Here is a 57671-nt window from a genome sequence, read left to right as displayed (position 1 = left end):
TTATCATATTTCTGATTGCTTATGGAATTATTATTTCTGAAAAATTTAATCGAACTGTGATTGCATTAATTGCAGCAGTTCTAATGGTAGTTTTTCATATCTTTAATCAAGAACAAGCTTTAGAATTTATTGATTTTAATACCGTTGGTTTATTAATTGGAATGATGATTATTGTTAACATTTTAAAGCGTACAGGAATTTTCCAATACGTTGCAATTAAAACAGCTAAGTTATCAAAGGGAAGTCCTTGGCGAATTATGGTTTATTTCGCTATTATTACTGCTGTTTCATCTGCTTTACTCGATAATGTTACAACCATTTTATTAATTGCTCCAGTGACCTTTGTTATAACAGAAACATTAGGTTTAAATGCAATACCGTTTTTATTAACCGAAGTCTTTAGTGCAAATATTGGTGGGCTTGCGACATCAATCGGGGATCCAACCATCATTATGATTAGTGGGGCAACAGGATTATCTTTTACGGATGTTTTATTTAATTTAGGACCGATTGTGCTTGTTATTTTCACTGTTGTGTTATTGATTTTAAAACTTATATTCCATAAACAATTACACATTAGTGAAGATAATAAGAAGAAAATTGAACAGTTTGATGTGTCTAAGGCAATTACTGATTCAACCCTACTCAAAAAAAGTGGAATTATCTTATTGTTAACAATTGCTGGATTTGCTACACACCATGCAATCGGAATTGAATCAGCGACTATTGCCTTATTAGGTGCTGGTATTCTTTTATTAATTAGTAAAGTTGACGTAGAAGAAGTGTTAGAGGAAGTAGAGTGGCCAACCATCTTCTTCTTTATGGGATTATTCGTTATGGTTGGAGCACTTGAAACAGTAGGTGTCCTTGAAGTATTAGCAAGTGGATTAATTAGCCTAACAGGTGGAAGTGTGATGATTACGTCACTATTAATCTTATGGGGAGCGGCCATTGCTTCGGCTTTCTTAGATAATATCCCATTCGTCGCAACTATGATTCCGTTAATTTTAAATATCGGACAAATGACAGGAATGGATACAACGGCTTTATGGTGGTCATTAGCTTTAGGTGCATGTTTAGGTGGAAATGGTAGTATCGTTGGTGCTTCATCTAATGTTATTGTTAGTGGGATGTTGCACAAAAAAGGATATAAACTATCATTCGGTGACTTTTTGAAAATTGGGTTCCCAATCATGATAATTGCTGTTGCCATTTCCACAGTCTATATTCTGATCTTTTATGTCTAATTAGAATAAATATCCTATAAATACTATTACTTCTTTTAAAGGAGAATGAATTATGCCAAAATACTCGCGAACTTATAGACCTACTCGATCTTATACAACTTCAGGCGTTTTAACTCAAGCTAGTTATTTAGAAATGGAAGCTGAACAACATGAAATGAAACTAAGACAAATGGGGGGAGAAGTTCTCCAATTAAGTGCAAAATGTTGTTATGTGAGATTTCATATTGGAGAATTTAAATTATCTTATGTCTATAATATCAATCGATCAAATCGTTATTTCTTAGAACGTCTTAAACCGTATCCACTTCCCTTAAAAGAATACGAAAATGAAGATGATGTAATTGAAATGATTCGCCTTGATTTAGAACATTTCCAAAATGCAGCTAAGAGTAAAAATATCACTTCGTTTATTAAAATTAATCAAGAGTTAAATCGAACAGCTAAAGCGTTTGAAGATTTATTTTTATACTATAACGTAGAAACATTCCATACAGATACAATTTTACAAAAGCTAGATGAAATTAAGGATGAAATCCGTAAAACAGTAGATGATTCAGAACGTTTATTTGATGATGGTGAGCCATGCTCATTAATTCAATTTTTAGAAACTCCAGTAAAATAACAGAAAGGGTCGTAAAGTTTAACTTTACGACCTTTTCTTATTCATAATAACTTTAACCTCTTTAGCCAAATAACAAAGGGCCATAACATTAATTGTGGCAGTTAATGCAACTCCTAAGTCGACAAGTGACCAAATCAATGAGGCTGAGCCGATGGATGAAATCAAAATCACAATTAACACAATTACTCTGACAGGATAAAGAATCTTTTCATTCTTACATAAATATTTTACATTACATTCACCATAAAAATATCCAGTTAAAATGGTACTAAAAGCGAAGAAGAAAATAGAAATCGCTAAAATAACTCCACCAATTGGGCCAAATAGTTCTGTTAAAGCATACTGAGTTAACTCGATTCCATTACTGTGAGTCGTGCCAACTTCCACGGCATTAGTCACCATAATTAAAAAAGCAGTAATCGTACAAATAAATAGTGTTGTAACATAAACTCCAAAAGATTGAATATAGCCTTGATCAGTAGGATTATCGCTATTAGTTACCGCGGCTGCATGAGCACCCGATCCCATTCCAGCTTCATTAGAAAAAACACCACGTTTAATTCCAATGATGATGGTATACATCACGGTTCCTCCAATTAAGGGAGATGGCTGAAAAGCATCTTGGAAAATAGTCATAAAAAAAGTTGGAATATAATCAAAGTGAGTAATCATAACAAAAAGACCAATTCCTATATAGAATAGAGCCATAATTGGAACAATCTTTGATGTCATTTTAGCAATTGTTGAAGCCCCACCAAAAATAATCATTGAAGTGATCAATGCTAATCCAACTCCAGTTAATAGTGGAGGAATAGATAATACATCCCTAAATGACGTTGCAATAGTATTGGCTTGAATTGCACTGAAGCCAAATGTATAGGTTAAGACGATAATAAAAGCATAAATAACTGCAAATCCTTTTTGATGCATTCCATATTCAATGTAGTAAGCAGGCCCTCCAATATAAATATCCCCATCTCTTTTTTTATACAGTTGTGCAAGTGTACTTTCAACGAATGAAGCGGCTGCTGTAATTAAGGCGCTTATCCACATCCAAAATACACTTCCAGGTCCTCCGATGTAAATTCCAAGAGCAACTCCAGCTAATGAACCAACGCCTACTCGCGCAGCTAATGCCATTGTAAATGACTGAAAGGAGGACACACTACTATTAGATGATTTTTTAGTTAAGCACTGAATCATTTTTTTAAATCTAAATTGAACGCCTTGAAAATAGAACGTAAATATTAAACTAACAAATAACAATATTGGAATTGCTAAGTATGACCAGATAATATGTTCCAAATCTTTGACTAGTTCTGACATATTTAATCCTCCATCAATGTTTCATAATTAATATCTAATGTATTTTAAGAAGTGGAGGATTATGATTAAAAACAAAAAAAGAGATATCGTTAGACGATATCTCTTTAGATTAGGCATTATCCTTGTAATTCTAAGTATTTTGCGATTGTACGAACCATAACTCCAGTTCCACCTTTTGGACCTAAATCATAAGCTGTTTTTGAATCAGCAGTTCCAGCAATATCTAAGTGAATCCATGGTGTATCTTCAACGAATTCTTTTAAGAAGGCTGCAGCCATAATCGCTCCAGGTTTTCCGATTGGAGCATTGTTTAAATCAGCTACATCACTATTACGAAGAGCTTTTTGATCACGAGGGAATAAAGGCATTTGCCACATATATTCATTTGTTAAATCAGCAGCTTTCTGAAATTCATCTAAGAAGGCTTGGTTATTAGTAAAGGCTCCTGTTGTATCAGCACCTAATGCTGCAATAATTGCTCCTGTTAAAGTAGCTAAATCAATGATTTTGCTTGCACCTAAGTGTTTAGCAAATGTGATACCATCTGCTAAGATTAAACGTCCCTCAGCATCTGTGTTTGTTACTTCGACAGTTTTCCCACTCATTGTTGTTAGGATATCACCAGGTTTGATTGCATCTCCGCTAATCATGTTATCTGTTGATGGAATAACAAGTAATAAGTTGACTGGTAAGTTTAAGCGTACCGCAACTTGGAAAGCACCGAATGCAGAAGCGGCTCCCCCCATATCACCTTTCATTGCTTCCATCCCAGAACGTGGTTTTAGACAATATCCACCTGTATCGAACGTTAAACCTTTACCAACTAAGGCAGTGATATTTTCAAAGCGTGGTGTTCCTTGATATTTCACGACAATCATTTTTGGAGGTTGGACGGATCCGCGGTTAACACCAAGGATTCCACCCATTCCTAGTTGTTCCATTTCATCTTTTTCAACGATGCGAATTTCTAATTCATGTTCATTAGCGAATTGAGCGATATGACTCGCTAAATCTGTTGCCGTTAATTTATTACCTGGCTCATTTAATAATTGACGAGCACTGTTTGTTGCCTCTCCGTAAATCACTCCACGATTTAAATCATCTGTAATTTGTGAATCGCAATGGATGAAGAAATTAACAGGTGTTGTAGCTTTCTCTTCAGTCTTATAAGTTTCCATTTTATATGTTGATAAAGTGATAGCTTCAGCACAAACTGTCGCTAATTCATTAATTGAGACAGCTTTACAATCGAATGTTTCTAATAAGATGGTTACATCCTCTTTTGCTGCTTTTGCGACTTTTCCTAAAACTTTACGACATTTTTCAACCGTAAAATCTGTTGATTTGCCTAATCCTACAATATAAACTTTTTTACTTTCAATTTGCCCTAATGGATAAATTGGCGTGATATCTTTAAAGTTAGTTGGAATTAATCCCTCTTCTAATGAAACTGATAAACGTTTATTTAATGCTTTATCTAATTGAGTAATAATGTCATGAGAGATATCTGAGAAAACGCCAACTACTAAATTTGTTTTTTCATTTTTAATCTTTAAACTCGATTTGAATTCAATCATCGTTCTCACCCTTTCTTTGTTTTAATATTATACCATAAATTACCTGTATTTATGGTATAATCTATCAATTTATATTATGGCTCTTTTATAGCATTTATTATTTCATACTTTTTAAACGTAGGATATGAAAAAGCACTCGATTTACTTGAGTGCTTTTAAATGAATTATTCAGAAACAGGAACAACCGCTCCTGCATATGTTTCAACAATGAAATCTTGGATTTCTTTAGAACGTAAAACTTCAACTAATGTTTTAATATCATCACGGTTTTCATCTCCGCTATTAACAGCGATGATATTTACATAAGGAGATTCAGATCCTTCCATAGCAATAGAATCAGTCATTGGATTTAATCCACCGTCTAATGCATAGTTTGTGTTAATTAAAACCGCATCTCCTTCATTTTGTTCATAAACAGTAACTAACATACCTGGATCAATATCGGTTTTGAATGTTAAGTTTTTAGGATTTTCAATAATATCTTCTACTGTAGCAACACTAGCATCTACATTAGAATCTAAAGTAATTAATCCTTCTGTTTGTAATAAGGATAACATACGTCCATGATCAGCAACTGAATTACTCATGATAATTGTAGCGCCTTCAGGTAATTCATCTAAAGATTTATAATTTTTAGAGTAAATACCGATTGGCTCGATGTGAATTCCACCTGCATTAACTAGATGTGTTCCATGCTCTTCATTAAATCCCTCTAAGTAAGGGATGTGCTGGAAGTAGTTCGCATTTAATTCTCCTTCATCTAAAGTTGTATTGGGTAAGACATAGTCTTGGAATGTGACAACATCTAATTCAATTCCTTTTTCCTTAAGTAATGGTTTGGCTTGTTCTAAAATCTCTGCATGAGGAACAGCTGTTGCTCCAACTTTTAATGTTGTTTTCTCTTCACCACTATTTCCACATCCAACTAAAGAAATAGCTGCCACTAAACTTAATAAACCTAATGATAATTTTTTCATTTTTAACTTCCTCCTTAAATTTTCATATTCTTTGCTCGTTTTCCCCAACGAGTGATATATAAATCTTAATCAACTGATTAAGGATTTAACTGAATAAATAGTTTTTATTAACGTTTGTCAATTTGTTTAGTGATCATATCTCCGATAAACTGAATCACAAAGACAATTACTAAAATAATGACGGTTGCTACAAAAACAACGTCAAATCGATGACGTTGGAATCCATCTAAGTAAGCTAGATTTCCAAGACCACCTGCACCGATAACACCAGCCATTGCTGTATATCCAACAAGTGAGATCGTTGTAACCGTAATTCCTGAAACTAAAGCAGGTAAGCTTTCAGGAATGAGGACTTTTCGAATAATCGTCCAAAGTGAAGCTCCCATTGCAATGGAAGCTTCTATGACACCTTTATCAATTTCGCGAAGCGCGATTTCAACAAGACGCCCATAGAAAGGAGCGGCTCCTATAATTAAAGCTGGTAGGGCTGCATTCGGCCCAAGGACCGTCCCAACTAAGAATTTTGTAAAGTTTAACAAAAGAATGATTAAAATGACAAATGGAATTGAACGAAAAATGTTAACAAATGCTGATAAAACACGATTAATCCATTTATTTTCTAAGAGTTGATTCGGTGCTGTTAAAAATAAGACTAACCCGATAATTAATCCTAAAATAAAGACGAAGATACCTGCGATAGCAGTCATATATAATGTTTCAAGCGTTGCCGAGAACATTTTATCCCATTTGACATTTGGTAGTAATAATAAAAACATTATGAAATCACCTCAACTTCTACCCCAACTTCTTTTAAATAATTAAGAGCTGGAATGATTTCTAGACCCGTAAGTTGAACATAAAGAGAACCGTAGCCACCCTCTTGAGTTTGTACGACCTTTCCTTGAATAATATTAATGTCCACTTGGTAGTTACGAATAACGTTTGTGATGAAAGGTTGTTCTGCTTTTTCTTTTAGATATTTCAGAAGAACAATTTTTCCTTTAGGGAACTTTTTAATTAGATGTTCGACCGTCTCAATTGAGTCATCTTCACTCGCTACTTGTTTAACGAAACGTTCAGTAACTGGATGCTGAGGATTAGAGAAAACCGTTAAGACATCTCCTTGTTCAACGATACGCCCACTTTCCATAATCGCCACATGATGACAAATTTTTTGAATCACATGCATTTCATGTGTGATTAGAACAATAGTTAAGTTATATTTTTTATTAATTTGAACAAGTAAATCTAAAATTTCATCTGTTGTTTGCGGATCAAGGGCTGAAGTGGCTTCATCACAAAGTAGAACTTTAGGATTGTTAGCCAATGCACGTGCAATCCCAACGCGTTGTTTTTGTCCACCACTCAATTGAGAGGGATAATTGTCTTCTTTTCCACTTAAACCAACTAATTGAATAAGTTCTAAAACTTGTGGCTTGATTTCTTCTTTTTTTACCCCTGCAATCTCAAGTGAGAAGGCGATATTTTCAAATACCGTACGTGACCAGAGTAAATTAAAGTGTTGAAAGACCATTCCAATTTGTTGTCGAGCTAATCGAAGCTCTTTAGAGGAGATTTGAGTTAAATCTTTCCCATCAATGGTAACTGTCCCTTCAGTTGGACGTTCCAGTAAGTTTAACATTCGAATTAGTGTACTTTTTCCAGCCCCACTGTAACCGATAATTCCGAATATTTCCCCTTTTCGGATAGATAAGTTAACCGAATCTACAGCAGTGACACATCCAGAATTCGTATTAAATATTTTTTTTATTTGATTAAGAACAATCATGAAATTCTCCCCTTTCGTTCTCTTAATCAGATGCTACAATTTTCTTATTTATGAAATAAAAAAACCTTTCTACTTCGATAAGCAGAAAGGTGTATTACATAATTTATATGTAGATCACACTTTCCCTTATCTTTCAGACAATGTCTGCAGGAATTGGCACCGTATCATGACTGATTGGTTGCCGGGCATCATCGGGCCTGTCCCTCCGCCTCTCGTGATAAGAGTTTGTTAAGTTGTATAAAATTGTAAATCTTAATAACTATTATAAATCCTATTTATGGAAAGTCAATTATTTTTTTCCACAAACAGGCCACAGTTATTAAGTCTTATATAGGGATAATATGAGATAGAAAAATTTTAATCATATATTTGTAATCATTTCGATAAGATGTAAAGATAAAAGGAAACTAAAGTTGGGGTGAGAATCGTTGAAAGAATATTTAGTAGTTATCATGATAATGTCAGTTGCATTAGCTATGGATGCATTTGCGGTTGCTATTACATTAGGAATGGATGGATTAGCCCATACAGTGAGAGATCGTCTTAAAGTATCCATTAGTTTTGGCTTTTTTCAAGGTCTGTTATTTGTCATTGGAATTGTTTCATTAAAGTTTGTTAGTGGAGAAATCACGACGTATAATCATTTAATCGCTGGTGTGATTTTAATTATATTAGGTGTTAGAATGTTAAAAGAAGCTTTTGAAAGCTCGAAAGAAGAATATATTGAATCTCATGAGATGGGCTTCAATAAAAAAAAAGATTTATCCTTAAAGTTACTTGCGATGTTTGGGATAGCGACAAGTATCGATGCTTTAGCAGCGGGGATTACTTACGGGTTAATTTATGAACAATTAATTCTGGCTACTATTGTCATAGCAACTATTGCATTTTTATTTTCCTATATAGGATCAACCTTTGGAAAAACATTAGGGCATATGATAGGAAATAAAGCAAACATCCTTGGGGGAGTTATGATTATTTTACTAGGAGTTAATGCCTTATTTTTTTGATTACAATCAGTAGCAGATACGCTTTATTTTATTAGGAAAGAGATATCTTTTTTTAATATCAAAATTAGGATTTTATCTTTATTTCCTATATTATATTGGTAAATTATCCATAAGATTGTAAGCGTAACTCCTTATATTAGAAAAAAATAAAAATATTTTAAAAAATTAATGTATATAAGTTGATTTTTTCCAGTGTTGGAAATATAATAATAACTGTAAAAGATATATACGTTATAACGTTTAAGGGGAGTTATTAAATGTTATGTTCGTATAGTGAAAACCCTTTACAAAGGGAGGAATCTTGTTGTAAAATTATGGTAACAATAAGATTTGAAATTTCAGAGAGCGGTTCTTAAGAGAACTATAAGGAGGAACTATCATGGAAGCTTGGCAAGGCTTTAAAGGTACAGAATGGCAAGAAAAAATTGATGTGCGTGACTTTATCAATCAAAACATCACTGTTTATGAAGGAGACGACTCTTTCTTAGCAGGACCAACTGAAGCAACAACAAAATTATGGGAACAAGTAATGGAGTTAACTAAAGCTGAGCGTGAAGCTGGCGGAGTTTTAGACTTAGATACAAAAATCGTATCTACAATTACTTCTCATGAACCAGGATATTTAAATAAAGATTTAGAACAAATCGTTGGTTTCCAAACTGACAAACCATTCAAACGTTCATTACAACCATTCGGTGGAATTCGTATGGCTGAAAAAGCTGCTGAATCTTATGGATTCCATGTAGATCCAGAAGTATCTCATATCTTCACTGAATACCGTAAAACACATAACCAAGGTGTATTCGATGCTTACACTCCAGAAATTCGTGCAGCTCGTAAATCAGGTGTTATCACAGGATTACCAGATGCTTACGGACGTGGACGTATTATCGGAGACTACCGTCGTGTTGCTTTATACGGGGTAGATCGTTTAATGGCTGAAAAATTAAAAGACCATAACAACACTTCACGTGTCATGGATGAAGAAAACATTCGTTTACGCGAAGAAATCTCTGAACAATACCGTGCTTTAAATGAATTAAAACAAATGGCAGCAAAACATGGTTTCGATATCTCTAAACCAGCAACAACTGCTAAAGAAGCAGTTCAATGGTTATACTTCGGATACTTAGCTGCAATTAAAGAGCAAAATGGTGCTGCGATGTCTTTAGGACGTACTTCTACATTCTTAGATATCTACATTGAGCGTGACTTACAAAACGGTGTAATCACTGAAGAAGAAGCACAAGAGATTATGGACCACTTCGTAATGAAATTACGTTTAGTTAAATTCTCTCGTACTCCAGATTACAATGAATTATTCTCAGGAGATCCAACTTGGGTAACTGAATCAATTGCTGGTATGTCAACTGATGGATTCCCATTAGTAACTAAAAACTCATTCCGTGTATTACACACATTAGATAACTTAGGACCAGCTCCAGAACCAAACTTAACAGTATTATGGTCAACTAAATTACCTCAAGGATTCAAAGAATACTGTGCAAAAATGTCAATCAAAACTTCAGCTATCCAATATGAAAATGATGACATCATGCGCCCAATCTACGGTGATGACTATGCAATCGCATGTTGTGTATCACCAATGAAAGTTGGTAAACAATTACAATTCTTCGGTGCGCGTGCTAACTTAGCAAAAGCATTATTATATGCAATCAACGGTGGTAAAGATGAAAAGTCTAAAGTACAAGTTGGACCACACTGGGCACCAATTACTGATGAAGTATTAGATTACAACAAAGTAATGGAACGTTACGATGAAGTAATGGAATGGTTAGCAGATTTATATGTTAATACATTAAATATCATCCACTATATGCATGACAAATATAGCTATGAGCGTATTGAAATGGCATTACACGATACAGATGCAGAACGCGTTTCAGCAACAGGTATCGCTGGATTATCAGTAGTAGCTGACTCATTATCAGCTATCAAATATGCAAAAGTTAAACCAATCCGTGATGAATTCGGTATTGCAGTTGACTTCGAAGTTGAAGGAGACTTCCCTAAATACGGAAATAATGATGATCGCGTAGACCAAATCGCAGTAGACGTTATGTCATCATTCATGACAAAAATCCGTAAACATAAACCATATCGTGCAAAATTACAAACTCAATCTATCTTAACTATCACATCAAACGTTGTATACGGTAAGAAAACAGGAACAACTCCATGTGGGCGTAAAGAAGGTGAACCATTTGCACCAGGTGCAAACCCAATGCACGGACGTGACTCTCACGGAGCAATCGCTTCAATGTCATCAGTAGCGAAGTTACCATTTGAATCTGCACAAGATGGTATCTCAAATACATTCTCATTAGTACCTAAATCATTAGGACGTACAGATGAAGAACGTAACAAAAACTTAGTAGCAATCATGGATGCTTATGTTGCTAAAAAAGGTCACCACTTAAATATCAACGTATTTAACCGTGATACTTTATTAGATGCAATGGAACACCCAGAGAAATACCCACAATTAACAATTCGTGTATCAGGATACGCTGTAAACTTCATTAAGTTAACACGTGCTCAACAATTAGACGTCATCAATCGTACAATGCACGAAAAAATGTAATTTGTGAATAAGAGAAGATAAGGTGATTAGTATGAATGGATATGTACACTCAGTAGAATCTTTCGGAACAGTTGATGGCCCAGGACTTAGATTTATTGTCTTTGTCCAAGGGTGCGGACTCCGATGCGCATATTGCCACAATCCTGATTCATGGAAAATGAAAGAAGGAAAAGTAACGGAAGTTTCTGAAATTGTGTCAGAATTAGTGAAGTATAAAGAGTTTTTCGATGCCTCAGGTGGAGGGATCACGGTAAGTGGTGGAGAACCTTTATTACAGATGGAATTCGTGACTGAATTATTTAAAGAGTGTAAAAAACATGGCATTCATACTAACATTGATACTTCAGGTGATTTAAAGTTCAATACTGAGGAACGTAAACAACAATTAAAAGAGTTATTAGCTGTTACTGACATGCTAATGCTTGATATTAAAATGTTTGATGCACAAAAGCATAAACAATTAACAGGAAAAGACAACGCACACATATTAGAATTTGGTCATCTAGTCTCTGATGCAGGCATTCCAATGTGGATCCGCCGAGTTCTTGTACCAGGATTAACAGATGACGAAGATGATTTACAAAAAACTGCCGAATACATCAAAACTCTGAAAACCGTTAAAAAAATTGAAGTTTTACCATATCACAGTATGGGTGAATACAAGTGGAAACAACTCGGATATGATTATCCGTTAGATGGACAACTCCCACCAAGTGACGAACTTGTTAAACATGCAGAAGAGATTCTTGGTAAAGCTATCTAATCTTTTAAAACTAGCTTCCCTTTTTGGAGGCTAGTTTTTTTTGTAGGCAACAACAGTATGAATAGAGAAGAAGCAGTAAAATTTTTATGACATTAAAAAACTTTACCATTTCTATTGATAACCTATATTCGAGTTTAATATAGATCCGATTATAAAAAAGAGTGAGTTGTGGATAACTTCATTTGGAGTTATCCACACTTTTATTTTCCCATAATAAAAAGAGCCTTTCGGCTCTTTAAGAGATTAGTAGTTTTCTGAACGGATTTCGAAGTGTGCTTGATCGTATGAGCAAACTGGACATACTTTCGGCGCCTTTTTCCCGAAATGAATGTGTCCACATTCTTGACATACCCAAGCAACTTCTTCTTCACGTTCGAATACTTGACCTTCTTCAATATTTTTTAATAATTGTAAATAACGCTCTTCATGGTGTTTTTCAATTTTTCCCACCATATCGAATAAAGCAGCTACACGGTTGAATCCTTCTTCGCGAGCAGTTTGAGCGAATGTTGCATACATATCTGTCCACTCATCATTTTCACCAGCAGCAGCATCTTTTAAGTTTGTCATTGTATCTGCAATTTCACCTTCATGTAATAATTTGAACCATAATTTTGCATGTTCCATTTCATTACGAGCTGTTTCTAAGAAGATGTTTGCGATTTGTTCATATCCTTCTTCCTTAGCTTTAGCTGCATAATAAGTATATTTGTTACGAGCCATTGACTCGCCAGCGAATGCATGCATTAAGTTTTGTTCTGTTTTAGTACCTTTTAAGTTACTCATGAGATTCCCTCCATATATTTCATATAGGAGTAAATTATAGCATTGGTTTATGACCGTTTTAAGTTCGAATGATAGAAACCATATAAAAAGCTATCTCCATAGTGGAGATAGCTTAAGACGATTCATTAATAGTTCTCTGAGTTTAACTCAAAATAAGCTTTTGGGTGAGCGCATACCGGACATGCTTTAGGAGCTTTTTTTCCATAATGGATATGTCCACAATTTAAGCAAATCCAAGCAACTTCTTCTTCGCGTTCAAATACTTGACCTTCTTCAATATTTTGCACTAATTTTAAATAACGTTCTTCATGGTGTTTTTCGATTTTTCCAACCATTTCAAATAACACAGCGATACGATTGAACCCTTCTTCGCGAGCAACTTGCGCAAAACGAGCATACATATCTGTCCACTCATCGTGTTCACCAGCGGCAGCATTTTTTAAATTTGTCATTGTATCAGCGACTTGTCCATCATGAAGTAATTTGTACCACAATTTTGCGTGTTCTTTTTCATTGTTAGCTGTTTCTAAGAAGATATTAGCGATTTGCTCGTATCCTTCTTTTTTAGCTTGAGAGGCATAGAACGTATATTTATTACGCGCCATTGATTCTCCTGCAAAAGCAGTTAATAAATTCTCTTCTGTTTTTGATCCTTTTAAGTTATTCATGAAATTCCCCCCTAAACAATAATTACACAGTTATTTTAGCATCTTTCAATTATTTTTCAAGGGGAGAAAAAGAAGAGGTTTTGGCATAAAAAAGAGATTCATTTTTTGATAATTAAGTAGGAACAAAATAACTAAAAAAGATAATCCGAAGATTATCTTTTTTAGTTATTAAGAATAAATTTTTTGATTACTTGAGCAATTCCATCTTCATCATTTGTAGCAGTAACATAGTTAGCAGCGGCTTTAACTTCATCGACTGCATTTCCCATTGCGACTCCAAGACCTGCAAATTCAATCATTGGTAAATCGTTGTATCCATCACCACAAGCGATTAATTGAGATTTATCTAATCCAACATGCTCTAATAATTTTTGTAATGAATAAGCTTTATTGATATTTTGAGGCATGAACTCTAAGAAGAATGGAAGAGAACGAGTAATACTTAAACGATTTCCTAAACGTTCTTTCATTTTAATTTCAACTTGAGCTAAATACTCAGGTTCTGCTGTGCATAAACATTTGACTGAGTTGAAAGTGACTGAGTCTTTAAAGTTTTCAACGCGATTGATTGGTATTCCGTTGATATGGGCTTCTTTTTGAATATATTGATCATCATCAGCTGTTATAATAGCCTCGTCTTCGTAAGCCATGATATTAACGTTCATTTCACGAGATAAATCATATAATTCATGACAAATCTCAGGTGTTAAGGAATCATCATAAATCATTTCATTTGTTTGAACTGAAATGATGCGTCCACCATTATAAGATAAGATATAACCTGGATATTCATCTAATCGTAATTCTTTAGCAGCTTTCACCATTCCATAAGTTGGCCGACCAGATGCTAATACAATCATGACACCTTGTTCTTGGGCTTTAAATAACGCCTCTTTTGTTTTTGGTAAGATTTCATTTTTAGATGACATTAATGTTCCATCTAAATCTAAAACAATCATTTTATAACTCATATAACTCTCCCTTTCGGTTAATTAAATAGTAGTTCAATTAAATACGACATCTTAGGTTTCAAATTCGGAAGTTTATTCATAATTGCCAATGTGTTATTAATATAAGATTGGCAAACGTCCTCTGATTGTTGAATATAATGTCCGGAATTAATTCGTTTGCAAAGTGAATCAAAGGTAGATGATTCTTTGTTCAAGTGTAATGACATCAACTCTTCTTTGATTAGATCATCCTCAAGAGCAAAAATCGTTGGAAGTGTAATAATGCCTTGTCTTAAATCATTACCAACGGGTTTCCCAAGACTTGAAGAGAGGCTTGTAAAATCTGAAATATCATCTTTTAATTGATAAGCAATTCCAATTGAATGACCGAGTTTTGATAGTTCATCAAGTTCATTATTTGATAAATGAGCAATTAGTCCCCCAATGACAAGACTCACAGAAATTAAAGTTCCTGTCTTTTGATGACTTTTTTCAATATAATCCTCGAGTTGAAGATTAAAGTTAAAAAGGTCCTCTTTTTGTTTGAGCTCTCCTAAGCATAGTTGCTTCATGGTATGTGCTAATTGTAAATGAAGACTTGGATTGTCAAAGTGAGAAAAAAGTTCAAGACTTTTATTTAAGGTATAATTTCCTAGTTTAAGTGCTACTTTAGCTCCATAGCGTTCATGAAGGGTAAGTACATTATGTCTCATTGGAGAATGATCAATAATATCATCATGAATCAGTGAAGAAAGATGAAGTAACTCAATCGCAACGGCTGCTAAATAGCAGTCTTCTTTCTTAGGATAACTTCCTAAATCAGTTGCCATTAATAAAAAGAGAGGGCGAATTCTTTTTCCACCCTGACTAACTAATTCGCAAAGCGCCTTTTTTAATGCGTCATCCTGTTTTAATAAGGGATCATTCTCGATATTTTGAAGGAGAATTTTATTAAAATAGACTTCATCATATCCAAACTTAGATAAGTAACCCATCATTCAACCCCTCCTGTTTCATAATTTTAATCCATGTGTTTAATAAATAAACGGATGAATTTTGATGATGAATAGATTGAATTTCAATTGATTCGAGAACGCGAGCCATATTATGTTTAATCAGTGAAAAGGTATGTTTAATCGAGTATTCATAATAAAGACTATAAAATAAATCACCGTATAAAATAATATTTCTACATTGTTCTTCATTTGATGAATCTAATAATTGATTATGGGTATCTAAATGGAGTAGTAAAAGCCCATATGAGACAAAATAAGGGAAGTAATCTTCAGGATGCATGGATTGATCAATCATTCCATCATAAAGTTTTTGTAATTGATATTCGTTAATTTGACAATCGATGATATTTGCACATTGAAGTTGTTGTTTGATTTCACTTATGACTTGTTTAATCATCACCTAATCCCCCGTTTCTAATGAGAATATCATTAGTATTCCAAGGATTAGAATAAATATACAAATGTTAGAATTCTTATAAGTTTGTTAAGATTTCTTCTTTTAATGCCGCTAATGTCTCTGGTGTATAATTAGACATGTTATTTGTATATTTGACATCAAATGAATCTTCAAACGTATAGCGAGGAATTAAGTGAACGTGATAATGGAAGACCGTTTGTCCCGCTACAGGTTTATTGTTGTTGACAATGTTCATTCCATCCGCATTAAAGGTTGTTTTTAATGCATTTGCAATCTTTGGAACAACTGAGAAAACATGTGCCATATCTTCTTCAGTCATTGAAAAAACATCTTTCACATGGTTTTTAGGGATAACTAATGTATGACCTTTTGTTGTTTGAGAGATATCTAAGAAGGCTAAGACATGCTCATTTTCAAATAAAATATGTCCTGGAATTTCTTTATTAATAATTTTACAGAAGATACATTGTTTCATTAGAGTTCCTCCTATCAGTTATTGAAATCGTTCTTAACTCTTGAATGACATAATTTTATCAAATATTAACAGAGTTTTAAAGTGCTAACATTCTGTCGAGAAAAGGTGTTTTTTGATTTGCTCCTCATGATATAATAGATTTTAATGTTAGGTGGGAGGTTTTAGACGTTGAATCAAAAAAAAAATCGTGAAAACTTAGAAAAAATGATGTTAGTTATTTTGATTGGGGCATTAGCCATTGTATTAGGAATTATTGAATCGATGATCCCTATTAAATTACCGATTCCAGGAATGAAACTAGGATTAGCTAATATTATGATTGTGATTGGGTTGTATTATTTAGATGTTAAAGATATGTTTTTTGTTATTATGTTAAAAACATTTTTAACAACGTTATTGCTTGGAACATTTTCTATGTTTGCTTATGGTTTTGTAGGTGCTTTATTGAGTTATATTTGCATGGTATCAGCCTTTAAAGTATTAAAAGAGAAGATTAGTTTAATTGGGATTAGTATGATTGGTGGGGTCATGCATAATATTGGTCAAATTATAGTAGCTATGATTTTAATTAAAACTAAGGCCATTGCATATTACATGATGTTTTTACTTCCAATAGGACTTTTAACGGGAGTTGTTATTGGATTAGTTGCAAAATTAGTTATGTCTCGTTTAAATGAATTTCAATTATTTCGAAATCACTATAAATTAAATAACTAATGAGGAGAATTGTATGAAAAAGTTATGGCTTGGAAGATATATTAGTGTTCCATCATTTTATCATTCACTTGATTCACGTGCTAAATTATTAATGATGGTTCTTAATATCATCATGATGATTTGTATTTCAAGATGGATACAACTTTTACTTGCCGCTTGTTTAATATTCATGTTCTTATATTTAAGTAAAATTCCATTTTCTTTTTATTTGAAGCAAGCAATGTTTCTTAAATATATGTATTTATTTTTTATCGTGTTCTTCACCTTAACAGAAGGCACAAAGACATTATTTCAAATTGGATTTCTTCAGGTCACATTAGACGGATTGATGTTAGGAATATTCTACACCGCAAAAATGATGTTATTCGTATTCATGGGTGCGCTACTAACTTTTACAACCGCTCCAAGTGAACTTGTCGCAGGAGCAAAAGCCTTGATTAAAGGCCAGTCTATGGAACAGTTTGCTTTTATGACAAGTTTAGCGATTCGTTTAATTCCGATGATTTTAGATGAGGTGAAGCTCATTTATAGTGCTCAACAATCTCGAGGATTAGATTTTAGTGAGATCTCATTACAAGAAAAATTATCAAAACTAATGGCTATTATTATTCCGGCGATCTCAAATACAATTAAACGATTAACCATGATGATGGATGCGATGGAATGTCGAGGATATATTGTCGGTCAACGTCGTACTTCGATTTATCATTTAACATGGAAAATGAAAGATACTGTTATTTTAGCAAGTGGAATTATTACGTTAGTCGGTATTATTTTGCTGTAAGTCGCAGAACCTGTTAACAGGTTCTTTTCTTTTAAAATAAATGAAAGGGTGATTATAAGATGTTTATTCATAATGATTGGGATTTAATTTTAAAACAAGAATTTGAACAGCCGTATATGAAGGAGCTTTTTAATCAATTACATCAACAATACGAGACGGAAGTCGTTTATCCTCCAAAAAATGAAGTGTTTCATGCCTTCCAGTTAACCCCGTATTCAGAAGTCAAGGTCGTGATTTTAGGACAAGATCCTTATCATGGTCCAAATCAAGCGAATGGTCTAAGCTTTTCAGTTGAAGCAAGAACAAAGCTGCCACCTTCTTTGCGTAATATTTTTAATGAGTTAGTGGAGGATATCAAATGTGAGTATCCAAGTAGCGGAGATTTAAGTAAGTGGGCGAAACAAGGCGTTTTATTACTGAATACGACGTTAACAGTCAAAGAAGGTCAACCGATGTCACATGTTGGAATGGGATGGGAGACCTTTACGGATGCGGTTCTACGCTATTTAAATGAAAAACCAACACCGATTGTCTTTATTTTATGGGGGAAACACGCCCAAAGTAAGAAAAAGCTGATTGATTTAAATAAGCATTTTGTGATTGAATCAGCCCATCCTTCGCCATTATCTGCTCGTCGTGGATTTTTTGGAAGTGCTCCTTTTTCAAAGACTAATGAATTCTTAGCTTCAAAAGGATTGAATCCGATTGACTGGTCATTAAATTAAAAAAAGCATCTCTTTTTTGTAGAGATGCTTTTTTGCTTAAAATTGTTCTGAATTACCATAAGGTGGTTGAGGCATATAGTTATTTGATTGTTGAATTTGTTGGTGAGTAAAGCTTTCAGGAAGTTGGTTATAGTATGGATACTTTTGCTTATAAAGTTCGTCTTGTTGTTTTTGATAGTTATAAAGTGCCCCTAAAGAAGGGAATTTTTCAAATAAGTCAGGATCCACCATATTAAGTGTATTATCGAGTGGATAGTAGTAGTTGATTTCTTCTGGGAATTCAACATAATCTAAATAAACAGTTAATAAAATGAAACGATGACCTGTGTTTGGATCACTTAAAACGATATGGTCGCGTCCTGCCGATTCAATAATTCCGACAAAAGTACGTCGAGCAGTTGCTGCATCATTACCACTGAATGTCATATAAACGGTAGCTAACTTCCCACGATTAAGTCTTAGAATATTACTTACGTAACTGTTACCTTGTGCCATTGAGATCACATTTCCTACTGGAACTTCAAATCCTCCAAATGTTACACCACTTACTGATGGTCCAGTCATTCCTTGTCCAGGTTCAGTTGGCGTTTGTGGTGTAATTGGGGCCCCTGCTGGAAATGGTGGTTCCACTGTATTTGGGTTTACATTAGAGTAACTTCCTCCCATTGGATTTGCTTGTTGATATCTCCAGTATGGATCGCTTGGATTTGGAACAGGTCCTCCATAAGGATACGAGTAATAATAATTCATAATGTCTCTCCTTTCAAATTACAATTAGTCATAACAGTGTTCGGATTCAAGTGGGATATAGAAGCAGTGATCTCCATATCGACCTGAATTCCATTGTCCCCAAAACTGAGGCGGACAACTTGGTTGGAAAGGATCGTAGAACCATAATGCCGTTGTCGCAGGTTCAAATCGCTCTCCATTAATGACCCTTCGCGCTAGCCTAATTTCATTATCTCTTGCGCGTTGATAGAAGTAATCAAATTGTACGGCTTCAAATCCCCCAGGCGACTGAAAGACCATTTGTTGAATGGTATTAATGTTTTTAAAATCGTGACAATTAGCTAAGACACGATTCACGCAAACATTACCCACAAGTAACATCCCCATATTTCCATCGCTTTCGGCTTCAGCACGCATGAGTCGGGCAAGTAATTCAACATCTTTTTGGGTTGCTTGAACAACTCCCATGATAATCACCTCTCGTTTCATCATATGGTTGAGATTGACGAAACATGAATAAATTATTTTAAAAAATAAAAGGTATTAACCTTTTATTTTTATGGAAAAAAGAGTACAATAAAAGTAACAAAAACATTAAAGGTGGTAATTTCAATGGATATCATGACAAGTTTAAAAAACCAAATCATTGGAAAAAATATTCGCATCGTTTTCCCAGAGGGTAACGAACCACGCGTTGTTCAAGCTGCTAGTTTGTTAGCACGCGAAAACATGTTAAAACCAATTTTAATTGGATCAATTGAGGAAGTACAAGCTGCTGCTGGAACCTATTCACTAGAAGGATGCGAAATTATTGATCCAAAACATTATAACAAATTAGATGAAATGGTTACTGAATTAGTTGCTGTTCGTAAAGGAAAAGTAACTGAAGAGCAAGCACGTGAATTAGTCTTAAACGTGAATTACTTCGGAACGATGTTAGTACACATGGGATTAGCGGCAGGTTTAGTTTCAGGTGCTATTCACTCAACTGGAGACACGGTACGTCCAGCCTTACAAATTATTAAAACAAAACCAGGAATCTCTAAAACATTTGGATACTTTGCTATGTTACGTGGAGATGAGCGTTATATCTTTGCTGACTGCGCGATCAATCCAAACCCATCAAGCAGTGATTTAGCAGAATTCGCCATTGAATCAGCACGTGTTGCACGTATGTTTGATATTGAACCAAAAGTTGCCTTATTAAGCTTCTCAACAAAAGGTTCAGCTAAAACTGAAGAAACTAAAAAAGTAACAGAAGCAATGGAAATCTTAAACGGAATGGAATTAGATTTCGATTATGATGGAGAGTTACAATTTGATGCTGCCTTTGTTCCAGCAGTAGCAAAAACAAAAGTTAAAGATTCTAAAGTAGCAGGACAAGCCAATGTATTCGTATTCCCTGATTTAAACTCAGGAAACATCGGATATAAAATTGCTCAACGTTTAGGTGGATTTGAAGCAGTAGGACCAATCTTAGCTGGATTAAATAAACCAGTTAATGATTTATCACGTGGATGTTCTCCAGAAGATGTTTACGGAACAGCAATCATCACGGCTAACCAAACATTATTATAGAAATAAAGTTATTTTTTAAATAAATGAGAGAGAGATGAGCTTTGTGTTTTCATTGACAGAAAGCTCATTTTTTTATAAACTTTTATAGAGATACACTTCAAAAATTTTAGAAAAGGGAAGGTGTAATCGATGTTTAATTTAGATGATTTATTTGCAGAACCAAATGAGTTCCGCGTTTGTGATAAATGTAAAGCAACAAATTTAAATACATTATTACCACGCTTAAAAGCGATTGACCCAAAAGCGAAAATTTATCAAGGATGCCAGTCATATTGTGGACCAGGTCGTGATCGTTCTTTTGTTTTCGTTAATAATAAGCCAATTTTAGCGGAAAATGAAGATGAGTTAATCCAAAAAGTAAAAGAATTCTTAGGAAAATAAAGAATAAGAAAAGGACAAGGAGTCAAAATAATCGACTTTCTTGTCCTTTTTTGTGTTAAGTGCATAAAAGTAGTAAAAGATAAAAATATGATCAATTAATTATGATTCACCAAGATAATAGTATTCATTTCCAAAGTGATGGATTTTAAATGTTTTATTAGCTAGTAAATTAGCCATATAGGAAACTATATCGAGTTCATTTTTAAATAAGATTAGCGCCTGTGGTTCGTTTTTTATCACAAATCGAATGCGAGCTTTTAGAAAAGGGGTTAATTGTTGAAAAATTTGCTCAATGCTTAAAGGTTCAGGTTGATGAAGGGTGAGAAGGTCATAGATTTCACAAATCATCATGGAAAAAAGTTGATGATGCTTTAAGAAAGACACTTGATCATTAATGAAGTAATCTCTTGTTTTCAAACACATAGAACCACGCCCTTTAAAAACGTTATCATATTGGTATTATAACATATTTATATGATATTATTTCAAAAAGGTATAGATTATTTTTAATATTTAGGAAACGTTTTGTCGTGTTAGTTCAAGTCTGTCAAGAATGTGGTATACTTATAATGTAAGAAATCAAGATTTTTACATTATTTTTAAAAATAATGATGGTATATAGATGGTGATGCGAATGACAAAGTTAGAAGAAAAAGTATTTAGAGATCCGGTATATGGATATGTTCATGTTTATGATCAATTAATTTGGGATTTAATTCAAACAAAAGAGGTGCAACGATTACGCCGTATTAAACAGTTGGGTGGAACGTATATGGTTTTCCATACGGCAGAACATAGCCGTTTTTCACATTCATTAGGTGTGTATGAAATGGCACGAAAAATTATTCGAGCATTAATGCATCGTGGAACGATATTAAGTGAAGATGAACGTTTACTAGTTTTATCAGCTGCGTTACTTCATGATTTAGGTCATGGTCCTTTTTCACATTCATTTGAATCTGTTTTTAGTGTACGCCATGAGCTATTTACAGAACGCATTATTATGGAAAACACGGAAGTGAATCGAGTATTAGAAGCCTATCAAAAAGGATTTGCTACGAAAGTTCGAGATGTGATTAATAAAACATATCCGAATCCATTAATTATTAGTATTATCTCAAGTCAATTAGATGCTGATCGCTTAGATTATTTACTTCGTGATGCTTATTTTACGGGGGCTCCGTATGGAGAAATTGATGTTGAGCGAATTCTAAGAACGATGCGTGTTGTTAATAATAAAATTGTGTACAAAGTGTCAGGAATGCATGCGATTGAAGATTATTTAATGAGTCGTTATCAGATGTACTGGCAGGTCTATTTACACTCAACCGGTCGAAGTTTTGACTTAGTTATTCAAAATATGCTTCGTCGTGTTCGTGAATTGATTTTTTCTGGCTATGAATTTAAACGTCCACTGGGAGCACTAAAAGATTTATTTTTAGAGGAAGATCCTTCAGTTGAAACATATTTAAAATTTGATGATTCAACAATTAGTTATTATGCCTCTTTATTTACCGATGAGGAAGATGAGATTTTACGTGATTTCGCCGATCGTTTTATTAATCGTCGATTATTAAAAGAGGTGCACTATACACCAAATGATGAAACCAATGAAAAGCTAAAGCAAGTGAAAGAATATATGATTGAATTAGGTATTAATCCAGACTATTATTTATTAACTGATCATAGCGTCAAAACACCATACGATTACTATGGACATAAAACGAATTGTTTACCAGACTGTATTGAATTATTGATGCGTGATGGATCAATTCAAGAAATCTCTGAAGTATCAACCATCATTAAAGGAATTATTGCGGTCAAACCAAAACAAGAACATAAAGTTTATTTCCCATTAGATTTAATTCGATTAAGTCCAGATGGGGAAGCGAAACAAAGAATTCTAGAATTATTACATGAGAATGTTCAATAAAATTTTATAAAAGAAATTGAGGAAAAAAATATGTTTAAAGAAGTTATTGTCGTAGAAGGTCGCGACGATACCCGACGTCTAAAAGAAGTCTATCCTGAAATTGAGACGTTAGAAACGAATGGCTCAGCCATTAATGAGAAAATATTAGAGCAAATTACAACACTTCAAATGAGTCGTGGGATTATTGTTTTTACTGATCCTGATTTTCCGGGAAATAAAATTCGCCAGACCGTTATGCAGGCTGTTCCAAATTGTAAACATGCCTATTTACAAAAAGTTGATGCCATTGCTAAAAATGGAAGTGGGGTTGGTGTTGAACATGCGAGTGATGAAGCGATTAAAGCGGCATTAGGTAATTTAGTGACGCCAAAAGAAGCGGTCATTGAGGAAATTGAAACACAGTTCTTATTTGATTTTGGACTCATCGGTCATCCAAATAGTGCAAAGATTCGTGAGAAGCTGAGTGAAGCCTTAGGAATTGGCTATGTGAATGGTAAACAACTTCAAAAACGTCTAATGATGTTTGGGATTACGAAACAACAAGTTGTAGATGTCTTAACTGACTCAAACTAGAATTGTTTAAAATAAAGGAGCTATTTAATATATGAGAGATATTGCAACAAAGTCGAACACAAAAGAAATCATTGAAAGACATGGATTTACTTTTAAAAAGAGTTTCGGACAAAACTTTTTAACGGATACTAACATTTTAAATAAAATCGTGAATGCGGCTGATTTAACAGATGAAGTTGGAGTCATCGAAATCGGTCCTGGTATTGGAGCGTTAACAGAATTCATTGCTCGTAAAGCGAAAAAAGTTGTCGCTTATGAGATTGATCCTCGCTTAATTCCAATCTTAGCTGAAACATTAGCCCCTTATGATAATGTAAAGGTGATTCATCAAGATATTTTAAAAGCTGATGTGGCTTCTATGATTGAAGAGGAATTCAAAGATGTAAAAGAAATTGCAGTTGTTGCAAATTTACCATATTATATTACAACGCCAATTTTAATGGGATTAATTGAGAAGAAATTACCAATCGATCGTTATGTGACGATGATGCAAAAAGAAGTAGCGGAGCGCTTATCTGCGAAACCAGGGTCAAAAGACTATAATGCATTGTCAATTGCGGTTCAATACTATACAGAAGCAAAAATCGCTTTAACAGTTCCAAAAACAGTCTTTATTCCAGCACCAAATGTCGATAGTGCAGTTGTTCATTTAACAAGACGTGAGCAACCAGCGGTTGAAGTGATTAACGAAGACTTCTTTATGGAAGTGGTTCACGGAGCTTTTAAACAACGCCGTAAAACATTACAAAACAACCTAAATCAACACTTCGCAGATTTAACGAAGGAAGAGGTCACAGCTATTTTAGAAGAAGCTGGGATATTACCAAATCGTCGTGGAGAATCATTATCAATCGAAGAATTTGCGAAATTATCAAATACATTTTATCAACATTTAAATAAGTAATAAAAAGAAGGTCTTCTATCATAAGAAGGCCTTCTTTTTTTATGTACCGATTTTTTAGGGATTGCATATAATAACGTGAGGTGATGAGGATGAGTCAGGAAGTCAAAGTAGGAGATATTGTTGGACGACGTTCGTATAACTCTGATACAATGTTCCGAATTGAAGAAATAGTAGGTGATACAGTTTATTTGAAAGGGATCTTTTTTAGACTGACCGCTGATGCTCCTATTAGTGATTTAGAAATCATTTCACGTGAAGAATATCAACGGGCTGAACAAGTCGAATTTGATCAATATCGGACAATCTTACCACCTGTTATGAATCAAATGCGTAGTTATGATAATGGTGATTTTTATATTAGTGGACGAATCTTACATATTGATGGAGATGAAGAGTATCTCCAGAAGAGTATAAAGTTATATAAATATGCAAAAGTTTATGCGCAAGCTTTTGCCGTTCCAGAAAAAGAGATGAAGACTAAAGTGCCAGAATTGGTCAAGAGATTAAGACCGAATATCGTGGTGATTACTGGTCATGATGCCCTAGAAGATAAAGAACACGAAGACGATTTAAATTCTTATCGAAGTTCTAAATATTTTGTTGAAACGGTTAATGCTTTACGTGAGATAGAGCCTTCTTTGGACTATTTAATTGTCATTGCGGGCGCTTGCCAATCACATTTTGAAGCATTGATTGGTTCAGGTGCAAATTTTGCGTCATCTCCTAAACGAATTAATATTCATGCACTGGATCCCGCGATTATTGCCGCCACAATCGCGTTAACTCCGTATGAAGAACAAGTTGATTTACGAGAAGCGATTGAGAAAACTATTGCAAAAATTGCTGGTATTGGAGGGCTTCAAACGAAGGGAACCCTTCGTTATGGTATCAGAAAATTGTAAAAATATTTAATTTTATCATTGTTAATGCATAATTTCAAGTGTTTAGCACATAATAATATTGAAAATTTTTTCTTTTTGTGGTATGCTTTATAATAGAAAGGGCGTGATGTTTTGGCTAATAATATTGTTAATATTCGTCAAGAGTTAAGTGAACAAGTAGGTAAGGAAGTAAAGCTTACTGCCTATGAAAGTCGTAACCGTGTGGTTGAGCATACAGGTGTTTTATCTAATACGTATCCTTCTATTTTTGTAATTGATTTAGATAGCGAACGCGATTCAGTTGATCGTGTTTCTTATAGCTATATTGATGTTTTAACTGGATCAGTTGAATTAAAGTTTAATTAATATTAAAAAAAGTAGTCAACATTGTTTACTACTTTTTTTGTATAATTAAATAAAGTCATATGATAAAATAAAGTCATACTGATTGGAGGAATGGCTATGATAACAATTAAAGCTCCAGCAAAAATAAATTTAGCACTCGATACGCTCTATAAACGTAAAGATAATTATCATGAAGTTGAAATGATTATGACAACTGTCGACTTAGCAGACTATATTACGGTCACTCCCCTTGAAAAGAATGAAATTGTAATTAAATCAAATGAGTTCACAATGCCACTTAATGAAAAAAACTTGGCGTATCAAGCCGCCCAACTTTTTAAGCAACATTTTAATATTGATAAAGGTGTTGAAATCTATATTAAAAAGCGAATTCCAGTTGCAGCAGGATTAGCAGGTGGAAGTAGTAACGCTGCCGCAACACTAAAAGCATTAAAAGAACTTTGGAAAGTAGATTGTACAATAGACGAATTGGCTGAACTAGGGGCACAGCTAGGATCAGATGTACCGTTTTGTGTTTATGGAGGAACAGCGATAGCAACAGGTCGTGGGGAAATCATTCAACCAATTCCATCTCCCCCAAAATGTTGGGTCATTTTAATCAAGCCACGAATTGGCGTATCAACCAAAGAAATTTATGAAGCGTTAGACGCTAACCAAGTTGAGCATTTAGATATTGAGGGAATGTTAAAGTGCATTGACAATAAAGACTATCAAGGAATTTGTGATCGCTTAGGAAATTCACTTGAAGAAGTCACATTAGAACGTTATCCAGTGGTTGCTGAGATTAAAAATAAACTTGTCCAGTTTGGAGCAGATGCTGTATTAATGAGCGGTAGCGGACCGACAGTTTTTGCGCTAGTACGTAAAGAGTATAAATTACGACGAATTATAAACAGTATTAATGGATGTTTTAGAGAGCATGAAGTTCATGCAGTTCGATTAATTGGGTGACCATTAAAAGTATCTTAATCCTAGAGTTGATTAAGGTGCTTTTTTATTTATCTAAAAGTAGTAAATTAGAGTAAACAACATAAATGTCTTGAATTCTAACAAAAAAATGTATATAATTGTAAAAAATGACAGAGAACACAAAAATGACATAAAAGTGCTTACAAAAAATGGTATATTAAATGTGAGATCAGGACAACTTAGGAGGATGAGAAAGAATGAATATTACAGATGTAAGAATTCGTAAAGTAGAGACAGACAACAGAATGAAAGCTATCGCATCTATTACTTTAGATGATTGTTTTGTCATTCATGACTTACGTGTCATTCAAGGGGATGAACACTTATTTGTAGCAATGCCAAGTCGTAAGACATCAACAGGGGAGTTTAAAGACATTGCACATCCAATCAATCATGATACACGTAAAGAGTTAGAGCAATTTGTCATTAAAGCTTACGAAGAAGCAGAATAGTCATTTTTAAAATTAGGGGAGTTTAATTAATCTAGATTAAACACGATTAAATAATCGATTTATGATAAATATAATAAACTTCACGAAAAGGCATCAAGTAAGAAGCTGCCATCCTTTAGGGTGTCAGCTTCTTTTATTTGTATCTTGAAGAGAAAAATTGAAATGTCAGTCTTGCTCAAGGATATCTCATAAAAATTAAATTTGATGAAAGGTTGAAGTATGCTATACTAAAAGAAATAAGACAAAATAACGGAGGATTGTTATGAACAAGTATGCGGTTGTATTAGCGGCAGGAAAAGGAACTCGTATGAAGTCGAGTTTACATAAGGTACTACATCAAGTATTAGGGAAATCGATGGTTGATCATGCAGTTACAAATTTAGAAAAAATTGGGGTAGATAAAATTGTAACTGTTATTGGTTATGAAGCTGAATCAGTTCGTGCTGAATTACAAGATCGTGTTGAATATGCGATGCAAACTGAACAATTAGGAACTGGTCATGCGGTCATGATGACGAAAGAATTATTAGAAGGATTAGATGGAGTAACGATTGTTACCTATGGAGATGTTCCACTTTTAACAGAACAAACAATCTCTAATTTATTTGACTATCATCAATCACAAAAAGCAGCTATTACTATTTTAACGGCGTGCACTGATAATCCGACAGGATATGGACGTATCATTCGTGATGAAGAAGGAAATGTGTTACGTATTGTTGAACAAAAAGACGCAAATACGGAAGAATTGCTTGTAAAAGAAATTAATACAGGTGTTTGCTGCTATGATAATAAAGTATTATTTGAAGCTTTAACAAAAATCACAAATAATAACTCACAAGGGGAATACTATTTAACAGACTTAGTTGGAATCATTCGTGATATGGGATTAAAAGTAGTCGCGTATGTGAATGAAGATTTTGAAGAAACATTAGGGGTTAATGATCGTGTCCAATTAGCTTATGCTGAAAAAGTATTACGTAAACGCATCAATGAATTCCATATGCGCAATGGAGTGACAATCATTGATCCTGAAGCGACATATATCGGAACAGACGTACAAATTGGACAAGATGTTATTATCTATCCAGGAACGATGATTACAGGTCCATCCATTATTGCGAACAATGTAGTTATTGGAGCGAATTCTCAAATTATTAATTCAACAATTGGAGAGCATACGACAATTAACGCGTCAGTTATCTCTGATTCAATAATTGGAGCTTCGACAACAGTAGGACCATTCGCACATATTCGCATGCATGCTGAAATCGGAAATAAAGCTCGTATTGGAAATTTCGTAGAAATTAAAAAATCTGTGTTTAAAGATGGAGCAAAATCAGCACACTTAAGTTATATTGGAGATGCTGAACTTGGTGAAAATGTCAATATGGGTTGTGGATCAATTACTGTTAATTACGATGGAAAGAACAAACATAAAACAGTCATTGGTGCAAATACCATGGTTGGATGTAATGTCAACTTAGTAGCGCCAGTTACAGTGGAACCGAATGCTTATTTAGCAGCGGGATCAACAATTACTAAAAATGTACCAGAAGATGCTTTAGCTATTGCTCGTTCAAAACAGGAAAATAAAGAAGGATATGCAAAAGTTATTCGTCAAAAATAGTAAAAAAATTTAAAAATTGGTAATATGTCTTAAACATTTACTGAAATAATTGAAAAAAAATAAGAAATTGTGTAAAATACTGTCTGAAGTGTGTTTATTCTAGGAGGTTAAATCATCATGGCAGAAATTAATCGTAAGAAGTTTAAAATTTTTAGTTTAAATGCTAATCGACCATTAGCGCAAGAAATTGCAGATCGTATCGGAGTACCATTATCTGATTTAACAGTTAACCGATTTGCCGATGGAGAAGTACAAGTTAACATTAACGAAACTGTTCGTGGACACCATGTATTCGTTGTTCAGCCAACACATAATCCAGTTAATGAAAATTTAATGGAACTTTTAGTAATGATCGATGCACTTAAACGTGCATCAGCGAAAACAATTAACGTGATCATGCCTTATTATGGTTATTCACGTCAAGATCGTAAAGCAAAAGCTCGTCAGCCAATTACAGCTAAGTTAGTAGCTAACTTAATTGAGGCAGCGGGAGCAACACGCGTGATGACGATGGATTTACACGCAACACAAATTCAAGGATTCTTCGATATTCCAATCGATGATTTTCGTGCAATGCCAATTATTGCAAAATATTTCATTGATAAAAACTTAGAAGATATCGTTGTTGTTTCACCAGATCATGGAGGAGCAACTCGTGCTCGTGTATTAGCTGAGTACTTAAATGCACCTATTGCTATTATCGATAAACGTCGTCCAAAACCAAACGTTGCAGAGGTTATGGGATTAATCGGTGAAGTTGAAGGTAAACATGCCATCATCATTGACGATATGATTGATACAGCAGGAACAATTCAAATTGCAGCAAATGCATTAAAAGAGCGTGGAGCATTATCTGTTTATGCAGCATGTACGCATCCAATTCTTTCAGGACCTGCGGTTGAGCGTATCGAAAACTCAGCAATCAAAGAATTAGTCACAACAAATACAATTAATCTGCCAGAAGAAAAACGAAGCCCTAAAATTACACAATTATCAGTTGGTGAATTATTAGCGGAAGGTATTTTACATATCTTAAATGACGAACCAGTTTCGGATTTATTCGTTTACAATCGTGATTTATACAATTTCTAATTATTTTAAAATCAAAAAAGCGAAGCTTAACATTTAGCTTCGCTTTTTTTTATTTACTTGCAATAAATCTGTTTAATTTAGCAGAAAATAAAGTGAAATGTCTCTTTTTTTAAAACGTATTCCATTAAAAAGAAAACCACTCAAATACTAGAAGAAATATTGGTAAAACGTATGCGATTACTGTAAAATAGGATATGTTATTTAAACTCTGAATGAGGTGAAATTTTATGAAATTGTTTGTAGGTCTGGGAAACCCAGGTTCAAAATATGAAAGAACACGCCATAATGCTGGATTTATGGTTATTGATGAATTAAGCAAAGCATGGAATATTGATTTATCAGAAGAAAAAAAATTTAAAGGTGAGATTGGGCGTGGAGTTGTTAAAGGTGAAAAGGTTATATTATTGAAACCAACAACTTTCATGAACTTATCTGGAGAGTCAGTTCGTGCAGTTATGGATTTTTATGATGTTGATATCGAAGATTTAATTGTCATCTATGATGATTTAGATTTACCACACGGAAAGATTCGAATGCGTTTAAAAGGAAGTGCAGGTGGCCATAATGGAATTAAGTCATTAATCGCACACACTAAAACACAAGAATTTAAACGTATTCGTGTGGGAATCGATCGCCATCCCAAAATTCCAGTAGTGGATTATGTGTTAGGAAAATTTACAGAAGATGAGTTAGCACTTGTCAATCAGGCGATTGATTTATCAGTAAAAGCTTGTGAAATGGCATTAACAGAATCATTTAATAAAGTGATGACTGAGTATAGTAAATAGGACTTGTCACAGAAGGTGGGTGTTTGAATGAATGTGATGAATCAGTATATTTCAAAGTCTGAACAACTTCAAACTTTGATGAATACATTAGATAAGGATAATCAAAATGTTTTATTAAGCGGGGTTACAACTTCTTTTTATGCACCATTATTACAAATGATTTTCGAAAATAAAAAACGACCGATGATCATTATGATGCAAAATTTATATCACGCTCAGCGTTTGTATGATCAACTCATTGATTTGATGGACATGAATTCAGTCCGTCTTTTTCCTATGGATGAATTTATAACAGCTGAGATGCTTGCTTCAAGTTCTGAGTTACGTATCGAACGAATGAATACACTAGCTTCAATAATTGAAAATCAAAATAAAATCGTTGTAACACATGTTGCTGGTGCGACACGATTCTTAACACCAAAAGAGATTTTTAAACAAGCCGATATTCAATTAGAGGTTGGTGGAACTTACGAACTTGATGAACTAAAACGTAAATTAGTTGAGTTAGGTTATCAATCGGTTCGTGCTGTTGAGCATATGGGTGAATTTAGTGTTCGAGGCGGAATCTTAGATGTTTTTCCGATGACAGAAGAGAATCCAATTCGTATTGAATTCTTTGATGATGAAATTGATACAATTCGTTATTTTTCAACAGAAACTCAACGTTCGATTAATAAAGTTGAAAAGGCAGCTCTCGTTCCAACATTTGAACTTGTTTATTCAGACGAGCAAGTTGAGCGTTTTGAAAAAAATATTAAAGAACGCTTAACAAAAACGGCACCACTTGTTGAAGGGGAAACACGTGATAATTTATATGCTAGAATCTATGGTGATATAGAAAAGATTAAAAATCATCAAGATTTAGAGGTCATGCATAAATATATTTCATTATTGTATGAAAAACCAGATACATTGCTATCTTATTTCGATGATCCATTGGTAATCTATATTGATTACAATCGTATTTTAGAGAATCAAGAGCATATGAATGAAGATGCATTAGCCTGGCAAGAAGGAGCCATCGAAAATGGAAAAACAGTCGTTGATTTAAATTTATATCATCCAATTACTCAAACAAAAGTCTCTAGACAGCTATTTTTACTTGAACATACGAGTTCATTACAAGAAATCAAGTTGACAGAACACGTTAAGCTAATGACTAAGAGTGTTACTGAGTTTCATGGACAACTTGAATTTTTTGCGAAAGAGTGTAAACGACTCAAAGAAAATGGGGTTACAGTCTTTGTCACAGTTTCAAGTGTGGAGGCACGTAATAACTTAGCCAATTATTTAGAAGAATCAGGAGTGACTGTTGCATTCCCAACGACGATCGATGAAATTAGAGAAGGTTCGATCCATCTTGTCTATGAGCGATTACCATTAGGTTTTGAACTATTAGAACCGAATATTGTTGTTTATACGGATTATGAGGTTCATACAAAACGAAAAAAACAAACAGCTTATAAAAGTAATTTTAAAGAAGGTAAGAAGATTAAAGACTATAATGAGCTTAAGCTCGGAGACTATGTGGTTCATGTTCAACACGGAATTGGACAGTATATTGGGATTGAGACATTAGAAACAAATGGTGCCCGTAAAGATTTCTTAATGATTGCTTATCGCGGAGGCGATAAACTATATGTTCCAATCGACAAAATTGAGATGGTTCAAAAATATGTAGGATCAGAGGGGGCAAAACCGAAAATCCACAAACTAGGAACATCGGAATGGGAGAAAACGAAGGCAAAAGTTAAGAAAACGGTTAAAGATATTGCAGATAAATTAATCAAAATTTATGCTAAACGCGAGCATTTACCTGGTTACGCATTCTCAAAAGACACGATTGAGCAACATGCGTTTGAAAATGCCTTCCCATATGTTGAAACAGATGATCAGCTAAGGGCTGTGGCTGAGATTAAAGAAGATATGGAAGCGCCACATCCAATGGATCGTTTATTAATCGGAGATGTTGGATACGGAAAGACGGAAGTAGCGATGCGCGCTGCATTTAAAGCAGTCCAGGATGGGAAGCAAGTTGCCTATTTAGCACCAACAACAATTCTTTCTAAGCAACATTATGAGTCATTTGTGGCACGTTTTAAGGATTTTGATGTAAAAATTGGATTACTTAATCGTTATGTGTCAATAAAAGAACAACAGGAATTGCTAACAAATATAAAAAGTGGTAAAATAAATATCGTTGTCGGAACGCATCGAATTTTATCAAAAGATGTAATCTTTAAAGATTTAGGACTTTTAATTATCGATGAAGAACAACGCTTCGGGGTTGAACATAAAGAGAAAATCAAAGAGTTTAAAACTGAAGTTGACGTCTTAACGCTTACTGCAACACCAATTCCAAGGACATTACAAATGTCGATGATTGGTATTCGAAGTTTATCATTGATTGAGACTCCACCAATGAATCGCTATCCGGTACAAACTTATGTACTGGAAGAACATGATGGAGTAATTCGTGATGCAATCGAACGTGAATTGGCTAGGGATGGACAAGTATTCTATTTATATAATAGAGTATCAGATATAGAGAAAAGAGCGGCAAGAATACAAAAGTTAGTGCCGGATGCAGTGGTTGAATATGCTCATGGACAAATGAGTAAAGAACAACTTGAACAAACGATGGCGGATTTCGAAGAAAAGAAATTTAATGTCTTAGTTTGTACCACTATTATTGAAACAGGGATTGATATACCAAATGCGAACACTCTGATTATCTCAGATTCGTATCGATTAGGCTTATCACAACTATATCAGCTAAGAGGTCGCGTCGGAAGAAGTGATCGTATTGCTTATGCTTACTGCATGTATCCTAGAAATAAAGTATTAACTGAAAATGCTGAAAAAAGGCTACAAACAATTAAAGAATTTACTGAACTTGGTTCAGGATTCAAGATTGCCATGCGTGACTTAGCAATACGTGGAGCTGGAGATATGTTAGGAGCACAACAATATGGATTTATAGATACAGTTGGACTGGATTTATATACTCAATTGTTAAGTGAAGCAGTAGTTCACGCAAGAGAAGGTAGCAATTTTGAAGTCGCTTCATTTGAATTACCAAAATTAGAATTTGACTTTCCAACGAAAGTTGATGCGTACATACCTGATTTTTATATCAGTGATGAATCGACCAAAATTGAAATTTATCAAAAAATTAAAAAAGTTACTAATGATGAAGAATATAAAGACGTTATCGATGAATTAATTGACCGTTTTGGTGATTTCCCTGATGATGTTAAATATTTAATTGATCTGACCTTTTTAAAGAATATAACCGAACCATATATTGAAAAAACAAAATCGACTAAAAATACGATAGAATTCATATTAAAGGAAGAAATTACACAAGATATTGATGGACAGAAATTATTTGAAGCTGTTCACAAGATCGGTTCTATGATTCGTCTGGCGTATAAGGATAATCGAATAAATATTATTTTTGATTTACCAGTTGTTAAAAGGTTACAATGGTTCGAATATGCATTAGATTTATTTAAAAATTTCGAAAGATTCAAAAAAGATGTAAAAAAGGTATAATTTATTAAAAAACATAAAAACTAATGTTAGATAATTTGAAAGTGAGGTTTTGAGAAAGATGAAAGCAACTGGAGTTGTTCGTCGTATAGATGACTTAGGTCGTGTTGTAATCCCAAAAGAAATTCGTAGAACGATGCGTATTCGCGAAGGGGATTCTTTAGAAATTTTCGTTAATCAATCAGGAGAGGTTGTATTAAAAAAATATTCTCCAATCGCTGACATTTCTGCATTTGCACAACAATACGCTGATGCAATGCAAGCATCTACTAAAAAAGGTATTTTAATTGTAGACCGTGAAGATATTATTGCAGCTTCTGGAGAAATTAAAAAACAATATTTAAACCGTCGTGTTAGCCGTCCATTAAGCGACATGATTGAAAATCGTACATCTAAAATCGCTGAAGGAAAAGAAGTTTTAGAAATCGTTGATGGTGAAACAACTGAGCGTTCATTCGTAATGATTCCAATTATCTCAAATGGAGATAGCTTAGGTGCAGTTATTTTAGTAGGAACTGAAGAAGATGAATTAGTTAATGAATTAGATATTAACAGTGCTAAAATCGCAACATCATTCTTAGGTAAATACTTAGAAGGTTAATTTGAAAACAAAAAAGATACTTATCCACAATTGAGTGAATAAGTATCTTTTTTATTTTAGCTGTGTTACAAAATCTTGTTCATAATAAATTTATTGATACCAACCGGTACTCAGTGTAAAGTTTTTTTTGTGATCTGTGGATAAGGATGATAATAATTAAGTTAAGTCAATATTATATTCAAGGATATTATTTTAGAGGATAGCTAAAAATTATTTATGTTATTATCCATTCGTATGAAGGATACTATTAATTGATTTATACATACATGGCGAAATATAATTCATGGTTTTGAAGTCACCTATTCCTTATCAAATTTCATCAAATTTTATGATAAAATTTAGTTAAATTAAATTTAAACTCAAATAAAAAAGTGTAACCGAAGTTACACTTTTTTATTATTTTTGGTAGTTTGGAGCTTCTTGAGTGATTTCAACATCATGTGGATGAGATTCACGAAGACCTGCATTTGTAATACGTACAAATTTACCGTTTGTTTTTAAGTCTTCAATTGTAGCTGTTCCACAGTAACCCATTCCGGCACGTAAACCGCCACATAATTGATAGATTACATCTTCTAATTTTCCTTTGTAAGGGACGCGGGCTTCAATTCCTTCAGGAACTAATTTTTTAGCTTCTTGTTGTTTTCCTTGGAAGTAACGATCACTTGAACCACGTTTCATTGCAGCTAAAGATCCCATTCCAACGTAAGTTTTGTAACGGCGTCCATTAAATAAAATTTCTTCACCTGGAGCTTCTTCACATCCAGCGAATAAACCACCGAACATTGCGCAATCAGCCCCAGCAGCAATTGCTTTAACAAAGTCTCCACTTAATTTTAATCCACCGTCAGCAATAACTGGAACACCAACTGTTTTACAGTATTCATAGACATCATTAACCGCTGTAATTTGAGGAACACCTACACCAGCAACAACACGAGTTGTACAGATAGAACCTGGTCCGATACCAACTTTAACTGCATCAGCTCCAGCATCGATTAAATCTTTTGCTGCTTCTGGAGTAACAATGTTTCCACCGATAACTTGTAATTCTGGGAATGTTTCCTTAATCTGACGAACTGTATTAATAACACCTAAAGAGTGCCCGTGAGCTGAGTCAACTGTGATGACGTCAACACCTGCTTCAACTAAAGCAGTCACGCGAGCTAGTGTATCTGCACCAATTCCAACGGCAGCTCCACAACGTAAACGCCCTTGAGTATCTTTACAACTATTTGGATATGACATTGTTTTATCAATATCTTTGATTGTAATTAATCCGCATAATACACCTTCTTCATTGATGATAGGAAGTTTTTCAATACGGTGTTGCATTAAGATTTCTTTTGCTTCATCTAATGTGATTCCTACAGGAGCAGTGATTAACTTATCGCGTCCAGTCATAACATCACAAACTTTTACACTTTGATCAACGCGGTATTTCATATCACGGTTAGTGATAATTCCAGTTAACACACCATTTTCATCAACAACTGGGAATCCAGATACTTTATAGTGTTTGCATTTATCGTTTGCTTCCGCAATAGTGATATCTCCTGATAATGTAACAGGATCTGAAATCATACCATTTTGATATAATTTAACACGACGAACTTCTTCAGCTTGTTCCTCAATTGACATATTTTTATGAATAAATCCAACTCCACCTTGATGAGCAAGCGCAATAGCTAAGCGTGATTCAGTTACTGTGTCCATTGCAGATGAAATGATTGGAATATTTAATTCGATTCCACGTGTTAATTTTGTTTTTAAGCATACATCCTTTGGTAATACTTCACTACGTTGAGGGATTAATAAAACATCATCAAATGTTAATCCTGTAGAAACCACTTTACCGTTTAATAAGTTCATGGCGTGTCCTCCTTTAGTTATAATTATAGTTATTTTCTGTCCTTAAAGGGCATATGATTCAAGAGGGAATATGAATTAGCCCGTTTTTAGTTGTAAACATGATAGCATAACTCATAAAAGGTTGCAACACCAAAAAATACGACAATATTTAAGATTCCTCAAAAAATAAAATAACAATGTTATATTTTAAATTCAATTTTCATAAATAAGAATATAGTTTATATTTTAAATTAAATTTATCTAAAATTTACAAATGTTGTTGATATTTGGATTTGGTTAGTTTATAATTCAATTGTAAATATTTTGAAATTAAATGGTTAATTTTGTAGGAGGACATCAAAATGAAGCGCATGGATATTCAACAAGAGAAGAAGCAATTTGCGACATTTTTATGCCTACAATTTCATATTTGTGATAAAAAAGTTAAACGTATGAGTTAAGTGTTTTTACTAGCGCATATGTTTTTTTTTACAAGTTTTTTCACAAATGAAACAAGTCAAATGAAAATCACAACATTCATATATCATCGATAATAAGGTTCGAAAGTTTCTACCCCTTGCCGTAAATATAGGGACTATGAAGGTTGCACAAATAAGATCAGTTAAGTACAATGGGGTATATTAACCGTTAAAATGAGATAAAAAGTACAAAATTCGACTCAATTTAACAAAAAGTACTTCCATAACTTTACAGAATGTTATTAGCACCTTTAGTCACTGTTCTAAAGGTGCCTTTTATTTATGCTTCAAACGTTATATCATGGTATAGTGTATCCCGAGTAATCAATCTAAACAGAATACTTAGTAGAGAATCAATGAGGATATAAAAAAGGAGCGATCTTAATGAAAAATGATTTACAAATTGCTAAAGAAATTGAATTAAAACCAATTACTGAAATTGCAGAGCAATTAAATATCTCAGATGAGATTGAGTGCTACGGTAAATATAAAGCAAAAATTGACTTAAGTGTCATGAACAGTGAAAAAGAAAATGGAAAATTGATCTTAGTTACGGCAATTAGTCCAACTAAAGCAGGTGAAGGAAAAACAACGATGACAGTTGGGTTAGGACAAGGTTTCTACCACGTTGGAAAACAATCGGTTATTGCTTTACGCGAACCGTCACTTGGCCCAGTTATGGGACTTAAAGGTGGAGCAGCTGGTGGAGGGTACTCACAAGTTCTACCAATGGAGGATTTAAACTTACATTTCACAGGAGATATTCATGCAATCACAACAGCGAACAATGCGATCTGTGCCTTACTTGATAATCACATCTACCAAGGAAATGAATGTAACGTTGATCCAACAAAAATCGTCTTCAAACGTTGTTTAGATTTAAATGATCGTACCTTACGCGACATTACGATTGGACAAGGTTCGCATGTTAATGGAATCGAACGTAAAGATGGATTCAACATTACAGTTGCTTCTGAAATCATGGCAATTCTTTGCTTAGCAACAAGCCTTGAAGACTTAAAACAACGTATCGGAAACATTATCGTGGCATACACACCTGAGGATCAACCGGTCTTTGTTAAAGACTTAAAAATCCAAGGTGCAATCACGATGCTATTAAAAGATGCACTTAAACCAAACTTAGTTCAAACATGTGAACATACACCAGCTATCGTACATGGTGGCCCATTTGCGAATATTGCTCATGGATGTAACTCAATCATTGCAACAAAAACAGCCTTAAAACTTGGAGAATATGTGGTGACTGAAGCAGGATTTGGAGCAGATTTAGGAGCAGAGAAATTCTTAAATATTAAATGTCGTGAAGGAAATTTAACACCTGATTGTGTTGTTATTGTTGCAACAATCCGCGCGTTAAAAATGCATGGTGGAGTTGAGTACGATAACTTAAAAGAAGAGAACGTTGAAGCATTAGCAAAAGGTGTTGAAAACTTAGCGAAACACATTGATTCAATTCAACAATTTAATTTACCTTACGTCGTGGCAATTAACCAATTCACACATGATACAGAAGCAGAACTTAATTTCTTAAAAACATGGTGTGAAGATAACAATCATCCATGTGAAATCGCAAATGTTTGGTTAAACGGTGGAGCAGGAGCAAAAGAATTAGCGAACCGCGTGATTGAATTAATTGAAAACAATAATCAAACATTCGGTCATTTATATAACCGTGAAGATAAATTAGAAGATAAAATCTTAACAATTGCTCAAAAAGTATACGGGGCGCGTGATGTTATTTATACAGAACAAGCACAAGCTCAACTTGAAACAATTAAAGAATTAGGATATGAAGACTTCTTAGTATGTATGGCAAAAACGCCAGTATCTTTAAGTGATGATCCAAAAGTATTAGGCCGTCCAACAGATTTTGATATCACTATTCGTGAAATCCGTATCTCAGCTGGAGCAGGGTTTATCGTTTGCTTAACAGGAAATGTTTTAACAATGCCAGGACTTCCAAAACAACCAGCTGCATTAAAAATGGATGTAACACCAGAAGGTGAATGTGTAGGATTATTCTAAAAACTTCGCCTTTAGTCTTTTACACAATCTAGCTTTGAGTGACAATCGCTCTATAAAGTCTCTTCATTGTACTCTGATACAAAAGTAGTATCAATGACAACGAATTTTGACTTTTACGGTGACTTGTAAAATTTAATTTTGCATAGTCGTTAGTTCCCCTTTAGGGTTACGTGTGCTTAATTGTCACCTTAGTTTTATATATTATAAGGATAGAAAAGATAAATATAGGGGAGGACACGATCGTGGAGAGAATTTATGAAATCTCAGAAAAACCATTAGTCGGAATCATCATGGGAAGTAAATCTGACTTAGAAACGATGCAAGAAACAATGGCAATTTTAGATGAGTTGCAAATCTCATATGAAGCAAATGTGGTGTCAGCACATCGGACACCAGATAAAATGTTCGAATATGCTGAACTTGCTCGTGAGCGAGGAATTAAGGTTATCGTTGCTGGAGCTGGTGGAGCCGCTCATTTACCTGGAATGGTTGCAGCAAAAACAACCCTTCCAGTCATTGGTGTTCCAGTTCAATCCAGAGCATTAAATGGAATGGATTCACTTTTGTCAATCGTTCAAATGCCAGGAGGAATTCCAGTTGCAACAGTTGCTATCGGAAAAGCAGGGGCTAAAAACGCAGGATTACTTGCCGCTTCCATGTTAAGTACATCTTACGATAGCATAGCAACAAAACTTGATGAGTACCGACAAATGATGACAGATACCGTGTTAAAGGATAGTGATCTTAATGACTAATCTTATCTTACCTCCTTCAACAATCGGAATCATTGGTGGCGGTCAGCTTGGACGCATGATGGCCATATCAGCAAAGCAAATGGGATACAAAGTAGCAGTATTAGAGCCTGCTGCTTTGGGACCACTTGCACAAGTAGCAGACCTAGAAATTAATGCACCTTATGACAGTGAAGAAGCTTTAACACAATTATTAGCCGTAAGCGACGTTGTCACTTACGAATTTGAAAATATCGATAGTCATGTCGTGGAAAAATTAGCATCAGCTGGTTATATTCCACAAGGATATCGACCACTTGCAATGACACAACATCGCTACATTGAAAAAACATCAATTAATAACTGTGGTTTTAAAACAGCACCATTTGAAAAAGTAGATAACTTTAATGACTTAAAAAATGCTATTAAAAAGATTGGATATCCTAGTATCTTAAAAACAGTAAGTGGTGGGTATGACGGAAAAGGCCAATGGACATTAAAATCAGATTCTGATTTAGAAAATGTTCATTCTGTTGTAGAAAACCAAAACTGTATTTTAGAAGGATTTGTACCATTTACAAAAGAAATCTCAGTCATCGTCACTCGAGGGACAAACGATCAGGTTGAAACGTTCCCAGTTGTTGAAAACATTCATCAAAATCAGATTCTTCATTTAAGTATCGTTCCTGCAAGAATTGATGCTAATTTAGCAAAAAAAGCAGAAGAAGTTGCAGCAACATTAATTGAAAAATTAGATTTTGTCGGAACATTAGCTATTGAAATGTTTGTTGTCGAAGATGACATTATCATCAACGAACTAGCACCACGACCACATAACTCAGGACATTACACCATCGATGCATGCAATGTATCACAATTTGAACAACATATTCGCGCAGTTTGTGGGTTACCGCTCATCAAGCCAACCTTAATTCAGCCAGCAATCATGGTGAATTTACTTGGTCAACATGTCGAATATACGTTAAATATGTGGACAAAACCTGAATTTTCAGATGCAAAGCTTCACCTTTATGGGAAAGAGGAGATGCGAGCCAATCGAAAAGTTGGGCATTTAACATTCATGAACGATTTTGAAACAAAGTTAGAAGAAACAGTTAATCAGTTTTTAATTAATTTTCCAAAGTAAAGGATGAGGATGAGAAATGAGTCAGTATCGTGTTTTTGTAGAAAAGAAGGAGATGTATGCCACAGAAGCGAAAAGCTTATGTCATGATTTAAATGAGAACTTACATTTATCATTAACAAATGTGCGTACGATTAACGTTTATGATGTCTTTAACGTTAACGGGCAAGAGATTGAGACAGCAAAGCAAAATGTTTTATCAGAAACAGTAACAGACATCGTTAGCATGTCGTTAGACTTAGAAGGTAAAACGTATTTTGCTGTTGAGTTTTTACCAGGTCAATATGATCAACGTGCCGACTCTGCAATTCAATGTATTCAACTTTTAACAGGAAATGACGAAGTTCGTGTTAAGAGTGGTAAAGTGATTATTTTAGATGGAATCGCATCAGAAGTAGAAATCGAAAAAATTAAACAATACTACATTAACCCGATTGAAATGCGTGAAAAAGATTTACAAGCACCACTATCTTTCGATGAAAATGTAGAAATTGAAGATGTTCCAACTTATGAAGGGTTTATCGATTATAGTGATGAATTATTAAATAATTTCTTACATGAACACGGAATGGCAATGACACTTGATGATATTAAAATGATTCAAGCCTACTTCCGCAAAGAAGAACGCCGTAATCCAACAGAAACGGAGTTAAAAGTGCTTGATACTTACTGGTCAGACCACTGTCGTCATACAACATTCGAAACATTAATTGAAAATGTGACATTTGAAAGTGGACGTTTCCATGATATTTTACAACAAACATTTGAAGAGTACTGCATGATGCGTGAGCGTGTGCATCATAATCGTAAGCCAATGACTTTAATGGACATGGCAACAATTGCAATGAAAGAACAACGCAAATTAGGATCATTAAATGATTTAGAAGTTTCAGATGAAATCAATGCGTGCAGCATCTATATCGATGTTGATGTTGATGGAGAAACTGAACCATGGTTATTAATGTTCAAAAATGAAACACATAACCATCCAACAGAAATTGAACCATTTGGTGGAGCCTCAACATGTATCGGAGGAGCTATTCGTGACCCACTATCAGGCCGCTCTTATGTTTACCAAGCGATGCGTATTAGCGGTGGAGCAAATGTTTTAGAAACAGTAGAAGAAACAATGGAAGGAAAGCTTCCACAAAAAATTATTTCTAAACGTTCAGCTGATGGAAATAGTTCATATGGAAATCAAATTGGTTTACCAACAACATTCGTTCGTGAAATTTATCATGAAGGATATAAAGCAAAACATATGGAGGTTGGAGCAGTTGTCGGAGCTGTTAAAGCAAGTGACGTTCGTCGTGAAAAGCCTGAAGCAGGGGATATTATTGTTTTATTAGGTGGACGTACAGGACGTGATGGAATCGGTGGTGCAACTGGATCATCAAAAGCCCACACTGAAACATCAATTCAAACCGCTTCATCAGAAGTTCAAAAAGGAAATGCACCAACTGAGCGTAAAATCCAACGCTTATTCCGTAACGGTGAAGTGACTCGTTTAATCAAAAAATGTAACGACTTTGGAGCAGGTGGGGTTTGTGTTGCCATCGGTGAGTTAGCAGATGGATTAAATATTGACTTAAATGCTGTTCCTGTCAAGTATAGCGGATTAAATGGAACAGAACTTGCCGTATCAGAATCGCAAGAACGTATGGCGGTCTTAGTAGCTAAAGAAGATGTGAATGCATTAATTGAGTTCGCGAATAAAGAAAATTTAGAAGCAACAATCGTAGCAGAAGTGACAGATACTAACCGTTTAGTGATGAACTGGAACGGACGCGCCATCGTTAACTTATCACGTGACTTCTTAGATACAAATGGAGCACGTCAATCAACTAATATTATCGTACCAACTGATTTAGAAGATAATCCATTTGTAAGTAAAGTAGAAGGAAAATCAATTAAAGAAAAATTCTTAAATAACTTAAAACAACCAAACGTTGCCTCACAACAAGGAATGGTTGAAATGTTCGATTCGACTATCGGAGGAACAACTGTTTTAATGCCTTACGGTGGGAAATATCAATTAACTGAAACAGAAGGTTCAGTTCATAAAATTCCACTTCTTCATGGAGTGACAAACACTGTCAGTATGTTAACTTACGGATATAATCCTGAGATTACATCATGGTCACCATTCCACGGATCAGCTTATGCTGTCGTTGAATCAATGGCTAAAATCGTGGCATTAGGTGGTAAATGGCAAGGAATTCGTTTCTCATTCCAAGAATATTTCCGTCGTTTAGGTCAAGATCCTAAGAACTGGGGACAACCATTTGCAGCTTTATTAGGATCAATTTACGTTCAAAAAGGATTTGGCTTACCAGCAATTGGTGGGAAAGATAGTATGAGTGGTTCATTTGAAGATTTACACGTTCCACCGACATTAATCTCATTCGCAGTACAAGTTGAAAAAGCAAATAAAATTTTATCACCAGAATTTAAAGCCCCAGAACATTATATCTACTTAATTAAACATGAACCAACAAAAGATTTAATGCCAAATATCGAACAATTAAAAGAAAACTTTAACTTTATCTATGACATGGTTACAATTGGGCATATCAAATCTGCCTTCACAATTAAACAAGGTGGGATTGCTGAAGCGATTGCTAAAATGTCATTTGGTAATAAAATTGGAGCAAATATTAAAACAGGATATGATTTATTTAACTTAGAATTAGGTTCAATCATTGTTGAATCGGATCGTCCATTATTATTCGATCAGGCACACTTATTAGGAAAAACAACAACTGATCCGTTAATCGTAATCAACCAAGAAGTCATTACAATTGAGGAGAGCTTAGCTGCATGGCAAGGAACATTTGAAAACTTATATCCAGTCGCATCTGTAGCTGAAGAAGCAAAAGTTCCAACAGTGAATTATGAAAATACAATCATCACAACGTCATCGTTAGGTGCAACACCACAAGTCTTCTTACCAGTCTTCCCGGGAACAAACTGTGAGTATGATACTGCACGTGCTTTCGAACAAGCAGGAGCTAAATCAATGATTGATGTATTCTGTAACCAAAACCATCAAGATATCGAAGCGTCAATCGAACGTATGGTTAAACATATCAATGAATCACAAATTTTAATGTTATCAGGAGGATTCAGCGCCGGAGATGAGCCAGATGGATCAGGAAAATTCATTACATCAGTATTAATGAATGAACAAATCCGTGAAAGTATTGAAGGATTATTAGAGCGTGATGGATTAATTTTAGGGATTTGTAACGGATTCCAAGCCTTAATCAAATCAGGGTTATTACCATATGGAAAATTTGGAATGGTGACAGAAGATTCACCAACATTAACGAAAAATGATATTAACCGTCATATGTCTAAAATTATTCGTACACGAATTGCTTCAAATAAATCACCTTGGTTATCAGGAGCAAATGTTGGAGATATCCACAACGTAGCCATCTCACATGGAGAAGGGAAATTCGTTGCTAACGATGCTATGATCAAACAATTAATCGAAAATGGTCAAATTGCGACACAATATGTTGACCTAGACGGAAAACCAACAATGAATGGAATCTATAATCCAAACGGATCAATTGCAGCCGTAGAAGGTATCACAAGTCCAGATGGACGCATTCTTGGTAAAATGGGACACTCTGAACGTATGGGTGAACAAATCTTTAAAAACGTACCAGGTGACTACGATCAATTAATCTTCCAAAGTGGAGTTAAATACTTTAAATAATATAAAAGGTTAGATCAAGCGGTTAGCTTCGCGTAAAAGTTATGAAAACTGGCAGTGACACATAGAGAGTCGTTAGATAGTTTGTAACTTTATAGCCAAGCTGCTATTTGAAACTAGATTGAGTAAAAAAACAAGTAATTAGGATGAGAGAAGAAAGGAACCTTGAGAATAAACAATCCTAACTCCTCACAGAGGTTCGGAGAGTTTATTCAACCCACAGGATAAGACAAACTAGCTCCTCGCAAAAGCTCGGAGCGTTTGTCTAAAATTACTTTCTATATTATATAGAGATAAAATGGAGGGCATAGCTATGAATCAAGAGCGAGTAATGTTATACGAAGGAAAAGCAAAACAAATTTTCAAAACAGATGATGTAGCAAAAGTAATCATCCACTATAAAGATGATGCAACAGCATTCAATGGGGTAAAAAAAACAAGTATTACTAACAAAGGAATTTTAAATAACGCGATTACAACTATCATTTTCGAAATGTTAGAAAAACGTGGAGTTAAAACTCACTTCATCGAAAAATTAAATGACCGTGATCAATTATGTCACAAAGTTGAAATCGTACCATTAGAAGTTATCGTCCGTAACATCATCGCAGGAAGCATGGCAAAACGCTTAGGAATCGAAGAGGGAACAATTCCAAGCAATGTGGTATACGAATTATGCTACAAAAATGATGCATATGGAGATCCGTTAATCAATGACGATCATGCCGTAGCATTAGGATTAGCGACATATGAAGAATTAGCAACAATCAAAGAAATGACATTAGAAATCAACCAAGCCTTAATTGAATTCTTCGATGCACAAGGAATCCGTTTAATCGACTTTAAAATTGAATTCGGACGTACAGAAGACGGGACAATCGTATTAGCAGATGAAATTTCACCAGATACATGCCGTTTATGGGACAAAGAAACAAACGAAAAATTAGACAAAGATCGTTTCCGTCGTGACCTTGGAAATGTAGAAGAAGCTTATATTGAAATTTTAAATCGCGTAAGTCGCTAAGGTGGGGAATATGTCAGAATTAGATTTATTTTTTGAAAATAAGATGAATGAAGAATGCGGTGTGTTCGGAGTATTTAACCATGAAAATGCAGCTGAATTAACTTATTACGGTCTTCATGCCCTTCAACATCGCGGTCAAGAAGGAGCAGGAATTGTCACAAGTGATGGAAAAATGCTTCATCAGCATAAAGGAGAAGGACTTGTTCGTAACGTCTTTACCCAACAAGATATCGATCGTTTAAAAGGAATCCATTCAATTGGTCACGTTCGTTATTCAACAGCTGGTGGAGGAGGAATCATGAATGTACAGCCCTTTTTATTCCGTTCTCAATCTGGTCCACTTGGATTATGTCATAATGGAAACTTAGTTAATGCCAATCAATTAAAAGTGTATTTAGAAAGTGAAGGAAGTATCTTTCAAACAACATCAGATTCAGAAATTTTAGCTCACTTATTAAAGCGTCAACGTGGAGACATGCTAACTGCTTTAAAAGAATCATTACTTTATATCGAAGGAGCTTTTGCCTTCTTATTATTAAAAGAAAACGAAATGTACATTGCTTTAGATAAATTTGGTTTACGTCCACTATCACTTGGACGCATTGGGGACAATGGAATCGTTGTTGCCTCTGAAACTTGTGCTTTTGATGTCATCGGGGCAGAGTATATTCGTGACGTCAAACCAGGAGAAGTTATTCGTATCGATTTAGAGGGAATAACATCAGAACGATATGCAACAACATGTGATCAAAGCATGTGTAGTATGGAGTACGTTTACTTTGCACGCCCTGACAGTGACGTCGAAGGAATTAACGTTCATCAAGCTCGTAAAAATTGTGGTCGTATTTTAGCACAAGAAGCACCGATTGAAGCCGATATCGTAGTAGGTGTTCCTGATTCAGGATTAAGCGCGGCTATTGGATATGCCGAAGAGGCAAACATCCCATTCGAAATCGGAATGGTAAAAAATAAATATATCGGTCGTACATTCATTCAACCTTCACAAACACTTCGTGAACAAGGTGTGAAGATGAAATTATCAGCTGTTCGCTCAATTGTTAAAGACAAGCGCGTGGTCTTAATTGATGACTCAATCGTTCGTGGAACAACGTCTCGTAGAATGGTTGACATGTTGCGTGAGGCAGGAGCTAAGGAAGTCCATGTACGCATCGCTTCACCTGAAATTAAATTCCCATGTTTTTATGGAGTTGATTTCTCAACATATGATGAACTCATTGCGGCAACCCATACAACAGAGCAAATTTGTGAAGTGATTGGTGCCGATTCGCTTGCTTTCATCTCAGTTGATGGATTAACAAAAGGAGTGGGACGCAGTCCAAAACTCGGAAAAAACTGCGGACAATGCGTCGCTTGTTTTAACGGCGATTACCCAACCTATTTATATGAAGATGTAAAATGTGCAAACAAAGAAGTTAAATAAGAGGTGGAAGAGAAATGAGTAAAGCATATGAACAATCTGGGGTTAGCTTAGAAGCAGGCTACGAATCGGTTAACCGTATTAAAAAACACGTAGCAAAAACACATCGCAAAGGGGTATTCTCTGGAATTGGAGCTTTTGGAGCCATGTTTGACTTATCGTCCCTAAACTATAAACAACCCTTATTAGTTTCAGGAACAGATGGTGTTGGAACAAAATTAATGGTTGCTATTAAAGCTGATGTTCATGACACGATTGGAATTGACTGCGTAGCTATGTGTGTTAACGACATCGTTGTACAAGGGGCAGAACCATTATACTTCCTTGATTATGTAGCAGTTGGAAAAAATGAGCCTGCAAAAATTGAAGCTATTGTTAAAGGAGTGGCAGACGGATGTGAACAAGCAGGTGCTGCCTTAATAGGTGGAGAAACTGCTGAAATGCCAGATATGTATGACTTAGACCACTATGATTTAGCAGGATTTGCTGTTGGAGTTGTTGAAAAAGATCAATTAATCACAGGTGAAAAAGTAAAAGCAGGTGATGTCATCATCGGATTATTATCGAGCGGAATTCACTCAAATGGATACTCACTAGTCCGTAAAATCTTATTCAAAGATAACAACATCGATTTAAACACATACGAAGAATCATTAGGAATGACAGTTGGAGAAGCTGTATTAGCTCCAACAAAAATTTATGTTAAACCAATCTTATCTTTATTAAAAGAGGTAGACGTTCATGGAATGGCACACATTACAGGTGGAGGATTTGATGAAAATATTCCTCGTACTTTACCGGCTGGTCATGGGGTGAAAATCAATAAAGACTCATATCCAATGCCACCAATCTTTAACTATTTAAAAGAATTAGGAAAGTTAGATGAGCGTGAAATGTATAACATCTTCAACATGGGAATTGGAATGGCAATCATCGTAGCAGCAGAAGACGTGGAAAAAGCAATGAATAGTTTAACAGAAGCTGGAGAAAAACCACACGTCATCGGTGTAGTAACAGACAGTGAAGGAGTTCAATTAGTATGAAAAAAATAGTTGTTTTTGCATCAGGAAGTGGAAGCAACTTTCAAACTATCGTTGATAAGTTACATCAAAAAACATGTGAAGTGGCATTACTAGTTTGCGACAAAGCAGGAGCTTACTGTTTAGAACGTGCGGAAAAACTACACATTCCGACATTCGTTTTTAATCCAAAAGAGTATGAAACAAAAGCAGATTTCGAAAAAGAAATCTGCCAACGATTAAATTTGATTCAACCAGATTTAATTGTCTTAGCTGGTTATATGCGTATTATCGGGGAAACCTTACTCAATGCCTATGAAGGTAAAATTATTAACATCCATCCAGCGTTATTACCTGCTTTTCCAGGTCGTGATGGAATTGGAGATGCTTTAAATTATGGTGTAAAAGTCATGGGAGTGACTGTACACTATGTTGACGCAGGGATTGATACAGGAAATATTATCGATCAAGCATGCTTTAAACGAACAGGAAATGAAACAAGAGAAGAAGTTGAAACGCGTATTCACGCATTAGAACATGAGTTGTATCCGCAAGTTATTACGCAACTTTTACAAGCTTAGGAGGAGTACGAGAGATGAAACGTGCATTAGTTAGTGTATCAGACAAGACAAACTTAGTATCATTCGTTCAAAACTTAGTCGAATTAGGATATGAAATTATCTCAACTGGAGGAACAAAGAAAACATTAGAAGAAGCAGGCATGAACGTCATTGCTATTGATGAAGTGACAGGATTTCCAGAAATCTTAGAAGGACGCGTTAAAACGTTACACCCAATGGTACATGGTGGATTATTAGCTAAACGTGACGATGCTCATCATCAAGAACAAGTCACACAAAACAACATCGAATACATCGACTTAGTTTGTGTTAATTTATATCCATTTGCTAAAACCATTCAAAACCCTGAAGCCACTCACGAAGATAAAATCGAAAATATCGATATCGGTGGACCATCAATGTTACGTTCAGCAGCGAAAAACTTTAATGATGTCACAGTAGTTGTCGATGCAAATGATTACGATTTAATCATTTCTGAAATTCGTGAGCAAGGCAATACAACTCTAAAAACACGTCAAATGTTAGCTGGAAAAGTTTTTAATCATACAGCAGCATACGATGCGATGATCGCTAACTATTTTAATGAAATTAACGAAGTAGAAGTTCCAGAAAAACTAACAGTCACTTATGACTTAAAGCAAACGTTACGTTACGGAGAAAACCCACACCAAAAAGCAGCATTTTATCAAACATTACAACAACCATCATATAGTGTTGTATCGAGTGAGCAATTACATGGGAAAGAATTATCTTACAATAACATCTCAGATGCAAACGCAGCTTTAGAAATTTTACAAGAGTTTGAAGGAGCTGCAGCCGTTGCGGTTAAACATATGAATCCATGTGGAGTAGGACTTGGAACAACAATTGAAGAAGCTTATGCAAAAGCTTATGAAGCCGATCCAACATCAATCTTCGGTGGAATTGTTGCCTTAAACCGTGAAGTATCGAAGCCATTAGCTGAAGAATTACATAAAATCTTTTTAGAAATCGTCATTGCACCAAGCTTCACAGAAGAAGCGTTAGAAGTTTTAAAACAAAAGAAGAACATTCGCTTATTAACAACAGATATGAGTCAACGTCTACAACCAGGACAAAAATTAGTTTCAGTTAAAGGTGGATTATTAGTTCAAGAGTTAGACACAGTTCAAGTGAAAAAAGAAGATTTAGAATGTGTCACTGAAGTTAAACCAACGGAAGAAGACTTAGAACAATTATTATTCGGATTCCAAGTTTGTAAACATGTTAAATCAAATGCCATTACATTAGTTAAAAATGATATGACAATCGGAGTTGGAGCTGGACAAATGAATCGTGTTGGATCAGCTAAAATTGCATTAGAACAAGCTGGAGCATTAGCACAAGGGGCTTACCTAGCGTCAGATGCCTTCTTCCCAATGTCAGATACAGTCGAATTAGCTGCAAAATATGGAATCAAAGCGATTATTCAACCTGGTGGATCAATTAAAGACCAAGACTCAATTGATGCATGTAATAAACATGGAATCGCAATGGTCTTCACAAAAGTTCGTCATTTTAAACATTAATTGAAGCGGGAATAGAGGAGAAAGAAATGAAAGTTTTAGTTATTGGACGCGGTGGACGCGAACATGCAGTCGTTAAAAAATTAGCTCGTGATTCAAAAGTAACAGAAATTTTTTGTGCGCCAGGAAATGACGGAATGATTGAAGCAACATTAGTTCCTATTGAAGAGACTGATGTAAATGCATTAGCTAACTTTGCAAAGAAAAATCAAATTGATTTAACCATCGTAGGACCAGAAATGGCATTAATGGCTGGGGTTGTTAATAAATTCAAGGAATTAGATTTACCCGTATTTGGTCCAACAAAAGAAGCCGCTTTAATCGAAGGTAGTAAATCATTCGCTAAATATATGATGTCGAAATATAACATTCCTACGGCTGCTTATGGCGAGTTTACTCAAGTAGAAGAAGCATTAGCATACTTAGAAACTCAATCGATGCCAATCGTAATCAAAGCAGATGGTTTAGCAGCCGGAAAAGGTGTTGTTATTTGTCAAACATTAGAAGAAGCTAACCAAACAGTAAAAGAAATGCTTTTAGACCGTAAGTTTGAAGATGCTTCTTCAAAAGTAGTCATTGAAGAATTTTTAGATGGTGAAGAATTCTCATTAATGGCCTTTGTATCAAATGATATTTATAAAGCCATGCCAATTGCACGTGATTATAAACGAGCATATGATAATGATAAAGGTCTCAATACAGGTGGAATGGGAAATCATAGTCCACACCCATTAATCTTAGATACTGATTATGAAGAAGCTATTCAAACTGTTATTGAGCCGATGACCAAAGCAATGATTGAAGAAGGAATCCCATTTACAGGAATCTTATATGCTGGACTCATGAAAACAGCAAATGGAATTAAAGTGATTGAATTCAATGCACGTTTTGGAGATCCTGAAACAGAGGTATTACTACCTCGTCTTGAAACAGAATTAACAGATATTATATTCTCTTTACTTGATGGAAAAGATATCGAATGTGTTTGGTCGGATCAAGCCACAGTAGGAGTTGTATTAGCAGCAAAAGGATATCCAAGTTCATATGTCAAAGGAACTGTGATTGAAGGACTTGAAAACTTAGTAGATGTCGATGTCTGTCATATGGGAACAAAACTAGTAGATGGAAAGATTACATTAAATGGTGGACGTGTTCTGTTTGTGGTTGGAAGTGGAAACACATTAGAAGAGGCACGCCAAAAAGTTTATAAAGAAATTCAAAAAATTAATTGTGATGATCTATTCTATCGAACTGACATCGCAAAAAAAGCAACAAGTTGCTAAACATAGCATAAAGGGAGATGAGTAGCAATCTCCCTTTATATATTAAAAAAAACATTAGCAGATAATGACAAATTAAGGAAAAAGACGTATTTTATATATATACTGTTATTTATAAAGAAGTGGGTGACACAAATGAGTAAGATTTTATTTACACCTGGTCCTACGAATGTGCCTGAAGAAATTAGACAAGTATTAGGACAAGACTTAATTCATCATCGAATGGCAGATTATCATCAACTATTAAAAGAAATTAATGAAGATTTAAAAGTTGTCTTTGATACTAACAATGATGTTTTGATCCTAACATCATCTGGGACAGGATCGATGGAATCAACAATCGTCAACTTGTTCTCGACAAATGATGAAGTCTTAGTCATTAATACAGGATGGTTTGGGGAAAGATTTATTGAAATCTGTCAAGTTTATGGATTACAAGTTCATGAATTACGTTATGAGTGGGGAAAAACTTATAATGTAGTAGATGTTCAGGAGATGTTAGAAAAACATCCAGCAATCAAAGGAATCTTTGTTACCTATCATGAAACTGCAACAGGTGTTGTGAATAATCTTGAACAATTAGGAAATTTAACAAAAAATACAGATCGTCTTTTAATTGCGGACTGTATTAGTGGAATGATCGTTCAACAGTTTCATTTAGATGAATGGGGAGTTGACTGTGCAGTCGCTAGTAGCCAAAAAGGATTTTTACTTCCTCCCGGACTTAGCTTTGTTGCTTTAAGTAATAAGGCAAAAGAAGCAGTAGAACATTCAAACATTCCAAAATATTATTGGGACTATCGTAAGTATTTGAATTATTTTTACAACAAAGCTGAGCAACCATTTACACCAGCTATTTCAATCGTTGTAGCATTACAAGCCGCATTGCGTCAACTATTAGCAAAAGGATTACCTCAAATTATTGAGGACAAACAATCCATTCGTAAATATGCTGAAGATAAATTTAAAGAGTTAGGATTTACTTTATTTATTGAAGATGAATCCATTCGAGGAAATGTATTAGTGCCTGTTATCGTTCCAAAAGATATAGATGGAAGCAAGTTAACAGCACTAATTGATGAACGATATGACTTCACCGTTGCGGGAGGAATGGGAATTTACGCTGGAAGAATGCTACGCGTTGGAATTATCGGAGAAATCACAGAAAGGGAGATTGACTTACTAATTGAATACATTAAGGAAGTTCTTCCTGAATGTAAAAAGTAAGAAGAAAGGGGACAACGTAATGAAGCCACAATTTGAATTAGAACGTAATACCGCAGTTATCAACTTTTCTGCACACTATTGTAATACAGAAGATGAGTTATTAAATAGCCAAGGGTTCGAACGAGTTTTAACAAGATTCTTAAAAAAATTAAAAAAGAAAGAATCACCAGTATATGAGCAGTTATCTTACGTATGCGGGGAAGGGCAAATTGCAAGTGAATTAACTTCGTTATTTAAGTTATTATTAGTTTTAGAAATTGACGAAATCATGCAGATGAATCGTTCGTTCATCGTTTTATTACAACATAAAGACACATTAATTGAATTTATTGAAGCACTTTATGATTATTGGCGTCAATTAGAACGTTATAGTATTATCTATAACAGTGCAGAAGGAACAGGTATTCAGAAAATCAAATTTATTGAAGCAAATAATTCATTTACAAACTTAGTATTAAAAGTTTACCGTACGATTGAAGAGCGTTTATTCGGACACCACCAAAACGTTTATCGCCAGTTAATTGTAGGTGCCAATGCAGGCTTAGTTTTAAATGAAATTCAATGGGATATCCCAATGCAATATATGGGATTACGTTATCCTGCTTTTATTGAATCAATCGTATTAACACCTCCATTTATCACTTATCCAAAACGTACAAAACGTGATGGAATCTTCCAAGAAGTCTTTGAAAATCCATTAGATGGATTATACTTAGATCCAAATAACTGGTTCGTTTACCCTGCTAAAGTAGGAACAGCATTAGCTTATGTCTACTTCCACCGTGATTTCATGGCGCAAGGTGTCACAATGTGTAATTTATTCGAACTAGCAGACTTAGAAGAATGTCAAAATCGTAAGCCAGACTTAATTTATGTATATGGTAATAAAGATAAAGAAGATCGCGCAGTCTTCTATCAAGATAAAGCAAATGACATTATGATTGGATATGCTTCATATAGCGAAGACCACGACTATTTCGGATATATGAAAAAAATGATCTTAACCTTATATAATGTTAAAATGATTAATGAAAAGAAACTTCCACTACACGGTGCTATGATTGAATTAACATTAAAAAGTGGAAAACAAAGTAATATCGTTGTAATCGGAGATAGTGGAGCAGGTAAATCTGAAACATTAGAAGCCGTACGTATGATTGCTGAAGATGAAATCAAAGAAATGAAAACAATTTTTGACGATATGGGAACTTTATCATTAGAAAAAGGAGAAATACGTGCATATGGTACTGAGATTGGAGCCTTTGTTCGTCTAGATGATTTAGATACAGGATATGCATATCGTACAATTGACCGTAGTATCTTCATGAATCCAGATAAAACAAATGCTCGTATCGTTATCCCGGTAGCAACATATAAAGATATTACAACGGGTCGCCCTATTGATATGTTCTTATATGCTAACAACTATGAAGAAGGAGGAGAAGAATTCGAATTTTTCAATAATGTTGATGAAGCTAAAGCTGTATTCGTTCGGGGAGCGCGTAAAGCTAAAGGAACAACAACAGAAACAGGACTAGTAGAATCATACTTTGCTAACCCATTTGGCCCGGTTCAGTTAAAAGATCAAACAGACCCATTAATTGATAAATACTTTGAGAAGCTATTTGATAAGAATATCAAAGTTGGTCAATTACGTACACGTTTAGCAATTGAAGGTCAAGAACATTCAGGACCACGTAAAGCTGCTGAACAATTATTAGCTTTTATTAAAGAACAATAAAAGAGAGGAGAGGGAATCAATGATTCCCTCTTTTTAATACAAATATATAATAATAAGTATAGATTATTTAAATTTATAAAAAAATTCATTAAAATAGAATTGACGATTTATATAAATGATGATATTATAAGTGAGTCGTCAATGAGAGACGTACCAAATAACGAAAATTTAAAAAAAGTTTAAAAAGTGTTTGACAGAAAGAGACAGACATGATAAACTAATAAAGTCGCCAAAACAAGGTGACACGAAGTTCTTTGAAAACTAAACAGAACGTCAACAAACATTTATTTAAGAATTAAGTTTCTTAAGGAAGCTTAGGATAAAAACAAACATTTAATTATGGAGAGTTTGATCCTGGCTCAGGATGAACGCTGGCGGCGTGCCTAATACATGCAAGTCGAGCGAACCACTTCGGTGGTGAGCGGCGAACGGGTGAGTAACACGTAGGTGATCTGCCCATCAGACGGGGACAACGATTGGAAACGATCGCTAATACCGGATAGGACGAAAGTTTAAAGGTGCTTCTGGCACCGCTGATGGATGAGCCTGCGGCGCATTAGCTAGTTGGTAGGGTAAAGGCCTACCAAGGCGACGATGCGTAGCCGACCTGAGAGGGTGAACGGCCACACTGGGACTGAGACACGGCCCAGACTCCTACGGGAGGCAGCAGTAGGGAATCTTCGGCAATGGGCGAAAGCCTGACCGAGCAACGCCGCGTGAATGATGAAGGCCTTCGGGTTGTAAAATTCTGTTATAAGGGAAGAACGACTTTAGTAGGAAATGGCTAGAGTGTGACGGTACCTTATGAGAAAGCCACGGCTAACTACGTGCCAGCAGCCGCGGTAATACGTAGGTGGCGAGCGTTATCCGGAATTATTGGGCGTAAAGAGCGCGCAGGTGGTTGATTAAGTCTGATGTGAAAGCCCACGGCTTAACCGTGGAGGGTCATTGGAAACTGGTCGACTTGAGTGCAGAAGAGGGAAGTGGAATTCCATGTGTAGCGGTGAAATGCGTAGAGATATGGAGGAACACCAGTGGCGAAGGCGGCTTCCTGGTCTGTAACTGACACTGAGGCGCGAAAGCGTGGGGAGCAAACAGGATTAGATACCCTGGTAGTCCACGCCGTAAACGATGAGTGCTAAGTGTTGGGGGTCGAACCTCAGTGCTGAAGTTAACGCATTAAGCACTCCGCCTGGGGAGTACGGTCGCAAGACTGAAACTCAAAGGAATTGACGGGGACCCGCACAAGCGGTGGAGCATGTGGTTTAATTCGAAGCAACGCGAAGAACCTTACCAGGTCTTGACATACCATTGACCGTTCTAGAGATAGGATTTTCCCTTCGGGGACAATGGATACAGGTGGTGCATGGTTGTCGTCAGCTCGTGTCGTGAGATGTTGGGTTAAGTCCCGCAACGAGCGCAACCCCTGTCGTTAGTTGCCAGCATTCAGTTGGGGACTCTAACGAGACTGCCAGTGACAAACTGGAGGAAGGTGGGGATGACGTCAAATCATCATGCCCCTTATGACCTGGGCTACACACGTGCTACAATGGTTGGTACAAAGAGAAGCGAAGCGGTGACGTGGAGCAAACCTCATAAAGCCAATCTCAGTTCGGATTGTAGGCTGCAACTCGCCTACATGAAGTTGGAATCGCTAGTAATCGCGAATCAGAATGTCGCGGTGAATACGTTCCCGGGTCTTGTACACACCGCCCGTCACACCACGAGAGTTTACAACACCCGAAGTCAGTGGCCTAACCGCAAGGAGGGAGCTGCCTAAGGTGGGGTAGATGATTGGGGTGAAGTCGTAACAAGGTATCCCTACCGGAAGGTGGGGATGGATCACCTCCTTTCTATGGAGAAAGAGACGTTCTGTTTAGTTTTGGAAGAATTTCTTCCAAAGTTGATCTTTGAAAACTAGATATCTTCATTCAGAAGAAACAAACAATAGATTTGATTTAGGTTAAGTGAATAAGGGCGCACGGAGGATGCCTTGGCACTAGGAGTCGAAGAAGGACGCGACAAACGGCGAAACGCCTCGGGGAGCTGTAAGTGAGCATTGATCCGGGGGTATCCGAATGGGGAAACCCGCTAGTGGTTATACGCTAGCACCATATGGTGAATACATAGCCATATAGGAGACAGACCCAGGGAACTGAAACATCTAAGTACCTGGAGGAAAAGAAAGAAAAATCGATTCCCGTAGTAGCGGCGAGCGAAGTGGGAAGAGCCCAAACCGGATTTATCCGGGGTTGTAGGACCTTCATAATTGACAAATCATGATAGCCGAATGGTCTGGGAAGGCCAACCGTAGGGGGTGAGAGTCCCGTAGGTGAAATTGTGAGATGCATGGAAGGAATCCTGAGTACGGCGGGACACGTGGAATCCCGTCGGAATCAACGAGGACCATCTCGTAAGGCTAAATACTACCTAGTGACCGATAGTGAACCAGTACCGTGAGGGAAAGGTGAAAAGAACCCCGGAAGGGGAGTGAAAGAGAACCTGAAACCGTGTGCCTACAAATAGTCAGAGCCCGTTAATGGGTGATGGCGTGCCTTTTGTAGAATGAACCGGCGAGTTACGATATCGTGCGAGGTTAAGCAGAAGATGCGGAGCCGTAGCGAAAGCGAGTCTGAATAGGGCGAAGAGTACGATGTTGTAGACCCGAAACCGTGTGAGCTAGCCATGAGCAGGCTGAAGGTCAGGTAACACTGACTGGAGGGCCGAACCAGGGCACGTTGAAAAGTGCTTGGATGACTTGTGGCTAGGGGTGAAATTCCAATCGAACACGGATATAGCTGGTTCTCTCCGAAATAGCTTTAGGGCTAGCCTCGATGTTAAGTCTACTGGAGGTAGAGCACTGAATGGGTGATGGCCCCACCTCGGGGTACTGATCTCAATCAAACTCCGAATGCCAGATAGATATAATCGGGAGTCAGACTGTGGGTGATAAGG

At 35.3% G+C, this 57671-nt stretch carries 49 protein-coding genes, 2 rRNA genes and 2 riboswitches (2 of these 53 only partly in view); of the genes, 36 read left to right on the top strand and 15 right to left on the bottom strand.

Annotation, left to right across the window (positions count from 1 at the left end; all coding sequences use genetic code 11):
• Together J0J69_RS08625 and J0J69_RS08620 are read left to right on the top strand one after the other, a co-directional pair.
• Positions 1-1247: the 3' portion of an ArsB/NhaD family transporter gene (locus J0J69_RS08625; protein ID WP_212724637.1), read on the top strand. 28 nt of this gene lie to the left of the window's left edge; the window shows 1247 of its 1275 coding nt (coding positions 29-1275); the start codon falls outside the window, past its left edge; its stop codon occupies positions 1245-1247.
• A gap of 52 nt (positions 1248-1299) precedes the next feature.
• Positions 1300-1869 carry a hypothetical protein gene (locus J0J69_RS08620; RefSeq protein ID WP_068759215.1) on the top strand — a complete coding sequence of 190 codons (570 nt, stop codon included), beginning with the start codon at positions 1300-1302 and terminating at the stop codon, positions 1867-1869.
• A gap of 24 nt (positions 1870-1893) precedes the next feature.
• On the opposite strand, the gene J0J69_RS08615 is transcribed toward J0J69_RS08620, so the two are convergent.
• The 5 genes from J0J69_RS08615 to J0J69_RS08595 all read right to left on the bottom strand — a co-directional run bounded on the left by J0J69_RS08615 (position 1894) and on the right by J0J69_RS08595 (position 7538).
• Positions 1894-3195 (bottom strand): alanine/glycine:cation symporter family protein, encoded by a 1302-nt coding sequence (locus J0J69_RS08615; protein ID WP_055276656.1) that lies wholly within the window; start codon positions 3193-3195, stop codon positions 1894-1896.
• A gap of 116 nt (positions 3196-3311) precedes the next feature.
• Positions 3312-4772, bottom strand: a complete 1461-nt coding sequence (locus tag J0J69_RS08610; protein ID WP_055276657.1) for a leucyl aminopeptidase — start codon at positions 4770-4772, stop codon at positions 3312-3314.
• 164 nt (positions 4773-4936) lie between these two features.
• Positions 4937-5749, bottom strand: coding sequence for a MetQ/NlpA family ABC transporter substrate-binding protein (locus J0J69_RS08605; RefSeq protein WP_212724638.1), 813 nt, complete (start codon positions 5747-5749; stop codon positions 4937-4939).
• 107 nt (positions 5750-5856) lie between these two features.
• Complete coding sequence (locus J0J69_RS08600) at positions 5857-6525, bottom strand: methionine ABC transporter permease (protein ID WP_055242896.1); 669 nt, start codon at positions 6523-6525, stop codon at positions 5857-5859.
• Positions 6525-7538 carry a methionine ABC transporter ATP-binding protein gene (locus J0J69_RS08595; protein ID WP_212724639.1) on the bottom strand — a complete coding sequence of 338 codons (1014 nt, stop codon included), beginning with the start codon at positions 7536-7538 and terminating at the stop codon, positions 6525-6527. The genes J0J69_RS08600 and J0J69_RS08595 overlap by 1 nt, the downstream gene beginning before the upstream one ends.
• A gap of 123 nt (positions 7539-7661) precedes the next feature.
• A riboswitch (SAM riboswitch) is annotated at positions 7662-7762 on the bottom strand.
• 204 nt (positions 7763-7966) lie between these two features.
• Between J0J69_RS08595 and J0J69_RS08590 the strand changes: the two genes are divergently transcribed.
• The 3 genes from J0J69_RS08590 (at position 7967) to pflA (ending at position 11916) form a co-directional block, all read left to right on the top strand.
• On the top strand, positions 7967-8548 hold the full coding sequence (locus tag J0J69_RS08590) for a manganese efflux pump MntP (RefSeq protein WP_237252683.1): 582 nt from the start codon (positions 7967-7969) through the stop codon (positions 8546-8548).
• Between the two features lie 379 nt (positions 8549-8927).
• Positions 8928-11153, top strand: a complete 2226-nt coding sequence (gene pflB / locus J0J69_RS08585; RefSeq protein ID WP_055242899.1) for a formate C-acetyltransferase — start codon at positions 8928-8930, stop codon at positions 11151-11153.
• Between the two features lie 31 nt (positions 11154-11184).
• The gene (gene pflA / locus J0J69_RS08580) at positions 11185-11916 is read left to right on the top strand and encodes a pyruvate formate-lyase-activating protein (protein ID WP_055276663.1); all 732 of its coding nucleotides are present in this window, start codon (positions 11185-11187) and stop codon (positions 11914-11916) included.
• 243 nt (positions 11917-12159) lie between these two features.
• Here pflA and rbr (J0J69_RS08575) read toward each other — a convergent pair whose 3' ends face one another.
• From rbr (J0J69_RS08575) to J0J69_RS08550, 6 genes are all read right to left on the bottom strand, one after another.
• Entirely contained in the window at positions 12160-12702 is a 543-nt protein-coding gene (rbr, locus tag J0J69_RS08575) for a rubrerythrin (protein WP_055276665.1), read from the bottom strand.
• Between the two features lie 125 nt (positions 12703-12827).
• A complete protein-coding gene (gene rbr / locus J0J69_RS08570; protein WP_055276667.1) occupies positions 12828-13370 on the bottom strand; it encodes a rubrerythrin in 543 nt (180 codons plus the stop codon).
• 161 nt (positions 13371-13531) lie between these two features.
• Positions 13532-14341: a Cof-type HAD-IIB family hydrolase gene (locus J0J69_RS08565; RefSeq protein ID WP_212724640.1), complete on the bottom strand. Its 810-nt coding sequence runs from the start codon at positions 14339-14341 to the stop codon at positions 13532-13534.
• Between the two features lie 17 nt (positions 14342-14358).
• Entirely contained in the window at positions 14359-15318 is a 960-nt protein-coding gene (locus J0J69_RS08560) for a polyprenyl synthetase family protein (protein WP_237252686.1), read from the bottom strand.
• A complete protein-coding gene (locus tag J0J69_RS08555) occupies positions 15299-15733 on the bottom strand; it encodes a hypothetical protein (RefSeq protein WP_055276672.1) in 435 nt (144 codons plus the stop codon). Before J0J69_RS08555 ends, J0J69_RS08560 begins: the two co-directional genes overlap by 20 nt.
• Before the next feature lie 76 nt (positions 15734-15809).
• On the bottom strand, positions 15810-16229 hold the full coding sequence (locus tag J0J69_RS08550) for an HIT family protein (protein WP_212724641.1): 420 nt from the start codon (positions 16227-16229) through the stop codon (positions 15810-15812).
• Between the two features lie 168 nt (positions 16230-16397).
• Between J0J69_RS08550 and J0J69_RS08545 the strand changes: the two genes are divergently transcribed.
• The 3 genes from J0J69_RS08545 to J0J69_RS08535 are packed head-to-tail and all read left to right on the top strand — an operon-like array spanning position 16398 to position 18455.
• Positions 16398-16946: a Gx transporter family protein gene (locus tag J0J69_RS08545; RefSeq protein WP_055242915.1), complete on the top strand. Its 549-nt coding sequence runs from the start codon at positions 16398-16400 to the stop codon at positions 16944-16946.
• Positions 16947-16959: 13 nt separating this feature from the next.
• Entirely contained in the window at positions 16960-17730 is a 771-nt protein-coding gene (locus J0J69_RS08540) for an energy-coupling factor transporter transmembrane component T family protein (RefSeq protein WP_212724642.1), read from the top strand.
• Positions 17731-17789: 59 nt separating this feature from the next.
• Entirely contained in the window at positions 17790-18455 is a 666-nt protein-coding gene (locus tag J0J69_RS08535) for a uracil-DNA glycosylase (protein ID WP_212724643.1), read from the top strand.
• Between the two features lie 36 nt (positions 18456-18491).
• Here J0J69_RS08535 and gerQ read toward each other — a convergent pair whose 3' ends face one another.
• Together gerQ and J0J69_RS08525 are read right to left on the bottom strand one after the other, a co-directional pair.
• Positions 18492-19205 (bottom strand): spore coat protein GerQ, encoded by a 714-nt coding sequence (gerQ, locus tag J0J69_RS08530; protein ID WP_055305921.1) that lies wholly within the window; start codon positions 19203-19205, stop codon positions 18492-18494.
• 24 nt (positions 19206-19229) lie between these two features.
• Complete coding sequence (locus tag J0J69_RS08525) at positions 19230-19652, bottom strand: cell wall hydrolase (protein WP_212724644.1); 423 nt, start codon at positions 19650-19652, stop codon at positions 19230-19232.
• A 144-nt stretch (positions 19653-19796) separates the two neighbouring features.
• On the opposite strand from J0J69_RS08525, the gene pta reads away from it, so the two are divergent.
• The gene (pta, locus tag J0J69_RS08520) at positions 19797-20762 is read left to right on the top strand and encodes a phosphate acetyltransferase (RefSeq protein ID WP_212724645.1); all 966 of its coding nucleotides are present in this window, start codon (positions 19797-19799) and stop codon (positions 20760-20762) included.
• A gap of 129 nt (positions 20763-20891) precedes the next feature.
• Positions 20892-21143 carry a YuzB family protein gene (locus tag J0J69_RS08515; RefSeq protein ID WP_055242928.1) on the top strand — a complete coding sequence of 84 codons (252 nt, stop codon included), beginning with the start codon at positions 20892-20894 and terminating at the stop codon, positions 21141-21143.
• Between the two features lie 99 nt (positions 21144-21242).
• Here J0J69_RS08515 and J0J69_RS08510 read toward each other — a convergent pair whose 3' ends face one another.
• Positions 21243-21566, bottom strand: a complete 324-nt coding sequence (locus J0J69_RS08510; RefSeq protein WP_212724646.1) for a hypothetical protein — start codon at positions 21564-21566, stop codon at positions 21243-21245.
• 211 nt (positions 21567-21777) lie between these two features.
• Here J0J69_RS08510 and J0J69_RS08505 point away from each other — a divergent pair, with 211 nt between their 5' ends.
• The 12 genes from J0J69_RS08505 to J0J69_RS08450 all read left to right on the top strand — a co-directional run bounded on the left by J0J69_RS08505 (position 21778) and on the right by J0J69_RS08450 (position 34887).
• The gene (locus J0J69_RS08505; protein WP_212724647.1) at positions 21778-23076 is read left to right on the top strand and encodes an HD domain-containing protein; all 1299 of its coding nucleotides are present in this window, start codon (positions 21778-21780) and stop codon (positions 23074-23076) included.
• 30 nt (positions 23077-23106) lie between these two features.
• Positions 23107-23649, top strand: coding sequence for a ribonuclease M5 (gene rnmV, locus J0J69_RS08500; protein WP_055276683.1), 543 nt, complete (start codon positions 23107-23109; stop codon positions 23647-23649).
• 31 nt (positions 23650-23680) lie between these two features.
• On the top strand, positions 23681-24553 hold the full coding sequence (gene rsmA, locus J0J69_RS08495) for a 16S rRNA (adenine(1518)-N(6)/adenine(1519)-N(6))-dimethyltransferase RsmA (protein WP_212724648.1): 873 nt from the start codon (positions 23681-23683) through the stop codon (positions 24551-24553).
• An 89-nt stretch (positions 24554-24642) separates the two neighbouring features.
• Positions 24643-25455, top strand: coding sequence for a sporulation peptidase YabG (gene yabG / locus J0J69_RS08490; RefSeq protein WP_212724649.1), 813 nt, complete (start codon positions 24643-24645; stop codon positions 25453-25455).
• Positions 25456-25566: 111 nt separating this feature from the next.
• Positions 25567-25800, top strand: a complete 234-nt coding sequence (locus tag J0J69_RS08485; RefSeq protein WP_055242938.1) for a Veg family protein — start codon at positions 25567-25569, stop codon at positions 25798-25800.
• 96 nt (positions 25801-25896) lie between these two features.
• The gene (gene ispE / locus J0J69_RS08480) at positions 25897-26751 is read left to right on the top strand and encodes a 4-(cytidine 5'-diphospho)-2-C-methyl-D-erythritol kinase (protein WP_212724650.1); all 855 of its coding nucleotides are present in this window, start codon (positions 25897-25899) and stop codon (positions 26749-26751) included.
• 215 nt (positions 26752-26966) lie between these two features.
• Positions 26967-27221, top strand: a complete 255-nt coding sequence (gene spoVG, locus J0J69_RS08475) for a septation regulator SpoVG (RefSeq protein ID WP_055242941.1) — start codon at positions 26967-26969, stop codon at positions 27219-27221.
• A 262-nt stretch (positions 27222-27483) separates the two neighbouring features.
• Positions 27484-28851, top strand: coding sequence for a bifunctional UDP-N-acetylglucosamine diphosphorylase/glucosamine-1-phosphate N-acetyltransferase GlmU (glmU, locus tag J0J69_RS08470; protein WP_055242943.1), 1368 nt, complete (start codon positions 27484-27486; stop codon positions 28849-28851).
• Between the two features lie 117 nt (positions 28852-28968).
• The gene (locus J0J69_RS08465; RefSeq protein ID WP_055242944.1) at positions 28969-29943 is read left to right on the top strand and encodes a ribose-phosphate diphosphokinase; all 975 of its coding nucleotides are present in this window, start codon (positions 28969-28971) and stop codon (positions 29941-29943) included.
• A 227-nt stretch (positions 29944-30170) separates the two neighbouring features.
• Positions 30171-30731, top strand: a complete 561-nt coding sequence (gene pth, locus J0J69_RS08460; RefSeq protein ID WP_055242946.1) for an aminoacyl-tRNA hydrolase — start codon at positions 30171-30173, stop codon at positions 30729-30731.
• Between the two features lie 27 nt (positions 30732-30758).
• Positions 30759-34289, top strand: coding sequence for a transcription-repair coupling factor (gene mfd / locus J0J69_RS08455; protein WP_055242948.1), 3531 nt, complete (start codon positions 30759-30761; stop codon positions 34287-34289).
• A 58-nt stretch (positions 34290-34347) separates the two neighbouring features.
• Positions 34348-34887 carry a stage V sporulation T C-terminal domain-containing protein gene (locus tag J0J69_RS08450; protein WP_055242950.1) on the top strand — a complete coding sequence of 180 codons (540 nt, stop codon included), beginning with the start codon at positions 34348-34350 and terminating at the stop codon, positions 34885-34887.
• Between the two features lie 396 nt (positions 34888-35283).
• Here the strand turns inward: J0J69_RS08450 and guaB are convergent, their stop codons facing one another.
• Positions 35284-36759, bottom strand: coding sequence for an IMP dehydrogenase (guaB, locus tag J0J69_RS08445; RefSeq protein ID WP_055242952.1), 1476 nt, complete (start codon positions 36757-36759; stop codon positions 35284-35286).
• A gap of 496 nt (positions 36760-37255) precedes the next feature.
• Positions 37256-37356, top strand: a riboswitch (purine riboswitch).
• A 245-nt stretch (positions 37357-37601) separates the two neighbouring features.
• Between guaB and J0J69_RS08440 the strand changes: the two genes are divergently transcribed.
• The 14 genes from J0J69_RS08440 to J0J69_RS08375 all read left to right on the top strand — a co-directional run.
• On the top strand, positions 37602-39263 hold the full coding sequence (locus J0J69_RS08440; RefSeq protein ID WP_055276691.1) for a formate--tetrahydrofolate ligase: 1662 nt from the start codon (positions 37602-37604) through the stop codon (positions 39261-39263).
• A 260-nt stretch (positions 39264-39523) separates the two neighbouring features.
• Entirely contained in the window at positions 39524-40018 is a 495-nt protein-coding gene (gene purE / locus J0J69_RS08435) for a 5-(carboxyamino)imidazole ribonucleotide mutase (RefSeq protein ID WP_212724657.1), read from the top strand.
• Complete coding sequence (gene purK, locus J0J69_RS08430; protein WP_212724651.1) at positions 40011-41141, top strand: 5-(carboxyamino)imidazole ribonucleotide synthase; 1131 nt, start codon at positions 40011-40013, stop codon at positions 41139-41141. Before purE ends, purK begins: the two co-directional genes overlap by 8 nt.
• Before the next feature lie 16 nt (positions 41142-41157).
• On the top strand, positions 41158-44865 hold the full coding sequence (locus J0J69_RS08425; RefSeq protein WP_212724652.1) for a phosphoribosylformylglycinamidine synthase: 3708 nt from the start codon (positions 41158-41160) through the stop codon (positions 44863-44865).
• A 310-nt stretch (positions 44866-45175) separates the two neighbouring features.
• Complete coding sequence (gene purC / locus J0J69_RS08420) at positions 45176-45886, top strand: phosphoribosylaminoimidazolesuccinocarboxamide synthase (protein ID WP_055305875.1); 711 nt, start codon at positions 45176-45178, stop codon at positions 45884-45886.
• Positions 45887-45896: 10 nt separating this feature from the next.
• Positions 45897-47327: an amidophosphoribosyltransferase gene (gene purF / locus J0J69_RS08415; RefSeq protein ID WP_212724653.1), complete on the top strand. Its 1431-nt coding sequence runs from the start codon at positions 45897-45899 to the stop codon at positions 47325-47327.
• Between the two features lie 14 nt (positions 47328-47341).
• Entirely contained in the window at positions 47342-48367 is a 1026-nt protein-coding gene (gene purM, locus J0J69_RS08410; protein WP_055242964.1) for a phosphoribosylformylglycinamidine cyclo-ligase, read from the top strand.
• Entirely contained in the window at positions 48364-48924 is a 561-nt protein-coding gene (purN, locus tag J0J69_RS08405) for a phosphoribosylglycinamide formyltransferase (RefSeq protein ID WP_055242966.1), read from the top strand. Before purM ends, purN begins: the two co-directional genes overlap by 4 nt.
• A 14-nt stretch (positions 48925-48938) precedes the next feature.
• Positions 48939-50471: a bifunctional phosphoribosylaminoimidazolecarboxamide formyltransferase/IMP cyclohydrolase gene (gene purH, locus J0J69_RS08400; RefSeq protein ID WP_055242968.1), complete on the top strand. Its 1533-nt coding sequence runs from the start codon at positions 48939-48941 to the stop codon at positions 50469-50471.
• 26 nt (positions 50472-50497) lie between these two features.
• Positions 50498-51751, top strand: coding sequence for a phosphoribosylamine--glycine ligase (purD, locus tag J0J69_RS08395; RefSeq protein ID WP_055305874.1), 1254 nt, complete (start codon positions 50498-50500; stop codon positions 51749-51751).
• 132 nt (positions 51752-51883) lie between these two features.
• Positions 51884-52975, top strand: coding sequence for a pyridoxal-phosphate-dependent aminotransferase family protein (locus J0J69_RS08390; RefSeq protein ID WP_212723731.1), 1092 nt, complete (start codon positions 51884-51886; stop codon positions 52973-52975).
• Between the two features lie 19 nt (positions 52976-52994).
• Positions 52995-54716 carry a phosphoenolpyruvate carboxykinase gene (locus J0J69_RS08385; RefSeq protein ID WP_212724654.1) on the top strand — a complete coding sequence of 574 codons (1722 nt, stop codon included), beginning with the start codon at positions 52995-52997 and terminating at the stop codon, positions 54714-54716.
• Between the two features lie 336 nt (positions 54717-55052).
• Positions 55053-56569 (top strand): 16S ribosomal RNA (locus J0J69_RS08380).
• A 108-nt stretch (positions 56570-56677) separates the two neighbouring features.
• Positions 56678-57671: ribosomal RNA gene (locus J0J69_RS08375) — 23S ribosomal RNA — on the top strand; it runs 1897 nt beyond the window's last position.
• Together the 16S and 23S rRNA genes form the textbook arrangement of a ribosomal RNA operon.

It is taken from the genome of Turicibacter bilis, from assembly GCF_024499055.1.
GTDB lineage: Bacteria > Bacillota_I > Bacilli_A > MOL361 > Turicibacteraceae > Turicibacter > Turicibacter bilis.
This window is presented reverse-complemented; position numbering and strand designations above follow the sequence as displayed.

Coding starts and splice junctions, on each gene's coding strand:
- J0J69_RS08610 (WP_055276657.1), bottom strand. CDS start 4,772: ATGATTGAATTCAAATCGAGTTTAAAGATTAAAAATGAAAAAACAAAT.
- pflA (WP_055276663.1), top strand. CDS start 11,185: ATGAATGGATATGTACACTCAGTAGAATCTTTCGGAACAGTTGATGGC.
- J0J69_RS08535 (WP_212724643.1), top strand. CDS start 17,790: ATGTTTATTCATAATGATTGGGATTTAATTTTAAAACAAGAATTTGAA.
- J0J69_RS08550 (WP_212724641.1), bottom strand. CDS start 16,229: ATGAAACAATGTATCTTCTGTAAAATTATTAATAAAGAAATTCCAGGA.
- guaB (WP_055242952.1), bottom strand. CDS start 36,759: ATGAACTTATTAAACGGTAAAGTGGTTTCTACAGGATTAACATTTGAT.
- rbr (WP_055276665.1), bottom strand. CDS start 12,702: ATGAGTAACTTAAAAGGTACTAAAACAGAACAAAACTTAATGCATGCA.
- J0J69_RS08450 (WP_055242950.1), top strand. CDS start 34,348: ATGAAAGCAACTGGAGTTGTTCGTCGTATAGATGACTTAGGTCGTGTT.
- J0J69_RS08600 (WP_055242896.1), bottom strand. CDS start 6,525: ATGTTTTTATTATTACTACCAAATGTCAAATGGGATAAAATGTTCTCG.
- J0J69_RS08555 (WP_055276672.1), bottom strand. CDS start 15,733: ATGATTAAACAAGTCATAAGTGAAATCAAACAACAACTTCAATGTGCA.
- purN (WP_055242966.1), top strand. CDS start 48,364: ATGAAAAAAATAGTTGTTTTTGCATCAGGAAGTGGAAGCAACTTTCAA.
- J0J69_RS08605 (WP_212724638.1), bottom strand. CDS start 5,749: ATGAAAAAATTATCATTAGGTTTATTAAGTTTAGTGGCAGCTATTTCT.
- pta (WP_212724645.1), top strand. CDS start 19,797: ATGGATATCATGACAAGTTTAAAAAACCAAATCATTGGAAAAAATATT.
- mfd (WP_055242948.1), top strand. CDS start 30,759: ATGAATGTGATGAATCAGTATATTTCAAAGTCTGAACAACTTCAAACT.
- J0J69_RS08440 (WP_055276691.1), top strand. CDS start 37,602: ATGAAAAATGATTTACAAATTGCTAAAGAAATTGAATTAAAACCAATT.
- J0J69_RS08390 (WP_212723731.1), top strand. CDS start 51,884: ATGAGTAAGATTTTATTTACACCTGGTCCTACGAATGTGCCTGAAGAA.
- J0J69_RS08465 (WP_055242944.1), top strand. CDS start 28,969: ATGGCAGAAATTAATCGTAAGAAGTTTAAAATTTTTAGTTTAAATGCT.
- spoVG (WP_055242941.1), top strand. CDS start 26,967: ATGAATATTACAGATGTAAGAATTCGTAAAGTAGAGACAGACAACAGA.
- glmU (WP_055242943.1), top strand. CDS start 27,484: ATGAACAAGTATGCGGTTGTATTAGCGGCAGGAAAAGGAACTCGTATG.
- pflB (WP_055242899.1), top strand. CDS start 8,928: ATGGAAGCTTGGCAAGGCTTTAAAGGTACAGAATGGCAAGAAAAAATT.
- purF (WP_212724653.1), top strand. CDS start 45,897: ATGTCAGAATTAGATTTATTTTTTGAAAATAAGATGAATGAAGAATGC.
- J0J69_RS08560 (WP_237252686.1), bottom strand. CDS start 15,318: ATGATGGGTTACTTATCTAAGTTTGGATATGATGAAGTCTATTTTAAT.
- ispE (WP_212724650.1), top strand. CDS start 25,897: ATGATAACAATTAAAGCTCCAGCAAAAATAAATTTAGCACTCGATACG.
- purD (WP_055305874.1), top strand. CDS start 50,498: ATGAAAGTTTTAGTTATTGGACGCGGTGGACGCGAACATGCAGTCGTT.
- J0J69_RS08515 (WP_055242928.1), top strand. CDS start 20,892: ATGTTTAATTTAGATGATTTATTTGCAGAACCAAATGAGTTCCGCGTT.
- purK (WP_212724651.1), top strand. CDS start 40,011: ATGACTAATCTTATCTTACCTCCTTCAACAATCGGAATCATTGGTGGC.
- J0J69_RS08620 (WP_068759215.1), top strand. CDS start 1,300: ATGCCAAAATACTCGCGAACTTATAGACCTACTCGATCTTATACAACT.
- J0J69_RS08425 (WP_212724652.1), top strand. CDS start 41,158: ATGAGTCAGTATCGTGTTTTTGTAGAAAAGAAGGAGATGTATGCCACA.
- rnmV (WP_055276683.1), top strand. CDS start 23,107: ATGTTTAAAGAAGTTATTGTCGTAGAAGGTCGCGACGATACCCGACGT.
- purC (WP_055305875.1), top strand. CDS start 45,176: ATGAATCAAGAGCGAGTAATGTTATACGAAGGAAAAGCAAAACAAATT.
- J0J69_RS08595 (WP_212724639.1), bottom strand. CDS start 7,538: ATGATTGTTCTTAATCAAATAAAAAAAATATTTAATACGAATTCTGGA.
- purM (WP_055242964.1), top strand. CDS start 47,342: ATGAGTAAAGCATATGAACAATCTGGGGTTAGCTTAGAAGCAGGCTAC.
- J0J69_RS08565 (WP_212724640.1), bottom strand. CDS start 14,341: ATGAGTTATAAAATGATTGTTTTAGATTTAGATGGAACATTAATGTCA.
- purH (WP_055242968.1), top strand. CDS start 48,939: ATGAAACGTGCATTAGTTAGTGTATCAGACAAGACAAACTTAGTATCA.
- pth (WP_055242946.1), top strand. CDS start 30,171: ATGAAATTGTTTGTAGGTCTGGGAAACCCAGGTTCAAAATATGAAAGA.
- J0J69_RS08615 (WP_055276656.1), bottom strand. CDS start 3,195: ATGTCAGAACTAGTCAAAGATTTGGAACATATTATCTGGTCATACTTA.
- J0J69_RS08525 (WP_212724644.1), bottom strand. CDS start 19,652: ATGGGAGTTGTTCAAGCAACCCAAAAAGATGTTGAATTACTTGCCCGA.
- J0J69_RS08510 (WP_212724646.1), bottom strand. CDS start 21,566: ATGTGTTTGAAAACAAGAGATTACTTCATTAATGATCAAGTGTCTTTC.
- rsmA (WP_212724648.1), top strand. CDS start 23,681: ATGAGAGATATTGCAACAAAGTCGAACACAAAAGAAATCATTGAAAGA.
- J0J69_RS08505 (WP_212724647.1), top strand. CDS start 21,778: ATGACAAAGTTAGAAGAAAAAGTATTTAGAGATCCGGTATATGGATAT.
- J0J69_RS08385 (WP_212724654.1), top strand. CDS start 52,995: ATGAAGCCACAATTTGAATTAGAACGTAATACCGCAGTTATCAACTTT.
- rbr (WP_055276667.1), bottom strand. CDS start 13,370: ATGAATAACTTAAAAGGATCAAAAACAGAAGAGAATTTATTAACTGCT.
- J0J69_RS08540 (WP_212724642.1), top strand. CDS start 16,960: ATGAAAAAGTTATGGCTTGGAAGATATATTAGTGTTCCATCATTTTAT.
- yabG (WP_212724649.1), top strand. CDS start 24,643: ATGAGTCAGGAAGTCAAAGTAGGAGATATTGTTGGACGACGTTCGTAT.
- gerQ (WP_055305921.1), bottom strand. CDS start 19,205: ATGAATTATTATTACTCGTATCCTTATGGAGGACCTGTTCCAAATCCA.